50 protein-coding genes and 4 pseudogenes (2 of these 54 cut by a window edge) are annotated in these 57,671 nt (G+C 50.1%); 15 read left to right on the plus strand and 39 right to left on the minus strand.

The genetic code is table 11. The features are described from left to right. Together LQV63_RS10340 and LQV63_RS10345 are read right to left on the minus strand one after the other, a co-directional pair. Window positions 1-235 carry the 5' portion of a YbjQ family protein gene (locus tag LQV63_RS10340; RefSeq protein ID WP_019423197.1) on the minus strand. 98 nt of this gene lie to the left of the window's left edge, so 235 of the gene's 333 nt are visible here — the first part of the coding sequence; the start codon lies at window positions 233-235; its stop codon lies off the left edge, out of view. Window positions 236-359: 124 nt separating this feature from the next. After that, entirely contained in the window at window positions 360-1,826 is a 1,467-nt protein-coding gene (locus LQV63_RS10345; RefSeq protein WP_233696639.1) for an aminotransferase-like domain-containing protein, read from the minus strand. A 157-nt stretch (window positions 1,827-1,983) separates the two neighbouring features. On the opposite strand from LQV63_RS10345, the gene LQV63_RS10350 reads away from it, so the two are divergent. Both LQV63_RS10350 and LQV63_RS10355 read left to right on the plus strand, forming a co-directional pair. Next, the gene (locus LQV63_RS10350; protein WP_233696640.1) at window positions 1,984-2,601 is read left to right on the plus strand and encodes a LysE/ArgO family amino acid transporter; all 618 of its coding nucleotides are present in this window, start codon (window positions 1,984-1,986) and stop codon (window positions 2,599-2,601) included. A gap of 333 nt (window positions 2,602-2,934) precedes the next feature. Further along, window positions 2,935-4,881 (plus strand): peptidase G2 autoproteolytic cleavage domain-containing protein, encoded by a 1,947-nt coding sequence (locus LQV63_RS10355; protein WP_233696641.1) that lies wholly within the window; start codon window positions 2,935-2,937, stop codon window positions 4,879-4,881. A 204-nt stretch (window positions 4,882-5,085) separates the two neighbouring features. Here the strand turns inward: LQV63_RS10355 and LQV63_RS10360 are convergent, their stop codons facing one another. From LQV63_RS10360 to LQV63_RS10390, 7 genes and pseudogenes are all read right to left on the minus strand, one after another. Next, complete coding sequence (locus tag LQV63_RS10360) at window positions 5,086-5,268, minus strand: hypothetical protein (protein ID WP_233696642.1); 183 nt, start codon at window positions 5,266-5,268, stop codon at window positions 5,086-5,088. 50 nt (window positions 5,269-5,318) lie between these two features. Further along, entirely contained in the window at window positions 5,319-6,299 is a 981-nt protein-coding gene (locus tag LQV63_RS10365) for a cysteine peptidase family C39 domain-containing protein (RefSeq protein WP_233696643.1), read from the minus strand. Between the two features lie 47 nt (window positions 6,300-6,346). Further along, window positions 6,347-7,354 carry a hypothetical protein gene (locus LQV63_RS10370; RefSeq protein WP_233696644.1) on the minus strand — a complete coding sequence of 336 codons (1,008 nt, stop codon included), beginning with the start codon at window positions 7,352-7,354 and terminating at the stop codon, window positions 6,347-6,349. 77 nt (window positions 7,355-7,431) lie between these two features. After that, complete coding sequence (locus LQV63_RS10375; RefSeq protein ID WP_233696645.1) at window positions 7,432-8,304, minus strand: helix-turn-helix transcriptional regulator; 873 nt, start codon at window positions 8,302-8,304, stop codon at window positions 7,432-7,434. Between the two features lie 409 nt (window positions 8,305-8,713). Beyond that, window positions 8,714-9,604, minus strand: coding sequence for a hypothetical protein (locus tag LQV63_RS10380; RefSeq protein WP_233696646.1), 891 nt, complete (start codon window positions 9,602-9,604; stop codon window positions 8,714-8,716). Window positions 9,605-9,744: 140 nt separating this feature from the next. After that, window positions 9,745-10,235, minus strand: a pseudogene (locus tag LQV63_RS10385) (AlkZ-related protein). Window positions 10,236-10,276: 41 nt separating this feature from the next. Continuing rightward, window positions 10,277-11,272 carry a helix-turn-helix transcriptional regulator gene (locus tag LQV63_RS10390; protein WP_233696648.1) on the minus strand — a complete coding sequence of 332 codons (996 nt, stop codon included), beginning with the start codon at window positions 11,270-11,272 and terminating at the stop codon, window positions 10,277-10,279. 177 nt (window positions 11,273-11,449) lie between these two features. On the opposite strand from LQV63_RS10390, the gene LQV63_RS10395 reads away from it, so the two are divergent. The 3 genes from LQV63_RS10395 (at window position 11,450) to LQV63_RS10405 (ending at window position 15,779) form a co-directional block, all read left to right on the plus strand. After that, window positions 11,450-12,556, plus strand: coding sequence for a nitric oxide synthase oxygenase (locus LQV63_RS10395; RefSeq protein ID WP_233696649.1), 1,107 nt, complete (start codon window positions 11,450-11,452; stop codon window positions 12,554-12,556). Window positions 12,557-12,759: 203 nt separating this feature from the next. Continuing rightward, window positions 12,760-15,234: an ATP-binding cassette domain-containing protein gene (locus LQV63_RS10400; protein WP_233696650.1), complete on the plus strand. Its 2,475-nt coding sequence runs from the start codon at window positions 12,760-12,762 to the stop codon at window positions 15,232-15,234. 116 nt (window positions 15,235-15,350) lie between these two features. Next, window positions 15,351-15,779: a MarR family winged helix-turn-helix transcriptional regulator gene (locus LQV63_RS10405; RefSeq protein WP_233696651.1), complete on the plus strand. Its 429-nt coding sequence runs from the start codon at window positions 15,351-15,353 to the stop codon at window positions 15,777-15,779. Between the two features lie 121 nt (window positions 15,780-15,900). Here the strand turns inward: LQV63_RS10405 and LQV63_RS10410 are convergent, their stop codons facing one another. From LQV63_RS10410 to LQV63_RS10430, 5 genes are all read right to left on the minus strand, one after another. Then, the gene (locus LQV63_RS10410) at window positions 15,901-16,893 is read right to left on the minus strand and encodes a phosphotransferase family protein (RefSeq protein ID WP_233696652.1); all 993 of its coding nucleotides are present in this window, start codon (window positions 16,891-16,893) and stop codon (window positions 15,901-15,903) included. Between the two features lie 381 nt (window positions 16,894-17,274). Then, window positions 17,275-18,285: a P-loop NTPase family protein gene (locus LQV63_RS10415; RefSeq protein ID WP_233696653.1), complete on the minus strand. Its 1,011-nt coding sequence runs from the start codon at window positions 18,283-18,285 to the stop codon at window positions 17,275-17,277. A gap of 255 nt (window positions 18,286-18,540) precedes the next feature. Continuing rightward, window positions 18,541-20,115, minus strand: coding sequence for a GMC family oxidoreductase (locus tag LQV63_RS10420; protein WP_233696654.1), 1,575 nt, complete (start codon window positions 20,113-20,115; stop codon window positions 18,541-18,543). Beyond that, the gene (locus tag LQV63_RS10425; RefSeq protein WP_233696655.1) at window positions 20,112-20,708 is read right to left on the minus strand and encodes a gluconate 2-dehydrogenase subunit 3 family protein; all 597 of its coding nucleotides are present in this window, start codon (window positions 20,706-20,708) and stop codon (window positions 20,112-20,114) included. The genes LQV63_RS10420 and LQV63_RS10425 overlap by 4 nt, the downstream gene beginning before the upstream one ends. A 33-nt stretch (window positions 20,709-20,741) precedes the next feature. Next, the gene (locus LQV63_RS10430) at window positions 20,742-21,137 is read right to left on the minus strand and encodes a hypothetical protein (protein ID WP_019423179.1); all 396 of its coding nucleotides are present in this window, start codon (window positions 21,135-21,137) and stop codon (window positions 20,742-20,744) included. Between the two features lie 207 nt (window positions 21,138-21,344). On the opposite strand from LQV63_RS10430, the gene LQV63_RS10435 reads away from it, so the two are divergent. Further along, complete coding sequence (locus LQV63_RS10435) at window positions 21,345-22,463, plus strand: mandelate racemase/muconate lactonizing enzyme family protein (protein WP_233696779.1); 1,119 nt, start codon at window positions 21,345-21,347, stop codon at window positions 22,461-22,463. Window positions 22,464-22,627: 164 nt separating this feature from the next. On the opposite strand, the gene LQV63_RS10440 is transcribed toward LQV63_RS10435, so the two are convergent. From LQV63_RS10440 to LQV63_RS10460, 5 genes are all read right to left on the minus strand, one after another. After that, the gene (locus LQV63_RS10440; RefSeq protein WP_233696656.1) at window positions 22,628-23,056 is read right to left on the minus strand and encodes a VOC family protein; all 429 of its coding nucleotides are present in this window, start codon (window positions 23,054-23,056) and stop codon (window positions 22,628-22,630) included. A 54-nt stretch (window positions 23,057-23,110) separates the two neighbouring features. After that, entirely contained in the window at window positions 23,111-24,073 is a 963-nt protein-coding gene (locus tag LQV63_RS10445; RefSeq protein WP_233696657.1) for a phosphotransferase enzyme family protein, read from the minus strand. A 334-nt stretch (window positions 24,074-24,407) separates the two neighbouring features. Beyond that, the gene (locus tag LQV63_RS10450; RefSeq protein WP_233696658.1) at window positions 24,408-25,247 is read right to left on the minus strand and encodes a hypothetical protein; all 840 of its coding nucleotides are present in this window, start codon (window positions 25,245-25,247) and stop codon (window positions 24,408-24,410) included. A 133-nt stretch (window positions 25,248-25,380) separates the two neighbouring features. Then, on the minus strand, window positions 25,381-25,800 hold the full coding sequence (locus LQV63_RS10455) for a thiol-disulfide oxidoreductase DCC family protein (RefSeq protein ID WP_233696659.1): 420 nt from the start codon (window positions 25,798-25,800) through the stop codon (window positions 25,381-25,383). Window positions 25,801-25,845: 45 nt separating this feature from the next. After that, entirely contained in the window at window positions 25,846-26,415 is a 570-nt protein-coding gene (locus LQV63_RS10460) for a helix-turn-helix domain-containing protein (protein ID WP_019423173.1), read from the minus strand. 120 nt (window positions 26,416-26,535) lie between these two features. Between LQV63_RS10460 and LQV63_RS10465 the strand changes: the two genes are divergently transcribed. Then, on the plus strand, window positions 26,536-27,516 hold the full coding sequence (locus tag LQV63_RS10465) for a DMT family transporter (protein WP_019423172.1): 981 nt from the start codon (window positions 26,536-26,538) through the stop codon (window positions 27,514-27,516). A gap of 95 nt (window positions 27,517-27,611) precedes the next feature. Here LQV63_RS10465 and LQV63_RS10470 read toward each other — a convergent pair whose 3' ends face one another. Continuing rightward, entirely contained in the window at window positions 27,612-27,764 is a 153-nt protein-coding gene (locus LQV63_RS10470; protein WP_233696660.1) for a hypothetical protein, read from the minus strand. Between the two features lie 685 nt (window positions 27,765-28,449). Between LQV63_RS10470 and LQV63_RS10480 the strand changes: the two are divergent. Together LQV63_RS10480 and LQV63_RS10485 are read left to right on the plus strand one after the other, a co-directional pair. Further along, a pseudogene (locus tag LQV63_RS10480) lies at window positions 28,450-28,794 on the plus strand (DUF6262 family protein). Window positions 28,795-28,943: 149 nt separating this feature from the next. Beyond that, window positions 28,944-29,312, plus strand: a complete 369-nt coding sequence (locus tag LQV63_RS10485) for a winged helix-turn-helix transcriptional regulator (RefSeq protein ID WP_019423169.1) — start codon at window positions 28,944-28,946, stop codon at window positions 29,310-29,312. A 59-nt stretch (window positions 29,313-29,371) separates the two neighbouring features. Here LQV63_RS10485 and LQV63_RS10490 read toward each other — a convergent pair whose 3' ends face one another. Continuing rightward, window positions 29,372-30,442 (minus strand): SDR family oxidoreductase, encoded by a 1,071-nt coding sequence (locus LQV63_RS10490; RefSeq protein ID WP_019423168.1) that lies wholly within the window; start codon window positions 30,440-30,442, stop codon window positions 29,372-29,374. Window positions 30,443-30,697: 255 nt separating this feature from the next. Between LQV63_RS10490 and LQV63_RS10495 the strand changes: the two are divergent. Further along, window positions 30,698-31,170: pseudogene (locus LQV63_RS10495) on the plus strand (substrate-binding domain-containing protein). Window positions 31,171-31,351: 181 nt separating this feature from the next. Beyond that, a pseudogene (locus tag LQV63_RS32030) lies at window positions 31,352-31,501 on the plus strand (acetyltransferase); the annotation flags it as partial. Between the two features lie 173 nt (window positions 31,502-31,674). Here the strand turns inward: LQV63_RS32030 and LQV63_RS10500 are convergent. From LQV63_RS10500 to LQV63_RS10525, 6 genes are all read right to left on the minus strand, one after another. After that, on the minus strand, window positions 31,675-33,432 hold the full coding sequence (locus LQV63_RS10500; RefSeq protein WP_233696662.1) for a stalk domain-containing protein: 1,758 nt from the start codon (window positions 33,430-33,432) through the stop codon (window positions 31,675-31,677). Between the two features lie 162 nt (window positions 33,433-33,594). Beyond that, window positions 33,595-34,734 carry a hypothetical protein gene (locus LQV63_RS10505; RefSeq protein WP_233696663.1) on the minus strand — a complete coding sequence of 380 codons (1,140 nt, stop codon included), beginning with the start codon at window positions 34,732-34,734 and terminating at the stop codon, window positions 33,595-33,597. Between the two features lie 93 nt (window positions 34,735-34,827). Next, window positions 34,828-35,520, minus strand: coding sequence for an LrgB family protein (locus tag LQV63_RS10510; RefSeq protein WP_019423163.1), 693 nt, complete (start codon window positions 35,518-35,520; stop codon window positions 34,828-34,830). Beyond that, window positions 35,517-35,891, minus strand: a complete 375-nt coding sequence (locus tag LQV63_RS10515; protein ID WP_233696664.1) for a CidA/LrgA family protein — start codon at window positions 35,889-35,891, stop codon at window positions 35,517-35,519. Before LQV63_RS10515 ends, LQV63_RS10510 begins: the two co-directional genes overlap by 4 nt. A gap of 164 nt (window positions 35,892-36,055) precedes the next feature. Next, window positions 36,056-38,659, minus strand: coding sequence for a flippase-like domain-containing protein (locus LQV63_RS10520; RefSeq protein WP_233696665.1), 2,604 nt, complete (start codon window positions 38,657-38,659; stop codon window positions 36,056-36,058). 136 nt (window positions 38,660-38,795) lie between these two features. Continuing rightward, on the minus strand, window positions 38,796-39,761 hold the full coding sequence (locus LQV63_RS10525) for a tyrosine-type recombinase/integrase (RefSeq protein ID WP_233696666.1): 966 nt from the start codon (window positions 39,759-39,761) through the stop codon (window positions 38,796-38,798). A 770-nt stretch (window positions 39,762-40,531) separates the two neighbouring features. Between LQV63_RS10525 and LQV63_RS10530 the strand changes: the two genes are divergently transcribed. After that, entirely contained in the window at window positions 40,532-41,281 is a 750-nt protein-coding gene (locus tag LQV63_RS10530) for an MBL fold metallo-hydrolase (protein ID WP_233696667.1), read from the plus strand. A gap of 62 nt (window positions 41,282-41,343) precedes the next feature. Here LQV63_RS10530 and murC read toward each other — a convergent pair whose 3' ends face one another. Further along, a complete protein-coding gene (murC, locus tag LQV63_RS10535) occupies window positions 41,344-42,636 on the minus strand; it encodes a UDP-N-acetylmuramate--L-alanine ligase (protein WP_019423158.1) in 1,293 nt (430 codons plus the stop codon). Window positions 42,637-43,010: 374 nt separating this feature from the next. Here murC and LQV63_RS10540 point away from each other — a divergent pair, with 374 nt between their 5' ends. Then, entirely contained in the window at window positions 43,011-44,174 is a 1,164-nt protein-coding gene (locus LQV63_RS10540) for an alpha-hydroxy-acid oxidizing protein (protein ID WP_233696668.1), read from the plus strand. A gap of 73 nt (window positions 44,175-44,247) precedes the next feature. On the opposite strand, the gene LQV63_RS10545 is transcribed toward LQV63_RS10540, so the two are convergent. The 4 genes from LQV63_RS10545 to LQV63_RS10560 all read right to left on the minus strand — a co-directional run bounded on the left by LQV63_RS10545 (window position 44,248) and on the right by LQV63_RS10560 (window position 47,568). Beyond that, window positions 44,248-45,054, minus strand: coding sequence for a DUF4367 domain-containing protein (locus LQV63_RS10545; protein ID WP_233696669.1), 807 nt, complete (start codon window positions 45,052-45,054; stop codon window positions 44,248-44,250). Window positions 45,055-45,360: 306 nt separating this feature from the next. Then, window positions 45,361-46,368: a DUF4367 domain-containing protein gene (locus LQV63_RS10550; protein ID WP_233696670.1), complete on the minus strand. Its 1,008-nt coding sequence runs from the start codon at window positions 46,366-46,368 to the stop codon at window positions 45,361-45,363. After that, window positions 46,335-46,910, minus strand: a complete 576-nt coding sequence (locus LQV63_RS10555) for an RNA polymerase sigma factor (protein ID WP_019423154.1) — start codon at window positions 46,908-46,910, stop codon at window positions 46,335-46,337. Before LQV63_RS10555 ends, LQV63_RS10550 begins: the two co-directional genes overlap by 34 nt. A gap of 130 nt (window positions 46,911-47,040) precedes the next feature. Beyond that, the gene (locus tag LQV63_RS10560; RefSeq protein WP_233696671.1) at window positions 47,041-47,568 is read right to left on the minus strand and encodes a DJ-1/PfpI family protein; all 528 of its coding nucleotides are present in this window, start codon (window positions 47,566-47,568) and stop codon (window positions 47,041-47,043) included. A gap of 252 nt (window positions 47,569-47,820) precedes the next feature. On the opposite strand from LQV63_RS10560, the gene LQV63_RS10565 reads away from it, so the two are divergent. Beyond that, window positions 47,821-48,840, plus strand: coding sequence for an ABC transporter substrate-binding protein (locus LQV63_RS10565; RefSeq protein WP_233696672.1), 1,020 nt, complete (start codon window positions 47,821-47,823; stop codon window positions 48,838-48,840). A 178-nt stretch (window positions 48,841-49,018) separates the two neighbouring features. Further along, on the plus strand, window positions 49,019-50,632 hold the full coding sequence (locus LQV63_RS10570; RefSeq protein WP_233696673.1) for an ABC transporter substrate-binding protein: 1,614 nt from the start codon (window positions 49,019-49,021) through the stop codon (window positions 50,630-50,632). 148 nt (window positions 50,633-50,780) lie between these two features. Here the strand turns inward: LQV63_RS10570 and LQV63_RS10575 are convergent, their stop codons facing one another. From LQV63_RS10575 to LQV63_RS10605, 7 genes are all read right to left on the minus strand, one after another. After that, window positions 50,781-51,224 carry a MarR family winged helix-turn-helix transcriptional regulator gene (locus LQV63_RS10575; protein WP_233696674.1) on the minus strand — a complete coding sequence of 148 codons (444 nt, stop codon included), beginning with the start codon at window positions 51,222-51,224 and terminating at the stop codon, window positions 50,781-50,783. Window positions 51,225-51,244: 20 nt separating this feature from the next. Then, complete coding sequence (locus LQV63_RS10580; protein WP_019423148.1) at window positions 51,245-52,060, minus strand: ABC transporter ATP-binding protein; 816 nt, start codon at window positions 52,058-52,060, stop codon at window positions 51,245-51,247. Window positions 52,061-52,091: 31 nt separating this feature from the next. Beyond that, window positions 52,092-53,147, minus strand: a complete 1,056-nt coding sequence (locus tag LQV63_RS10585; RefSeq protein WP_233696675.1) for an NAD(P)/FAD-dependent oxidoreductase — start codon at window positions 53,145-53,147, stop codon at window positions 52,092-52,094. Window positions 53,148-53,244: 97 nt separating this feature from the next. Further along, complete coding sequence (locus LQV63_RS10590; RefSeq protein WP_019423146.1) at window positions 53,245-54,960, minus strand: ABC transporter ATP-binding protein; 1,716 nt, start codon at window positions 54,958-54,960, stop codon at window positions 53,245-53,247. A gap of 51 nt (window positions 54,961-55,011) precedes the next feature. Then, window positions 55,012-56,046, minus strand: a complete 1,035-nt coding sequence (locus tag LQV63_RS10595; protein ID WP_019423145.1) for a FecCD family ABC transporter permease — start codon at window positions 56,044-56,046, stop codon at window positions 55,012-55,014. Window positions 56,047-56,048: 2 nt separating this feature from the next. Beyond that, the gene (locus LQV63_RS10600; protein ID WP_233696676.1) at window positions 56,049-57,104 is read right to left on the minus strand and encodes a FecCD family ABC transporter permease; all 1,056 of its coding nucleotides are present in this window, start codon (window positions 57,102-57,104) and stop codon (window positions 56,049-56,051) included. A 287-nt stretch (window positions 57,105-57,391) separates the two neighbouring features. After that, window positions 57,392-57,671, minus strand: the 3' portion of a protein-coding gene (locus LQV63_RS10605) for a hypothetical protein (protein ID WP_233696677.1). It continues 62 nt past the right edge of the window; only the last 280 of its 342 coding nucleotides appear in the window; its start codon lies off the right edge, out of view; it ends in the stop codon at window positions 57,392-57,394.

Consider the following 57,671-nt stretch of genomic DNA (forward strand, 5'->3'; position numbering starts at 1 on the left):
TAATAATGGCGTTAGCCCCCATCGCCTGCGCATTGGCAACCATTCGATCGAGCGACTGCCGGCGCGCATCCTCCAGTAATTCCGTGTACTGCTTAATCTCGCCTCCGACCAGCCCTTTAAAAGCGGCAGCAATGTCCTTGCCGATTCCGCGCGCCCGCACCGTCAGTCCGAATACGGTCCCTTTCACTTCGACGATGTTATGCTGCGGCACGTGTTCTGTCGTCACGATGATCATTGTCGTTCCCCCTCTGTCGATCTCTCTATCCTATATCATAAATCAAATCATCCATAGTACGAATGAACGCTTAGGTTCGTTCAATCAGGACAACATTTTTGTTGCGTAAATGCGGCGACACCCATCATACGGAAAGACAGTGAATGTGGCGTATCAATATGGACAGCTCTATCATGGCCCGTTCCATCTCATCGAGCCCGGCATAGGCAAATGACAATCGCAGTTGCTTCTTGGCTGAACGATCATAAATATAACCCGGATTAATGAGAATGCCCCGCTTGAGCGCATGTTCGAACAGTGCAGCCATGGAAATGTTGGCGTGCAACGTGACCCAAATGTAGAAGCCGCCTTGCGGCGTGCTCCAGGTGGCGAGATTAGACCAATGCGCGTCTAGCAGTTGCAGCATGCAATCGCGCCTCTCCTTCAACTGTCTGCGGATGGTTCGGCAATGCTCCGCATGCCATCCCGCCCCGAACCATTCCGCGGCGGCAGCCTGCGACAAGGAACTGGAGCCGTAATCGGTCTGCATTTTAATATCGGCCAACCGTTCGATAACCGGCTGTGGTCCGACGACCCATCCGATACGCAAGCCGGGACTAACAATCTTGGACATCGTGCCGACGTACAATACTTGCCCCTGCGTGTCCAGAGCGCGCAGCGGTGGCGGCGGAGCTTCGTGGCCGAACCATAGCTCTTCGTATGCGCCGTCTTCGAGAATCGGCAAGCCGATGCGTAGGCTCGTCTCCAACAGATCCCGTCTTCTCTTATCGCTCATGACCGTCCCTGTCGGATTATGAAAGGTAGGAATCGTATAGAGCAGCGAAGCGTCATATTGCCGTTTGAACCGCTCGACATGGGACACTTGCAGCCCGGACTCGTCCATCGGCAAGCCAATGAGCTTCATCCCCGCGGATTGAAAGGCGTGAATCGAATATAAATAAGATGGCTTTTCAAGCAGCATTGTCGAGCCTTTTTCCAACAGACCGGCAGAGATAAGCTGGAAAGCCTGCAACGAGCCGGACACAATCAAAATAGTGGACGGCGGCGCGGAAATGCCTACCCTCTGCAGATGGGCGCTCACTTGCGAACGAAGCGCATAGGTGCCCAACGCTTCTTCATAGCCGAGAGGCATATGTTGCCGTGCCAGTTCAGCAAACAACAGTCGAACCTGTTCCTGCGGCAGCAGCTCTGGGGACAATTCACCCGTCCCGAGTCGAATCATCGTCGGATCGAATTCCATTCGGTTAATCGTCTGGATCGTCGGCAGATTCGGATAGTGAACACCGTCCTCCACATATGCATTCCAATTCGGCGGCGGCGGTGACTCCCACTGACGTTCCGGCTGGTGATGAATGATTGTCGTTCCGCCCCCGCTTTTCCCTGCGATATATCCTTGTGATGTCAAGTGTTCCAAAGCCATAATCAGTGTGCTTCGATTCACTTGAAAAGCCGCTGCCAAGGCACGCTGAGAAGGCAGCTTCATGCCCACCGTCCATTCCCCGCTCGTTATCTTTTCTTTCATGAACCCTTCAATCTGTTGGTATAACGGAATCGATGAAGACGGATCTGGCTTCCAATCGATCTTATCCACGAGGCAACACTCTCCCGTACCCTTATCGTCTTCCAATTATAATGTTTGGTTGGGCTGCTATACAACCAAATGGTTGGGGACAATCCGCTGCAGATCATATATCCTTGATGCTGAACAACGCGTTGATTCAGTACAGCATGGAGAAAGAGGAATTAGAATGACAGAAGCTTTTGTGCACGGTGTATTGCTCGCCTTCGGGTTAATTCTTCCGTTAGGTGTTCAAAATGTGTTTATTTTCAACCAAGGAGCGATTCAGCCGCGCTTCGTCAAGGTGGTTCCGGTCATCATAACGGCCGCGCTCTGTGATACGCTGCTCATTTCGTTGGCGGTAGGCGGCGTATCCCTGCTTATATTGCAATGGACGTGGTTAAAAAGCCTGCTCTATGTCGCCGGGTTCATCTTTTTGCTCTACATGGGATGGAGCCTGTGGAAAGCTGAGGTCGCGACGGATCAGAGCGAACATGGGCAGCTATCCGTCAAAAGGCAGGTACTCTTCGCATTGTCGGTGTCACTCTTGAACCCGCACGCCCTGCTGGATACTGTCGGCGTTATCGGCACGAATTCACTTCAATACACCGGGACGGACAAGTGGGCCTTCATCGGGGCGACGATTGGCGTGTCGTGGTTGTGGTTTATCGGCTTAGCCATTGCTGGCCGGCTTCTCCGGACGTTGGACCATTCCGGCAAGTGGATGAGCGGATTGAACAAAATCTCGGCGCTAACGATCTGGCTCATCGCTTTGTATATGGGCGTAACGATGATAATGTCCTTATGAAAAAACAATTTATTTTATGCAGTTAAACGTTTATTTAATATCGATAATTATTAAGGGTGGCCGCACAACAATAAATGCCGTTACCAGCGATTGAGTGAAGCTTAAACGGATGCCTAAGGGCTCCATGAGCTTCGCTGCTGCCATTTTCTAAGGTGAAAGAAAGTGCAGGAACAAGCTCTTCGTTACATGACATGCTTTGTATAAATGGATGGATAAGCACACCCGAAACATATTAAGGGTTGTTTTACTATTTGATTCGCCGTTTCTGCGAGAAAGAATCTATCATATTTTATAGTAGATATTATTATTTCTTATATTGGGAGGTTAGCTCCTATGTCATGTAATCAACAGCCGAGCGGAGCTTGTTCCGATGCAGAAGGTTCCAATACGACGGCAAAAGGATTTGCATCCCATGCGGAAGGAGCAAGCGCAACCGCCTTTGGCGACGCTTCTCATGCAGAAGGATCAACAACGAAGGCACGCGGATTCGTGTCCCATGCCGAAGGAGCTCTAACTACGGCAAGCGGAGACGCCTCTCACGCAGAGGGCTCAACAACGACAGCAAGCGGGTTCGTGTCTCATGCGGAAGGGGCAAATACCATTGCTGGAGGCGACGCATCTCATGCCGAGGGTTCAATGACAACGGCAAATGGATTCGCGACACATGCGGAAGGATTTCAGACGAACGCGAGCGGCAATGCTTCTCACGCGGAAGGCTCGCAAACAACGGCGGCAGGAGAAAATTCACACGTTGAAGGCTTTAAAACGCAGACCACTGTGAACGGCATGAATGCTCATGCCGAAGGTGAAGAAACGATTGCCAGCGGGAGAGCTTCACATGCCGAAGGCAACCAGACGGAAGCAAGCGGCGATTATTCCCATGCGGAAGGGGAATTTACTTCCGCGAGGGGGAAAAGTTCTCATGCCGAAGGATCAGGTTCATCGGCAGATGGGGAAAGCGCACATGTCGAAGGACGTGGTTCCTATGCGAGTGGGCTTGCCGCTCATGCCGAAGGATATACATGTTTCGCTAAAGGATCTGGTTCTCATGCCGAGGGATTTAGCACAGTAGCTGAGGGATCAGCTACTCATACGGAAGGACAAAATACCCGTACATTCGGTTCTGGCTGTCACGCGGAAGGTTTTGGAACTCTGGCAAGCGGGGAAGCTTGTCATGCCGAGGGCATACAGACCGAAGCATATTGGCAAGCCAGCCATGCCGAAGGAATAGGCACTGTAGCAAGCGGCTACGGCTCCCATACAGAAGGTTTATACACAAGCGCAAGCTTTACTGCCGACCATGCCGAAGGTTATTATACAAAAGCTTACGGAGGGGCGTCCCATGCCGAAGGAGGCAGAACATTAGCAGATGGAGACTACTCTCATGCTGAGGGGTATCAAACACAAACGACGAAAACAGGGATAAATGCTCATGCAGAAGGTGAAGAGACCATCGCCAGCGGGACAAATACCCATGTCGAGGGGTACAAATCCGAGGCAAGCGGACTTGAGGCTCACGCTCAGAATACGAGTACGGTAGCAAGCGGAGCTTCCTCTCATGCAGAAGGCAACAGCACCACCACCAACGAATTTGCGAGAGCTCATATCATGGGGATAAATGGTGCCGCAAACGAAGAAAACGCCTGGTTTCTGGCCAACGGAGCAATTCCATACGACCCGAATGGCATCGTGGCGAAAATATCCGGCGATGGCAGTGCACGCTTTGACAACAGCGTTACCGGCTCCTTCTTCAGCCCCATTGCCGGAGCCTGCAATTATGCCGAAATGTTCGAGACTACAGATGGACAGACCATTGATGTAGGATATTTTGTAACTCTCGACGGCGATAAAATCCGAAAGGCTGACACCAGTGATAATTATATCTTGGGTATTACCAGCTTCAATTATGGAATACTGGGAGATGCGGCAGATACAAGTTGCAGCAAATTCCTCTATGACGAGTGGAATCGAATTCAATATCACGATGTCGTCATTCCTTCTATTACAAGGGAAGAACGCGTCATCGAACCGGAACGCACAGAATCAAGACCGATATTGAATCCGGATTGGGTACAAAGCCAGAAATGCGCATCCCGCCTCGAGAAGCCTGAGTGGGCAGCCGTCGGTCTGAATGGGAAACTGCTCGTCCGCGATGACGGCACCTGCCAAGTCAACGGTTATTGCAAGCCTGACAACGAAGGGATTGCTACCGCTGCCGAGCAGGGATATCGGGTAATGAAGCGGACGGGACCGAATCAGATTTTAGTCTTGTTCAGATAGAATCGGGGATCATTTTCTAAGCATAAGTCTGCTTACAACTGCGTTAACTTGCTAAAAAAGGGCCTTGAGTCTAAAGTGTGTAGAATCAAGGCCCTTCTCTGTGTGATTATGGTTGAAAAACAGGCGCATCAATTACGACTAGCTGACTGTGGCTCTATCAATCAATCGAACCATCCGCTTCGTATCGGCTATAAGACTATCTAGCTAAGCATCGTCTACTCTTTCCTGAGTTGCTTTCACGCACTTTTTACATACCTGAATGGATGTTCCGTCCGATTTGGTTTGCGTATACAGCAGCTTGATTCGAGTGCTTCCGCACACGGGACAAGTCCCTCTGCCGTGACTCGGCATATTCCATAATACTTTTCCTCGTTTGGTCTTTGCCATTTTGTTCGATATCTCCTCTTTATTCATTTCGTTTATTTATCTTCTATCTTCTATCTTCGTTCCGGAGTGACACCTCGTGAAAGCCTTACATCATGAACGACTTGCTTCATCTGGCATATGGCTGCCTGCTCTGCATCCTTGGCTTCCTGAAAACAGCGGGCTATTTCCAGCCGGATCGGCATTGTTGTTGGTTCGTCGGCAAGACATAACGCGAGCAGCCGATTGATGTCCTCATACATGCGGCATACCTGCGCATAATAGCTTGCCACAAGCTCCAATCCCGCCATTTCTGGCTGCATCGACTGAACATACTGCGCAATATAGCGTTTGAACACACCGTACATCCGAATCGTCCGGGCAGCCCCGTCCCAATCGAACTCGCCTTCGCGAAACGCCTCGATCAAGACGTCATACGCGTGTTCTCCGCAAGCGAATTGATCCGCACATAGTGCAGTGTCATGATGTTCCCATTGATAAATTGCCTGTACAAAGGATTCCTTGACCAAGTCCCGAATATCGAACGCAATGCGTTCTGCACCGAATAATTGACAGAAACTAAGCGGCGATTGCCCTTGTCCCAGCGTGTCGAATGAAATGGATTGATTGGATTTCCCCGCCGAATCGACCGCATAGAACAGCCTGTTGTCATCGTCATACCCGTACAAGGACATGAATTGATCCTGCCATACGACGACGCCTACCCCTTGGTCAATGGAATGCATTGCTTCCTTCACCACATGCTGACGATAAATCGGCACGAGCGGGTGGTCGGCATAGCCCGCATACGTCTCTGAGTATACGCCGACGAAATCAGCAGCCAAGTAATGCTGCGCACACCAATCATAGGCGAATATGGACACGGCAGACAATTGCCGGTGAACGCTGAAGCGGAACGCGAGCGCGGACATGCATGCCAACGCGTATTTCGGATACGTGGTCAGCCCGGCAGCGTGCAGCACAGCATGAAATTGATCGATGAACGTATTCGTCTCCGGTTCAACCTTGAACGGAGACAGCTTGATGACGGACACCTTCTTCTCTCCTCCCCCGCATGCGAACCTCTTGCTATAAGACGCTGCTATCTCGGGGAAGCAATACCCCAGAGCGCAATATCAAGTTCTCCCGGCAACCTATCTTCGCAGCCAATACACGCTTTTAATTCATGAACTGCCTTCTCCTCAAGCTCCTTCGCCTCGCGGACACTCTTCAACAGTGCAGGAAACGATGCTTGATCGAGGGCAGCAGTCCCCTCGTCGGCACGAATGAAGCGGCAAATATGCCGATATACGGCGTCTACTTCCCGATACGCTTGAAGCACCGCTTCGGTCAGGCCCAATTCGGCTTGGATAGCTTCCAGGTAAGCGACGATATCGCGCTTGATTCCAGCGTAGGACTTTAGGATATACGTTCCCCCGCTCGCACTGTATCGGCGTGATTCCAATGCCTGAATAAGATAATCGTATGCCAGTCTGCCCGAGGCAAACGCTTGATCGGGTGCCGTTTTATGCGGCGTTTCCCACTCCGATACCGCTGCGCGCAGTGACTCCCTATAAATGTCTGCTTCGGGCCTGTCCCATTTATCCAACAACAGTTGATAGAACCAGAACGGAGTGCCATTTCCCGCAACTCCGAAATTGTCGTATAGCATGACTTGCTCGTCCTGCGACCAACCGTCTCGGTAAAAATACACTTCATCCTCATCATCATAGCCGTGGATGACTGCGAATTCGGGCAGCCAGAACACCACGCCCAGACCACGGTCGATCGACAACTTAATAGAACGTTCGGCCTGCTTCTGGGCCAATGGGAACGTCGGGTGCCTAATATAGCCTGCTGGCGACACATTCGCCCAGCCCAGCCGCTCGGCCGCTTCGCCGTGCTCTTTGCCCCAATACCCATACGCCGTCATCGAGCTTTCGGATAAATATTCATGAATGATAAACTTGAATGCCATGCCAGTCATGCCGGACAGCATGGATTTCGTGCCCGCAAACCGTCCCGCCGCAGTCAATATTGCATGCAGCGCATCGATATAGCTTCTGTACTCTCTTTTAAAATCGATACCTTCGAGCTTGTTCCAACTCAAGAGCGGCCGCCCCCTAATCTTTCATCGCGATAATCCGATTATACAAAGAATGGTACGACATAAAATGTCGTACCACTTCATTGCGTCTCCAAATCAGTCAATAATTGCATCAACCGCCGCTTCACTTTCTCTTTTAACCATTTTGGCTTGTGGATCGCCGTCCATCCCCGCACAGAGAGAAGTTGATCAATAAAGGGATCGATATGTATAAACTCAATTGCGTATTGACCGTTTCCAAGAGGCTTGACGTTATAGCTGCCCCACTCCTCGCCATTCAGTTGTCCAGAACATTCCAACACGGCGACAAACGGGCGCACTTGACTGGCATCAATATGTTCGTTCAACGCGTCGTGATGCATCTTTTCAAAGCGCTCCTGCAGCATTCGTGTGCCCACCATCCGGTCAAGACGATAGATTTCCGTTTGCCTCGTTTCCTCACAATAAGCCGATATATAGTCAGCATAATACTTAAAATACATTTGATACGGATGAATCGTGCCTCTGATTTCCCCGTGCTCCGCATGATTATATACGATAGCCACTTTGCGGGACTGCGCCAAAGACAGCCTCAACGTATAGGCGGTGTCAACGATCGCTGACTCAATTGCAAAGGAAGGAATGGAGTGCTCCGTACTGTCGGTGTTCGATAAACGACGGAATAATCGGGATACCTGCTTTTGCAGCTTCTCATTTTTCACACCGTCATCGAAGTCGCCATATTGATGCTGCTCGTAACGGTAAGCCAAAAAAGAGATAACCTTCTTCTCCTCTTCGGTAATATACAGACTGGGCAAAATATATGCCGTATCCTCGTACTCGTATCCGCGGCTTTTTGCCGAATAATACAAAGGAGCTCCCAGCGAATTCATCAAATACTCGATATCCCGGTTTGCCTGTCTCGTCGAGATTTCGAATTGCTGTGCGAGCTTTCTGCTATTCGGATAGTTCATCGATCTGACCTGCTGATCAAACCATAAGATGCGGTGCATGTTGCTCAAATATGTACCCTCTCGTTTCTATATTCTCTATGAATGTCCAATGATATATACTTCGACTTGGCTTAGCTCGAACGCAAAGACAGTTTGATTCAACTTAAATGATACAGATAAACGCGCCGACATGGGTATGCGGTGAGACCGCATACCCTAACTCAACGCGACTTGTTCTCAACTTCAGACGCACATCTCGTGAGCAAAACGCCGTCGGACGGTCCAACGCGCTGAAATGATGCAGTTGATTTCCCCGGAAATCGCGCAAATCGAGGGAAATGTATATAGTTGCGTGTGTTTTTGCAGTTCAGCGTCGTATTTTCCGATTTTGGCGCGAAAAGTACTGAATTTGTAAAGCACATCACGCGGTTTAGAGCCGTCCATACGAGCGCAGGGTCTTTAAGCGCTCCACGGTAATAAATCCCCGCCACTCCAGCTCGCATGCGAAGCTGACGGCCGGCCAGTTGATCGGCCACCCGCCGTCTTCGCTCTGGTCTTGCAGCAGCGCGGTCAGATGCCGATCCAGATCCGCTTCACCTATGAACCGTCCCGCATAGCTATCCCGTGACGGTGCCCAGTCGAGCACTTTGTGCACATAACCTTGGGCATGCGGATCGAGCTCAATCGTGCCTGGATGGGACAACCATTCGTCAACCTTCGCCAAATAAGCGCCGGCCCGTTCACGGTCTCGATGATTTTCCAGGAAGGTAATGCACTGAGTGACGTCATGAAAATCACTTGTGTCGACCTTCTCAATCCGCTCCCATACGAACTGCTCTGTCTTGCGGAACCACGTCTCATGCGAAATAAAAGGGACCGCATCCTGCTTCAATAGAAAGCCCATCATCCGACCGGTCGGATTCATGGATGCCGCATCGTCCCGTTCCGTCGTCCACCACGGCGCATGGGGGTAATCATTCACACTGCAGAACGAGCGTGGAATGCCGCCAGTCTCCTCCACGGTGGCCGATTCCATAAAGCGTGCAATCCCCGAAACGATCTCGCGATTATATCCATCGATCTCATCCAGGATGGTCAGCGCGACTTCCGTCGGCACCGGCTGGCTGTGAGGGCAGCGGATGTCTGGCTCAAGCGCATTGCCGAAGCCTCCATCTACGTTCTGATAAGCACGGAGGACGGCCAAGACACTCTCCTTCGTGCCTTGTCCAAAGAAATATTCGAACCGCATCCGATCGAGCAGTCTTGCATTGTGGTATATGAACTGTCTTGCGTTCTCCAACACTTCATTAACGTTATTCATATTAAACCTCCTTAATAATTAATGTCATTAATTGAATTGGTTTTGCTCTAAAAAGTACTCTTTCCTTTTGACTTTCCATGTAACTGTGCGCATCATTCCGCTTAAATACGTCAGGTATTCAGCCGCTTTGTACTCATGCATTACCAGCCGAATATTTTCCCCATATACGCCATCGCCTCTGCGCTGCTGCTCTGGGACAAGCGTCCATGCAGCCGCTCCTTCGCTTCTGCTATCGGAATCGCAGCGGCTTCGATCCTCGTCTGCTCCATCCAATGAGGCATCGTCTCATACGATGTGCTATTCCAGCCATTAATTTCCCCTGCTGCGCATCAATGATGGCAAGCAGCTCACATGCCGCCTTCGACAGCAGCCCGTCCTCGTATCGTTCCTGGCCGGAACGAGCGCTGCCCAAGATCGCATACACGAGCGGAACAAGGTCGCGGGCAATGAAGACGGCTTTCTTCTTCAGGAATTTCCCGTATGCAGCTGTCCCATCGCCTGGGAAGCGCACTCTCCACCGCCAAGGATCGAACTCGGTATCGGAGTGCCACTGCTCCTCCTTAGTGATTCCACTAAGCGACGGATGGTCCGGTATTAATTTCGCCAGCGGCAATATGCCCACTTCCTGCATCACCTCTACTGCCTCATCGTAAGTATGTACGATAATGTCCTTCAATGGCCATTCCCTCCTTTTTCTTCAGCATCATATCGATTACACATCTGTTCAGCAATCCGGCGTATTTCCATTCTCAGCACCGCCGGCTCCAGGACTTCCGCTTCCAGCCCTAATTGATAGAAAAATCGGACTGCCCATTCCCATTCCGCTTGCGGGCAATCAAAGGACACCTCCCAGATGTCCTCACCTACCGCCCTCACACATTCCCCAATGTGTTCGTCCTGTTCGACTTGAAGCAAGCCACGATACGTCAAGCGGGCACGGATATGGATCGTCGCTGGCACGTTTCTGCTCGAACCTGCCTCCCGTCCATCAAGCGCATCGCGTTCCGATAGCTTGTAGCACAATATTGCTGCAGCCAACTCTGCTTCGTCCCCGAGCGGCATAAGCTTCTCGAAGCGGTCGATGCGGAACGATCTCGACTCCCGGTGCACGGTCGAATACGCTTCGCAGTACCAGAAGCCGTGGGCCGCATAAATACGCTGCGGCAGCAAAGTTAACCAGCGCTGATGATTCTGCGAGCGATAGAACGCACGCACCCAGGCTGATACTGAGACATAATCCAGAAGGGCGGACAAAAATGGTGTGCGATACTTCCTTTTTGGCACGGCTAATTCCATTTTTTCCAATAACGGTGCGATTTGAGACCTCGTCTCCTGCGGCAGCACGTGCTTAATTTTGTCCATCACGGTCCACCGTTCTTCATTAAAAGGCGAGTCCGGCAATTGGGTCATCCCTCGCAGCGCAAACAGCACCGTGAGCGCTTCCATCGAATTGAATTGCAATGGGGGCAACATATACCCATCCATAAGCCGGAATCCCCCAGACGGACCGGTAGAGGAATATAGGGGCACCCCCATCTCACATAGCGCCTCCATGTCGCGCAGAATGGTGCGCTTCGACACCTCGAACTTATCCGCCAACGATTGGGCGGTCTCTGGGCGCTGCTGCAAGGCCATGATGATAGCCATCAATCGATCTGCACGCTTCACTGCTTGTCCTCCCAATCTGTATCATCGATTCATTACGTCGATTATAACATGGGATTGGTGACATCTTGTGTGTCACCAATTCAGGGGGTTCATAAAAAGTTCGTTAGCGGACATACCTGCGGTATCGTTCGTATGTTAATCTGAGAAGACAGCAATCGGAGAGAGGACATCATTCACATGACGATACAATATAATCATACGCTGTGGACAGCGGCATCGGAGTTCTTACGGCAATGCTACCATGAGTTGGGAATAGATGATAGCAGCCTCGCGGACAGATTACAAGAAGTCGCCCGTGAGATAGAAGCAACGAGCACTTATTCGCACACGGCGGAAGAGCTGGCGCACGGGGCGAAGATGGCTTGGCGCAACAGCAACCGCTGTATCGGCCGCCTCTTCTGGCCGTCCCTGCATGTGTTCGACGCCCGGTATGCCGAGACCGAGGAGGACATCCATGCTGCTCTGCTAAGGCATATCGAGTTCGCCACGAACGAGGGCCGGATCCGGCCGACGATAACGGTCTTTCCCGCTACGGAACAAGGCCGTGACCGAGTTCGCATCTGGAATCATCAGCTCATTCGCTACGCAGGGTATGTGACAGAACAAGGCGTGGTCGGGGATCCGCATTCTGTGCCGTTCACGAAGCTGTGCCAATCATTCGGTTGGCAAGGGACTGGAACTCCCTTCGACGTGCTGCCGCTAGTCGTACAGACCGGGAATAATCCGCCACAATGGTACGAGCTGCCTCCCGCCAGCGTAATGGAAGTGTCATTGACACATCCGGAATTTGCGTGGTTCGAAGAGCTGGAACTCAAATGGTACGCCGTTCCGATCATTTCGGACATGCGTCTTGACATCGGCGGCATCTCCTATAACGCGGCACCCTTCAACGGCTGGTATATGGGTACAGAGATCGGCGCGCGCAATCTCGCGGATGACACGCGCTATCATATGCTGCCAGCCGTGGCCGAGCGCATGGGGCTGTCGACGGTTTCGAACGCGACGCTATGGAAAGACAAGGCGCTCGTCGAGCTCAATGTCGCCGTGCTGCATTCTTTCAAAGAAGCTGGCGTCAGCATCGTCGATCATCATACGGCCGCGCAACAGTTCATGCGCTTCGAAGAGCAGGAACGTCAGGCGGACCGTCCGCTAACGGGCGACTGGACCTGGTTGATTCCGCCTTTATCGCCGGCGGCGACGCCAATCTTCCACCGAAGCTACGACAACGGCGAGATGAGCCCGAATTTTCACTACCAGCAGGCGCCTTATGCGGCGAACGACTAAGCTCCTGCTTATTTTGTATGATTCTTTCAACATCTCGAACGAATAGGCCTGTCCTAAATCAGTTGTGCTGATACAGGGCAGGCCTCTTTGTATTTTCCCTGCCGTAAAAGTTGACAGAAATCCCTCCGAGCAGTATATTAGTTACCCAAGATAATAGTTAACCTGTTCAACTATATCAAATCATGTTCAAGAAGGTGAATGCTATGACTGGCAATCAAGACTGGATTATAATTACAGGTGCCAGAGAACACAATTTAAAAAATATCGAGGTCCGCTTCCCCCGCAATCAATTAACCGTCGTGACCGGCGTGTCCGGCTCCGGGAAATCAACCTTGATGTTCAACATCCTCTGTCAGGAAGGCGAACGCAAATTCATCCGCGCAACCGGAAGGGTTCCAGACAATGTAGAACGGCCCGATTACGATGATATACTCGGGCTCTCACCCATTATCAGCGTGAATCAGCATCATCATAACTACAGTCCGCGATCAACAGTCGGGACGTATAGCGAAGCTTACACGTATCTCCGTTTACTGTATACGGCCATCGGCGAGCGGCCTTGCCCGAACTGTCACGGCACTATCGCCTATGCGGATCTACGCTCGGCGCCGAGATCGCCTGCCGAAGATGCTGCAACTGGCTTGGAATGCTACCCATGTCCAACATGCGGCTCACCTGTCGAGAACATTACGATGGCCCATTTCTCATTTAATACCGAACAAGGCGCCTGTCCGGCCTGCATGGGCTTGGGTGAACAGGTCGAACCGGTTATCGATGCCATACTCCGCCCGGATCTGTCTATTCAAGAAGGCGGCATTCAAGTATGGAAAAAAGGGTTCATTTGGCACTTCGGTCCGCTGCTGGTGCGAGCGGCTAAATATTACAATTTGCCTTTCGGTGAAGAAGATCTAAAACGCCCGATCGGCGAGCTGCCCGAAATCGTCCGCCATCTTCTGCAGTACGGAACAGACGATCCGCGGCTTCGAGCGCTTCGGCCCGATGCCCCCGCCCCTTCTAATATGAAGGAAGGCAAGTATGAAGGAGCCATCAACAGCTTGATGCGGCGCTATTACGAGGAAGCCGGTGAGGATGCGGACGAGGAGTTCGCCTCATTTTTGCGCCCGGCCGCTTGTCCGGCATGTCAGGGCACGCGGTTGAAGCCGTCCAGCTTGGAAGTGACAGTGAATGGCACGCCGATACACCATTTGCTGCGTATATCGATTCGGGATCTACTGGCGTGGCTGAACGAACTGCCGCACGCGCTGGAATCGCGTTATGTCGAAGCGGTACAGCCGATATTGGCGGAGTTGACGGATCGGGCGCAAAGCTTGGTCGATACAGGTCTGGGGTATTTGACACTAGACCGCGGCTTCTCCACCTTGTCCGGTGGCGAAGCGCAGCGGATGAGACTGTCATCCCTGCTGAACTCGAATTTGACAGGCATGGTGTGCGTGTTGGACGAGCCGACGGCCGGACTGCATCCGCAGGACACGGATTCGCTAGTGGCCGCCATGAAAAAGCTGCGGGATTTAGGCAATACGATTATCGTGGTCGAGCACGATCTCGATGTGATCAAGCAATCCGATTACGTTGTGGACATCGGTCCGGCTGCTGGCGAACACGGTGGCCAAGTCGTATTCCAGGGTACGGTTGCTGATCTGCTGCAGCATCCGGCGTCGATAACGGCCAAGTGTCTGCGTGAAGACGGACTCGCCTTGAAGCGAGACGTGCGCCGATGGAATCATGCCATTACCCTCACCGAAGCGTGCACGCATAACTTGAAACGGATCTCCGTCGACATTCCGATCGGCGTGCTGACGGCAATTACCGGCGTATCTGGCTCTGGGAAGTCCACGCTCATCCTGCAGGAACTGCTCGATCGACTGCATACGCTGCCTGGATCGGATCAGATCCAGCATACCATCGTCGTCGATCAGCATGCGATGGGCAAAATGGCACGATCGAACGCGGCGACCTATACAAAAGTGTTCGATCATATCCGCGAGCATTATCGGCAGCTGGCGAAGCGCGAAGGCATGAAGCTGAAGGCGTCGGACTTCTCCTTCAACGTGGCTGGAGGACGATGCGAGGCGTGCAAAGGAACCGGCCAATTGAAGCTTCAAATGCACTTCATGCCCGCCCGTTATCTGACATGCCCCACTTGCCAAGGCAAGCGATATAATGAGACAATCTTAGGCATAACGTATCGCGGCCGGCATATTGCCGACGTGCTGGACATGAGCATTGCGGAGGCGCAAGAACTTTTTCAAGGTATTCCAGACATTGTACGAATATTGGACTGCTTGATTGATATCGGCTTGGGCTATTTACCGCTCGGACAACCGGCCAACACCTTCTCCGGCGGTGAAGCCCAACGAGTGAAGCTGGCTTCCGAGCTGGCTGGAACGAGACGAAATCACACGCTATACATTTTGGATGAGCCTTCAATTGGCCTGCATGACAGCGATACAGGCAAGCTGATGAACGTGCTGGACCGTCTAGTGGACAAAGGAAATACGGTCATCGTCATCGAGCATCATCTCCAGCTCATTCGCCAGGCTGATTGGATTATCGAGCTTGGACCGAAGGGTGGAAATGAAGGCGGTGAAGTCATTGCGGAAGGTACGCCGCAAACCTTGCGAATGCATTCGGGTTCGATATTGAAGCGCTATTTATAGCCGTCGATAGAACATCAAGCATGCCCCAATAATAATTCTAGGTTGCTCCGGATTACTCTAGGATCATCCATAATGAGCCGGGGATGCTTGCGTGTAGACAGAAAGGAACATTGCCATTGAACGATTTCAACTCTTTCGAGAAGGAATTCACTTCTTTTCAATGCAAGGTGGTATCACATCATAACAAATTCAATATTCAAGGCATCACATCCGCTCAATTCAATATTATCGATTACTTAGACAAGCATGGGCCGAAAACGGCCCGTGAATTGGCGGAAGCATTTCACGCCTCGCTTCCGGGCATCTCGAAGCTGACGAAGAAGCTCATCGACAAGAACATGATATCGCAGACGCGGGATGAAACGGACCGGAGATATTATCATCATGCGGTAACGGAAGAAGGCCGAGGTTTTCTGCGTGCGGCCGCGACATCCCGGAATGAAGTGATGGACAGCATCAAGCTGACGTTGAACGAGGAAGAACTGGAGCAATTTACGGCGTTGTGCCAAAAAATTAACCGTTCGCTCGCCGAGGCGAAGGAGTAAACGGGACCATTCAAGCAAACAAGGGAAGCATACCGCGCACATGCACATCTTATCGATGCATTTGCCGGGTGCTTCCCTTGTTGTTTTTGTTAATGATGTAAGTACATTTTTGAATTCGCCCTTATACGTGCGCTAGCTCAGTCATATGCCGAAGCTGCTCGAAAGTAGCTTCAGCGAGCGCTTTTTCATGAAGATACTGCGCTTCATTGTTGTTCTGCACCTTATGGAAATAGGCGTTCATCAGTTGCAGCAGGAACATGTACGAAGTCCGGCGGATGTTCGCTTCATGCGAATCGTCCAACGTACGGCCATAACCTCTCATAAAGTGCGGGTTGTTGCCCCATAACGCAAATTCGTATTCCCGATCGCCGAACAACGCGCGGTCCGCATCGATAACAGCGGCGATGTCCCATGTACCGTTCTCTTCCCGTACCAACACATTTGGTTCCCACAGATCGTTATGCACAAAACGCGGCGTTTCTGCCAACTCGAACACATGCTTATGTTCACGGAAAAAGTCGTAATACGTTTGCATCATCATCTCGTCAAACACTTCGAACCGGGTCGTCTTCTCCGCGATCTCATCGGTGAAGGCTGCAATGAAGTCCCACCATGTGCGATACGCCCGTTCAGGATGATCCGGCTGAGGCCAGCCGTAATAGTCCGCCGTGATGCTGTGCATAGCCGCTGTAGCTTTCCCGAGGCGTTCTTGGATCGTGCTGCGATCCATATCCGACATTTTCGCTTCGTGAAGCGGAATGCCAGCCACATACTCTAGTACGACGTAGCTGCGCGGGATGATGCGATACGAATCGTCAAATGCCAGAATACGCGGCACGGGAATACCGACCCGGCGCAACTGCTCGTAAATCCACGGTTCCTTCGCCATCATTTCGCGCTCGAATTGGAACAACAGCTCTTGCCGGGACGGAGCAAAGCGGATGATTACATTCTGGTCAGGACACTTTGTAGTGACGAGATACGTCGTATTGAACAGTCCGCCTTCCCGCAGCTTCGCCTCCGCCACGACCGTATCACGGTCAAATACGTGTTGAATAATGCGGGTCAGGCTATATTCATCCACAGCTTTAAAAATCCTTGAATTCTCATTCATGCTGAATCACTCCTCGAAGTAATCGAATTCATGTATGTCATTCATTAACAATTATCATAGACTTGCCTAACCTAGAATATAGCTGAATGCACGAACTGTCGATAGCAATTGTTGCATGAAAACGAATTAAATTTGAACTTTTGGTGACAATTGCAACAAAACAAAAGCGGCGGCTCCTATTAGGCCAGATTGACATCCAGAACGGCTTCCAGAATGATATCCATAATTGACTTCCGGAGCAATTTCATAACTGAAATCTTGAATGGGATCATTGATATATTCAAGCTTTCATCAGTTCATTGTACCCGATCAATCACTCGGTTGATTTCAATTCAACTTATATTGAAGTTGTGATTCCAATATAAGTTTACATAATAAATATTACGTTAATTTATTTTCTAAAAATCGATCTACTTGCTCCAAACACGTCTCCCAATCGTAGCCTGAGTTATCCAGAATGAAATGTTTCCAAGGGAGAAGCTTCAATACCTCTTTCTCGATGCTTTTGCGTTCACGCAGCACCTCAAGGCAGCCTTCCAGTCCCGTCAAGCCATGCGCTAATCCGTAGCCTTGTGATGTGTGATAATTCAGGAAGCCTTCATACCATGATGATGACCGGGTAATCGCCGCACGTTCCAGCGTGTCCCGTATATCTGACTGATCATAGTAGAACAGCACAGGCTCAAGCTTTCGTACCCGGTCGGCCAAGTCCTGTATGAACGACAGGGTGTCCCGGCGTGCTGCATGATGCCGCACGAGCATGGCGCACAGTGTATTTTGCAGGAAGCAGCATTCGAAAATATACACCTTCTCCTCTGCGGCGGCGCATGCTCCGAATTGCCCCCACCGTCTAAGCAGCAGCTCGCGGTACTTCTCGATTGGAAGGCCGTCATATATATCATACGGACGCACATGCTGGATGATCGCATTCATCGCATCCCGCTTGGATGGAACGGCCTGCTCCCCTCCTTCCATCACATACATGCGGCCATAGCAGAACAAATAATCCCCATCCTGGTTATCTGTACAGGCCAAGATCGTATCCCGCTCACCCGGATATAGGTGAAGCAGTTCATTGAACTGATTTTTATTCAGACAGGCGGTATATTCGTAATCCGCTGGATGATCCGTGTTGCCTTCCAAATACAGCTCAGCCACAACCCCCCGCTCCCGAAGCTTGTCATAGATGTGCTGCGCTGTCGTCGTCTTGCCCGAACCTGCTACACCTTCAACAATAATCAACTTGGTGTTTTTCATCCTTCTTCTCTCTCCTTTACCCGTCGTCCACGGGCGCACAAATAGCCGCAGGAACATCCCTGCGGCTGTTATTTCACGGCATACGCCGATCCAGATCAAAAAGACCGCAGGAATCCGTCCCCTGCAGTCGTTCATTACGGCAACAAACCTGTAACATGCCAACGTGTCTAGCGGGAGAATGCAATGCTTCCCGCTGCTCGCGCGCTATTCGAGACGGAATATATGAGTAGGTTAAATGGAACGTTCGCATTCTCCATCAACATGAGTTCCGCCTCCTTTCGCTTTGCATGTGTATGATTGAATCCATTTTATTTTATGTTCTCTCCCAAACTGTGTCAACTATATTTCCCATGCCAATTCATCATGTCTGCCTATTTCCCGCTCGTGCGTTTACAGTTCTCTGCGCTTGGCCTGTTCCTTGATATAATCTGCGGTCCGAAGTGCCAATGCCATGACCGTGTTCGTCGGATTCGCTCCACCAGACGTGACGAAGATGCTCGCATCGCATATGAACAGGTTCGGAATGTCGTGACTCTGTCCATAAGAGTTGACGACCGATGAACGGGCATCGTTGCCCATGCGGCAACCGCCCATCAAATGCGCCGTATCGGGGACAACAAACCGGACATGACCACCCGCCGCCTCCAAGATGGAGCTCATCGTTACCACCGCATGATCGATGAGCTTGCGATCATTCTCACCGTAGCTGAACGTTACTTTCGCCCGGGGCAGCCCATACTCGTCCTTCTCCTCGGCCAGCGAGACCCGGTTGTCCGGATTCGGAAGCACCTCGCCGACCATGGTTGCACGGGCGTAATAGTTGTAATCGAGCATTTCCTCCCGCAGCCTTTTGCCCCAGAGCGGACCTGACTGCGATTGGCTGATCGCTTGTCCGAAGCTGACGGGACGGGCCCCGTGCGCATGCAGCGAATAGCCTCGCACGAATCCACGTTCCCGATCGGTCTCGTAGAAATCCTGGGTAGTCGCGAGCACAGGAGTGCCTTTATACAGCCGAATGTCACGATCGAATTTGGCGTACACATCATGACTGGAATGCGGCATGATGGCCTTGCCTACCCATCCGCTGCTGTTAGCCAGCCCATCAGGGAATTGCGCATTCGCCGAATGGAGCAGCAAGCGCGGCGTCTCAACTGCGTATGCGGACAAGATGACGACCTTCGCCCGCTGCTTATACTTCTTCCCTTTGTGCATGAACTCCACTCCGGAAGCCTTGCCGTCGGGCTTCATGAGCACCTGGGTCACCATGCAATCCGCCAACACTTCCGCGCCCGCCTGCATCGCTTTTGGAATATGAACAATTAACGTACTAAACTTCGAATTCGGCATGCATCCTTGATTGCAAAAGCCGCGGTTGATACATGGAGGACGGCCTTCGAACGGTGCGGACAGGATGGCAAGCGGCGGCACGGAAGAGAGGATGCCCAGCTTCTCACACCCCTGCATAAATGTATAAGCGTTCGGACTGAGCGGCTCGCGCTCCGGATACGGGTATGGGCCGTGATAGCTGCCCCATGGGAAATGCTTTGGCCCGGATACAGCAATTTCCTGTTCGTTGCGCAAATAATATGGCTCTAGATCCTGGTATGTTATCGGCCAGTTCTCGCCCACGCCGTCTACCGATTTCACACGAAAATCCGATTCGTGAAACCGCAGGAAGACGGCCGTAAAATGGACCGTTCCACCGCCTACGCCCCGGCCGGAGTTGTTGTGTCCCATCTTCAGCGGATTGTTCCCGTCCACGATGCGTGTGTCCTGCCAGCCTAAGTTCTTCATGGTGAGCTCGTCACTTGCGAAGTCGGACTGCGGATCGCGGAAAGGCCCCGCCTCCAGCACGACGACGCGCAGGCCCGCTTCGCTCAATTCCTTGGCCAACACGGCGCCAGCCGCTCCGGCGCCGACGATGACGACATCGGCCTCTTCATTGGCATACTTCCGTGTAATCATGCCTCCGTCTTCGCCTCCCATGGGTCGAGCTGACCGATATCGCCCCGGACATATCCTCGCGGATATGCCGGACCCGCGTACCCAATCTCGGACCATATGTCCGGATGAGAGCAGTACGCATCGATTGCCGTGCCAAGTAGCTTCTTGAACAGCCCTTTCTGCTTAAGAGCAGTCCATTCCGGTGAGATCTGAAGCTTGCCCTGGCTTAACCGCTCCAAAATCTCAGATTGCTCTGCCCCCTCCAATTGGTCGAACGGCGTCCCATGTTCGTTCCGGGCCTTATTATCCAATAGTTGAAGACCTTCCCGTATGAGTGTCTTTTCTTCCGGCACTCCGGTTTTGCGCTGTCCCTCCCCTGTTTTACTCGTTATAATCTGATCAAAGTGCACCAATATGTATAAAATGACATTATCGCGATCATCGTCGACGAGCAACCTGCAGACTGCGCCAAGTGTCGCGAGCTCTAATTCCTGCAACGACTGACAGGTTGTATCTTCGCGCAACCGCTCGGTTACGATGTCCTGCGTATGTGAATCCCATTCGTCCCGTTCCTTCATCACATCGAACGAAGGATAATGACTCTTTTTAGCCATAGCTTTAACCCCCTGTCTTCACCATGATTATCCTTAGACGGTCCAATACAAGGCTACCAAGCCCAAGGCGCTCATTGCCGTTATCATCAGCGGCAGCACAACGGGAGGCCCGATGAGAAAATTCCGGAACGCCCATCCTCCGACACGCTTGCCCACGCCGCTCACATGAAAGTAGAATCCGGCTAGACCGGCAACTGCCCCTATCCACATGAGCACTTGGAACAACCCCCTTATCCAACTCGCGTTGTTGAACGAAAGCAAGAGGCCTGCAACGAAAAAAACGGGTGTTGCGATTACCGGCACCCACATGGCCGCATGGTGGAAATTTTGCCGGTAGTGATATAACGTCACCTGAATGCCAATCATCAAAAAAGCAAGGCTGACGAACAAGATAAGGACACGGTCCAGCGACCAAGACGCCCACTCCATGCTGCTTCCCTCTTTTCATATCATCGTTACACCTAATATTTCCTTTCTCTTCTACCCGTATCCGTCACGATGAAAAAACGGATCTCCGGTCTGTGCAAATATGATAAGCCGGTTCATAGTAACAGCCACGGCTTTGCATACTAGATAAAGGTTCGTTAATCAGAAAGATGCAGCAAAACAATTGCATGAAATGTAGAGGTGAGCCCACTGCGAATTACACATATAGACACGTTCCCGCTGCTGTACCGGAATCCGAAGCCATACGGTGACGCCAACGGGCCGAAAGCATACCGCTCCACCTATCTTGTCCGCTTGGTGACAGTATCCGGTATAACCGGATGGGGAGAGTGCTCGGGGTGGCTGCCTGCCTTGGAGTGCGCCTTCCGGGAGCAGATTATTCCCTACCTTCTCGGCCAAGACGCCCGATTGCGGTCAAAAATCGTTCAGACGATCGGCAGTTGGCATACCCGCCCGGCTTCAGCCGTCAGCATGGCGCTTACGGACATCGCCGCCCGCAGAACGGGACAATCGATATGCGGGTTATGGGGCGGACCGTTGCGCGAACAAGTTCCTGTGTATGCCTCATTTCAAACGTATACGGAAGATGACACGTGGGAGAACGTTTCGCTCCGGCGGATTGAGGAAGCGCTCGCTCAAGGCTTTACGCATATGAAAGTGAAGGTGGGCGGGAAGCCGCTCGCCGATGACATGCGGCATATTCATTCCCTTCAATCCCGCTTCGGCGGACACATCGCACTCGCGCTCGATGCCAATCAGAGCTACGACGCGGCAGCGGCATGCGCTTGGCAGCCACTCATCGGACAGTGGGACAATTGGATGTGGTTTGAGGAGCCTCTGCCGATGCATCAGTGGGAACAATATCTCTATTGCAGGCAAAAGCTGGGCCTTCCGATAAGTGGAGGCGAGAATGTGGCGGAGGCGAGAATATTCATGAACGCCGTGCAGCAGCAAGCCTTCGATATTATTCAGCCAGATCCGGTTCATGTCGGCGATCTGGATGAATATCGCGGGATCCTGCAGCTGGCGCGATTCGCCGGAGTGCGCGTCTCGCCGCACACTTATGACGGGGCGCTTGCACGCTGTTATGCCTTATATGCGCAAGCTTGCCTGAAGCCATGGAGCAAGATGGAGCAAGATTCCATCGAGCCTGTCGAATGGGATGTGATGGATAATCCGTTCAATGCTCTCGTGCCGCTTCAGGCCGAGCAAGGCATGGTCCGCATTCCGTCAGGGATCGGAATCGGGCTTGAGGTCGATGAAGAGTTGCTCCGCCATTATCGTTGGGACGGCTCCCGCTATTGGTAGCTCGTGATTTCCCGCCGCTCGTCTCTTTCGTATGCCTTCCCTTCAAGGCCGAGGCACCCTGCCCGCAGTCGCAGCGGGCAAGGGTATGAGTCGGTGCGACGCGGTTGACAGGAAAGGCGAAGCATCCGCTTCGCCTTCTACATATCTTCCTCCGTGCTCTTGTATTATCGATTCGGGAAATCCAACTGCCAGCGGATGCCATACCGATCTTTAAGCACTGCGAATTTCGATTTCCAAAATGTGTCCTGCAACGGCATGAACACTTGGCCGCCCAGTGACAACTGCTCGTACAAGCGATTGATTTCCTCTTCGGACTCACACGACACGGTCAACGCCACCTTGTGCCCATCTGCTTTATCGGACGGACAACCTAAGCTGTCTGCGCAATACATCGTTTGTCCGGCTAACGTGAATTCGGCATGAATCAGCTTATCAGCGTCGGCATCAGAAATGATCCATTCCACATTGCTCTTCGCCTCCCCATATCGGGAAACGGTAACAATCTCACCGCCTCCGAACAGGGAAATGTAGTTTTTCATCGCTTCTTCCGCCTGACCGTTGAACATTAAGTAAGGCACGATTTTCGCTTTCATGCAATCAACCTCCGCTATCATTCAAATCGTGAATCCTGAGCAGCCGCCTATAATTTACCGCACCGACGCGTCCGCTATACAGTTTAATCCCATTAACCATTCGGGATGATCGCTGGTTGGATCAATATCAACACTGCGGTACAGGTCTGCATAGAGAATAAGTTCATACATGCGGATAAACCACGGAATTTGCTCCGGCAGCAGTGGATCAACAGATGTTTCTAGCGCATATCCGCGCACAAACTGCTGAATTCCTGGATGCGCGCCCTCGGTACCTTCCAGCCACAAATCCTTTAGGGTAAATGCAATATCGGCCGCATACCAATAACGGGCACATTCGTCGAAATCAAATACGCCCACATCATCCCCAACCCAATGCTGGTTATCCATATCAAAATCATAATGTATCAGCCCATACGTATCCTCCGTTTGCTCCAAGCTCTCCGCCCAGTGTAGAACCAATCCCAGTTCCCGATGAATCGCCTCTTCTTCCGCCGGCACTGTATCTCTGACGGATTCAAGGTGATTCCGCCAGTCTGGACGGCGCTCCGATGTCTCTTTAGGCATTTGCTTGAAGATGTGGTGCAGACGGCCAAGCCCCCGGCCCCACGCAACGAATTGCTCCTCCGTAAGCTGCTCATCATCGATTTGGTTCCCTTCTACCGCTTCGAACACCGTCGCATGGAACGTTCCCCACTGTGTCGGCACTTCTTCCACGTAACGGCCATTCCGGGATTTCACCGGTTGACCTGCACGGATAGACTGCTCTCGTAAATATAACAGCACGTCCATTTCCGCTTCGATCGACGCTCGTATTCTTTCGCATTCATCATTGAATCGAAGATAACGCCGCACGCCCTGTCTCGTGAATGAAAAGACAGAATTCGCGCTTGAGCGGACATAATAGAGCGAGCCGGGATCGTGCTCCCACAGCTCCATTATTTTCTCCCCCAGCGGACTTTGCCAGTTTTCATTCAACGTCGCCACCATTTTCTTCATCGTGCTCAACTTCATCATTTGACATCACCTCGGTTTGATTTATCGTCTTGCTTTACCAAACTCGAAGTTAATGATTATTGCGTCCGCTCCCCCGACCATGACAGCTATATCCATAAAAAAGCGCAAAAAAGCCATGGCTCTTATCGCCATGGCTCAATACACCCATAATTGGTGCAGGTTACGCATCCGTACAGGAAAGTGAGGGGCAACGAAACGATAAGTCAGCATTGCAAATCATTAACTTCATCATCGTTCATTCTCACTCCCTTCCATTCAAGTTGATCGGATTATAGCATACTCGCGCAGGAAAAGACAGGAATAATTTCTACAAGCGCTCCGCGCGAGACGTCCGTTACCCCCTGCGTCTGCGGGAACGATCAGGCCACGGGGCCGTGAACAAGGTCGCTGGCACGAACAAGACGGCCGCGAACAAGGCCACCCAGGCCAATGTATGCTGCATCCCTGCTTCATGTTGGCGCACAGCCTCCAGTGAATCGCCGACGACATATCCTGCCTTCGGCATTTCAACTTCCTCGCTTGGGTGATGCGGGGTCATTCCGGCAAAGGTGACCGCATCCGAGCCGTTCGGGAACTGCATCGGCACCAGCTTCCCTTCCTTCGCCTCACCGACGACGGTAACCTGCTGACCCCAAGCTACGCCTTCGTAAGACAAGGCCTTCCCCTTTGGCTCCAAAATGAGAACCTGTCTATCTTTCACGGTCTGTCCGCTCTGGCTCAAGACCTCTTCCCCGAGTATTATTAGCTGGTCCGTCAGACGATACACGGATGACATTAACGGAATTCCGTTTATCGTCAATCCTTCCGTACTTCCAACCGTAGATATGTATCGGATCGTATAGGCGCATTTTCTGGAATTGCAGGACCATTCGCGTTCCTGCTTCACCAAGAGCGCATAATCATCGGCCAAATGCTCATCACGCGCCGGCAAGACGGACTGCAGCGGACCCGTCACCGCTACGATGCCTCTCGTATCGGGTCCAAGCGCCTGCACCTCTTGCGCTTGCTCCAGCGCATTCTCCCAGCCTTTGGATTCGCTGTACATCAATCCGAAGCCGCCAAAGACCAACAGGTCGGCAATGAGGAAAAAGATGAACCAGCCGCTGACGCCCCGCTTGGCAGTCCGCCTGACATTACGTTTGGATGTAGCTGCGTATCCTCGTTTTGTCATCATGCATCCCTTCTATCAACCGCTTTCTATCATCTTACCTTGTAGAGAAGAAAGGAACCAATCGAGCAAAATACCTATTTTTCTTATGCTTCCCTTCGCAATGACACCTTAGATCATCAGGATTTGACGGTTAGAATCAGTTCTTTTTATCCAAATGGTCTTGATGAATCGAACATCCTTGATCATCGCAAGCTCCAGATGGCACGATGCTGCGCCGGGTGGCAATCCAATCGTACAGCTTGTCTCCAATGCCTGACTTCATGCCGAGCCAGACGAACGGGCTGATGGGCATGAGGAGCGGTACGCGTGTGCACAGCATATGAACCGCTGCGATACCGGACTGCATGCAGCCGTCATGAACGGTTCGCACATGCATCCGTGCTTCAAGTTCTTGAGGAGATACGGACACATGCTGGATTTCTTCCGGATTGCGGATGGAATAGAATCGCAGGCATCCGAGCCAGTCCCAGCGCTCCAAACGCCGGCGAATGCCTTTGCATAACGGGCACCAGCCGTCATAATACACCTCGATCAGAAGACGCTTCCGCACATTCATCCTTCTCCCCCTTTTGTTGCTATCCCGTTCAAGTCTTTATATATTTCAAGGGTAACACATAGTCAAATGCAATACCGTCTCTTCATTGCTGACGTTCTTGTACTGGTGCGATTCCGTAGCCGAGAATTGAATGGAATCGAACGTATTCAGCGTATACGATTCATCCCCGATCGTCAATTCGATAGTTCCCGTCATTACCGTGAGGATTTCCATCGTACCGGCATGATGGCTTTCCGGGATGTATACGGTATGCGGCTGTACGTACGCGCGGTGCATCTCCAGCTTCTCCCTGACATCGCTGAACATGGGCTCCAGCGTCCAGCCTGGATTGTCGCTGTCATATTTCGGTCCTTGACCGGCCCGTGATATCGATACGGCATTTTCCGGCTTCAGCAGCGCCATTAACGGAATTGACAGCTGCTTCGAAATTTTCCACATCATTCCGATGGTCGGATTCGTTTCCCCGCGCTCGATGTTCCCAAGCGTCAATTTACTCACGCCGGTTAGCGACGCGAGTTCTTCCAGGCTGAGCTTCCGGTCTTTCCTCAGCTTGCGCAAATTGCAGCCGACCGACTGCATCAGCATCTTCGTTTCATCTTCTTGAACAGGCTTCATGAGCGCATCCCATCCTTTACGAGTAAACAACTAAATATATTTTAATTTACTTTTTATAAATTATAGTATATCATACTTAACTGTACACAATTGAAAATGATTATCAACGAGGTGAATGTTGTGAGAGCCATACTTGTCGGCATATTATCGTCGCTGTTCTTCTCGGCGACCTTCATTATCAACCGCGCCATGAACCTGTCAGGAACGAGCTGGGCTTGGACCGCATCGCTCCGCTTCCTGCTCGCGCTTCCCTTTCTCATTGCTATTGTCGCCTTCCGCGGCAATTTGCCAGGCTTGTTCCGCGAAATGCGCAAGCATCCGTTTCAATGGCTGCTATGGGGCACCCTTGGCGGGGTCGGCTTTTATTCGTTGTTAAGCTTCGCGGCCGTCTACGCTCCATCCTGGCTCACTTCCGGAACGTGGCAGATTACGATACTGGCAGGAGCCTTGCTGTCTCCGCTGTTCTTCGTCACCGTTCCTTCGGAGGAAGGTCCACGGAAAGTGCGTCAAGCTATCCCCTACAAAAGCTTGCGGATATCTGTCATTATATTAATCGGTGTCATCCTGATGCAAGTGACGGAAGCGGGACAAATAACGACGGCTGAGCTGCTATCCGGATTTATTCCGGTGCTCATCGCCGCATTTCTGTATCCGCTCGGCAACCGCAAAATGATGGAACTGTGTCACGGCAAGTTGGACACCTTCCAGCGCACGCTAGGTATGGCGCTCAGCAGCCTGCCAATTGCGTTGCTGCTCGGCGCTTACGGCACAGCCACCGTCGGTTGGCCGACAGGTTCGCAAATGGTTCAGGCGCTGCTGCTCGCGATTTGCTCCGGTGTCATCGCCAGCTTGCTATTCTTCCTGGCCACTGATATGGCGAAGCATAACACGGTGCTGTTGGCCGCAGTCGAATCCACCCAATCCGGAACCATGATATTTACGGTCTTGGGTGAAGTTCTCCTACTGAGCGGTACGTTCCCGCAAGGATGGTCGATGGTCGGCATGATTATCGTCATCATCGGCATGATTGCGACCAGCTTGTCGGGCAGACGTTTTGCTCCGGCGAAGCCCGCTGTGGCGGTAAAGGACAACAGCGTGTAACCTCCAAATAGAAAGCTGACGCCTGTATGATTCCAGCGTCAGCTTTCATTACGTTTATCAAGCAACTGCGCTTAAAGACAGCTTGCTGCAGCGTGCTACGTGCGCAATTCAGATTCAAGAAAAGCAAAATCCAGATCCGTTATCCCGTGCAATACCTCAGCGTGGTGCTGGTCCAACATATCCAACAGATCTCGATTCAACATTCCGATGTCGGTGCTTTGGTGAAATACGACCAACGTCAGAGGCATTAAAAAATTCCCCTCTCCAATCTCTCCAATGATCATCATAACAAAGACCGTTTGCCAACACTATATTTTTCATGTATATATCGCTACATACGACAAAACCTCCGGCAGCAACCGGAGGTTTTAATTGTTATCATCAGGAGGTAAAAGGAACCATGGTAAGTTATTATTTTCACAATGTTTTGTAAGCTAAATGTAGTTTTTCTTATGCGTAGTAAGCGTTCAGCAAATCACGAGTTTCTTCTTTACACTGTTCTGGAGCAAGGCCTTGGTCTGCCCAGCATTGACGGCACGTTTCTTCGGTTGTGCATTGATGCTTATCATCACACATATAGCAAAGGTGGAGGTAGTTGCGGGTTACTGTATCTGTATTGGTTTCAAACGTTTTGAATGTTCTCATTATTCTCACTCCCTCTTCTTTATGGCTTAACTATATCATGAATTTGTGCTAACGTATGTGAATTAAATCACATACGTTAGTTTATCTAAATTTTGAGGAGAACATACCTGCCATTCTCAATCTGCCTTTATCGAAAGCATGAAACGGCTATCTACTTTTTAGCGCGATGTACTATTGACCGTTTCCAGCTGTGTCTGTGTCGCGCACTGCTCTATCCATTGGATTTTGTACAATAGATCTATTAAGCCCCCTAATCCCCTTGGACACTTCCGGACCAAGCACTAAAACATGTCTAATTACGATCGCAGAGCGCATTTAAAGCAGGTTCATGAGGCAAATAGACGGCTAATAAAAGCTAAGGAGAACATTAACTTTAATAGTGTGGCAGTTGATGCTGGCGTTAGCAAAGCAACGCTCTATAACAATCCTGAGATATGAGGACGCATTGAATCGCTACGTCAACAGCAAGCTCAAGTGCCGACACCAAAACAAATCAAGCGTGAGATGGATGAAAACAACAAGGACGCCATCATTGCCTCGCTAAAACGAAAGATGAAGAGGCTCGAAGAAGAAAATAAAGAGTTGCGAGTACAACTTAAGTTTTCCTATGCAGAGGTCTATCAAAAGATTTGAGGAAATGTCTGTTACCTTATTCAACAAATGGGCAGGATAGCGTAATATTTTAGTTGTAGTTATAATGTTTAATAGGGCCATTTAATTGTTCCAATTCATCAGGAGTTACTAATGACCTGTGTCGAAACATTCGAAAAGGGGCAAGTTGTGTGAAAAAGACTGAAAAAATTTACAACACTGCAGTAGAGGCAACTTTAGAGGTGATTGGTGGGAAATGGAAACCTGTTATTCTCTTTCATCTGACATTTGGTAAGAAACGTAATAATGAATTTAAGAGCTTGATTCCCGCAATTACTCAAAAGATGTTAACGCAGCACCTTCGGGAGCTTGAAGAAGAGGGCGTCATCTTACGCATTTCCTATAATCAGGTACCACCGAGAGTTGAGTATGAGTTGACAGACTACGGATGGAGTCTAAAGGAACTCCTACATCTGATGTGCCGTTGGGGGGATTCGCATATAGAGAGAAAGCACGAGGGAAAGGCTACCGTTCTGGTTAATTCAATGCTTACAGACTAAATAACAGTTAAGAAACCGACCCAATATACAAGGTCGGCTTTCTTATTTTATACGGTAGTTTATGGGATAACTTTACGCTTGCGGAAGTCGTCGAAGATGTTCATGAACATTGCTTCGGTATCGACGAATTCGTGAAAGCCTAAACGACGAGCCTTAGTTCCGTCCGCAAAAAAATCGTAATCCCATGCAAACACGAAATCGCCGAATAGCCAAGAGGATACATCTTTATAGGAATTCCGAGCAAGCCCATGCTTCTCAACCATTTTGTTCCAAAGCTGCTCCTTGTCCGCCATGACAACGTCCAGAGACATCTGCAACGGGGGCGCTGTTTCCATGCCAAAGTATTGAGCGATCTTCGGCCATAACTCATTCCAACGAAACAGATCGCCATTCGTAATGTTGAATGCCTGATTCGCACAGCGCTCGTCGGTCGCCGCCCATACTGTTGCCTTTGCGAGAAGCCCAGCGTCTGTCATCTCCAAGAGGCTGTTGTAAGCTCCCGGCTTACCTGGAAACCGCAAAGGTATTCCAAGTTCCTTCGAAATTGAAGCGTAAATCGCTATGACCATTGCGAGGTTCATCGGATTTCCAAGCGAGAAGCCGCAGACTACAGAAGGACGGAGTGCCGACCAAGTCCAAGCCTTACCTTTTTGCCGTTGTTCTAAGAAATCTTGCTGATCAATATTGAACTCAGGAGGCATGTGGTTGGCGTCTGTCTCACGAGCAGGAGTTTTGAACGGGCCGAGATGTGCGCCGTATACCTTGTATCCCTGCATCAGACTGACATGTTTCAAGCCCGACGCGATTGGTTCGATCACTTCTATGATATTCACTAACATGGCGAGATTCGGTGGAACAAGTTCAGCCCAAGTTGGACGGTCTTGGTAAGCAGCATAAAAAATGTGTGTTACCTCAGTTAAATCGCTTAACTTCTCGTGAAGCTCGTCTATATTGAGTAGATCCGCAGCTACATATCGAACACGGTTGCTAGATTCTCCACCGCGACGCGATACGCCGATCACGTCCCAATCAGGGAGAGTGATGAGGTGATCGATGAGGTTGCGACCTATAACACCATTTGCACCCACGACCAAGGCGACTTTGCGTGTTGTTGTAGATTCAATATTCATAGTGTTTCAGCTCCTTCTGTACTATTCTTTGTACAACATTATTTTGCATCAACTAACCATACATGGGAAGTACGCACTTTAAAGTGACATAAGCACTTTAAAGTAATCGAGGTATTTTCAAACGAAAAGAAGTCAGTCAACTCTCTCTTTGTTTTCTTAATCATCATGGTGGATGGGTATACTCAGCGCTAGCTTTTCAAAGCGACACCCAACGAGGATTTGAAACAGAGTCTGTACGACGGTAGAAATGATGTTGTGTTCATACTTGACCAACCCATTTATTCATCGGGACTTTTAATTGAGCTCTTATTGGAAGAACCATTTAGACTCTACGTAGCACCGAACCATCCCCTCACGAAAAAAGTGAAATTCATTTGGAAGATTTACGTGGAGAACTTCTGCTTCTGAACGAAAAAGGCTGTACGTACAGAACCTTTTTTGATCAGGCTTTAGCTCGGGAAGGAATCGATAGATTACATATGAATTTGGAATTTTCAAGTGCTGAAGCAATAAAACAATGCGCAATCTCCAGCATTGGAATTGCATTTCTTCCTCAATTGGCCGTATCGGGTGAGCTGGAAAGAGGAGAACTCGTTGTCCTTCCTTGGGAGATGTCAGAGCTTAGAGTAGCGACACAGATGGCCTGGCATAGAGAAAAATGGATTTCACCGGCAATCCTTGCTTTTCTCAATGTTGCTCGCGAATTCCTATCGAGGATTTCCTGTTAACGGGGAATGATAGTTTAATCATTGCAGCGGCCGCAGTCTAAGACTTTATTTACAAGTCTCAGACTGTGGCTGCGTCTTTACGGGGTTCAGTCTAATACTTATTTCTCAACAGCTGACGGTTCTCCATCTCCGCGTCAAATCAACAACTACAGTCTAAGTTTTTATTTTCTTCGAACACTAGTGGATCGGTATGGATGCAACCATCATGCCGGCGTAACGATCGAGGATGGCGCGATTATCGCAGCCAAACACCGTAGTCGGCGGAAACCCTGCCAAGGAAATCAAGAAACGATTCTCAGACGACATCATTGCAGAATTATTGGACACCAAATAGTGACCAATGGCAGTGCCGTCAATAAACGCGCATTATTGTTGCGTCATGCGCTGCTCGGACATATGCTGACTGGAACATGCTCTAACGAGGGCAGCTTTCCTATGTTCGTTACCGCGCTCGGTCAAAAAAAAGGCTGCGGTCAAGGTTTCCCCTGCCGCAGCCCGCGCCAGCTACATGGCGCTGGTCAATCCCATATTGATCAGCGCATTGTGGAGCGTTTGCTTGGATAAACTCAAATTCACCTCTGGCGCGCCCGAGGAGACGTAACCGATCGTCTGTTCGAAGCTGCTGATGCTGTCTTTGGCAGCTTGGATATCGACATATTGGAAGGTGCCCATATCCTTTTTCAGCTTCGCCAACGGATCGCTGTACTTCGTCTTAATCTCTTGCGCCTGCGCATCGGATTGCTCGAAGGTCAAGCTCTGCAACGTTTCAAGGTTGCCATACTTCTTCGTATAGTCTGTCTTGAATTGGGCCAGCAGCGCCTTGTACTCGCTCTCCCATGCTGTATATGCGGGCATTTCAGCCGCAACCTTAGCCGCCAAGGCTGCATCTGCATCCTGCTTCGCCTTGTCCTCGCTAGCCTTAGCCAGCTGAACCTTCAGTTTCTCGAGCAGCTTGTCTACCTTCTGCCCGCCCTGCTTGGCCTCATTGGCCATTGCGAGTGCATCGTCATACATCTTCATGTTGTACAGCATTTCGGCGCCAGCTTTGAACTGCTCTGGCTTATAGATTAGGCTCATTGCTTCGCCTTTGTTCTGCTTATAGAAATATTCGAACCGCTCGCGGAAGTCGCCTTCATCGAAGACGGCACGGACGAGCCAGTATGTATGTTGGCTGGATTTTTCAAGAGATTTGGCAATCGCTTTAGCTTCGTCATCGAATTTATAAGCACCGGTATCCAAATAGAGAACATACAAGTGCGTAGCCATCTGTCCGAGTACTTTCGGATTGCTTGCGCCCTTCTTCTTGTAGTGGCTCTTCACGGCCTGCACCCAATTGTTGACGGCAGTATCGTGCGGCTTGTTCTGTGTGCGCAGCGCCGCTTCCGCTTTTGCAAGCGCGCTCTTCTTCGCGTTGATGTTCTTCTGACTGGAGGCGCTCGGCGCGCCGAAATAATAAATGCTTACGGGCTCGCCCAAAAAATTGTGACCCGTCCCTGTCTTCACGAAATAATGATAGCCGGAATAACGGTTGTTCGAGATTTTGGATTTGTCCGGATTCTGTACGACAATGTTTGTCTGGTTGAACAATTCTGCCATCACGTGGCTGCTCTGCGCTTCACTCGTGCCCATCATATGGATCGGATCGAAGCCTGCAATATCGCCTTGGACATAGTACAGATTTTGATCGACGGCGCTTTCGTAGGCATTGTAGGCTTTCTCATAGGCGGAATATGCTTTGTCGTACGTACCGCTCACCTTCTCATACGCTGCGCGCAATGAATCTTCGGCAGCAATAGGGTCGGTATACATGCCTTCGAAATAGTCTACAGACTTCAATTGCGCCTGACGGATGGAGGCGCCAAAGCTTAGCGGAACACCGATTTTGCCATCAATCGATTCCAGCGCATGCTTCATCGTCATCGCTTCTCCATCTGCCTTCGCTTGCTTCAAACCGACCGTTAGTTCATATGCATGCTGGTCGTCTGTCAAAGTCAACAGCTTCTTGCCTTTGTCATAGTTGTATTTCATCCCGAACACTTCACTGAATGCCTTGGGAGACAAATACATCACGTTGTCATCAAGCAGGTATAAATCTCTACCGACGTACGTCCGTTTCCCATTCCACTCCAGCACACTGAACTGGTGCATAGTAATCGTGCTTCCCGCTGCTTTGTCTGCGACAGCCTGTCCGGCATTGCCGATACACGACAGCAGCAGTGCCGCGACAAGCATCCACTTCCAAATGCTCTGTCTCTTCTTCAAGTTTACCCCTCCAAAAAGTTATCTATTTCGCCACCGTTCGGCAGCATTTTCCAATCCATTGTACCATGACTCTAGTCCCGGATGTATGGTTGCTTGTTACAAAAATATCAAAAAGCACTCCTCATAGCGGAGTGCTTTCCAACTTTTTGTTATCTGAATTCATCATTCGGGCTGATGGACAATGCTTACCTCTTTGTAGCCAAGCTGCTTGATTTGCTCAGCCGTCATGTAGAGCGTACCGCCATCAAGCCGTGTGTTGCTTGGGTTCATCTCGATGCTGCTGCTCCCGTTGGCAAGCGTGTAGCGGAACTCCAGCTCCTTCGACTGCAGCTTCGTCAGCTTCCAGCCCAGTTCATCCACCAGCTGCTTGACGGGTATGAGCTGCTTTCCTTGCACAGAGAACACCAGCGGCAACCGTACTTCCCGATCGTCCAGTTGAATGACATAATCCGTGCGCAGCTTGACAGGAATGGATTCTTCCGGAATGGCATCCAAGTCAAAATCCTGCGGCAGATCGGACGTTGCGTCCCGCAGCTGTTCATTCTTAGGCAAAAATGTTTCTGCCTCTTCCCAGCTCTTGAGCGGCTGCGACTTCTTCGTTTTTATGTCATACAAATAAAGCGGACGATCCGGTTTATTCAGCGTATAAATAATATAGCCCTTATCAGGATTGCTGCTGCGAAAGTTCCCTAATGCAATCCGCTCCGTTTTATCCGTTTCCGGATTGTATGCGATAATTTCTTCCTGTTTAGCCTTGTCATTCATGTAACTGTACACGATTCGATTGTCATATACCCAAGTTGCGCCAGTCATATATGACGTCCGCAGCCATTCTTTCGTCTCGCCAGTCTGATTGTTTTTCAGGAGATAGCCATAATTTTTGTGGCTGCTGCCTTGTTCATCTTTCGTATAATATGCGCGTTCATTCAATCCCCATTTACCGTTCGGAGACAGTTCGAACACTCTGCCCTTTACGACCTCCCGGTCCAATGGATCATACGAATACTGCATCGCCATGTCATAGCTGTCAAGATAGGTCGTGTCCAAGCGCAATTGTTTCCAGTTCGGATCGGTTTGCATCGACTTGATTCTTTCATCCCATTTCTTCCATTCGCCATCTGGTGTGCGGACAATGACACGCCTGTCATATTTGTCGTTCCCATCGCGTGTAAGATTATAATAGATCGCTCCGCTACGAGGATCTTTATAGGCTTCCTCAGCAGTATATGCGCCTGCCGCACCGGCTATAGAAGGTAGACTCAAGCCTAACAGAATTCCCCATGCCCATAACGTTGCTTTCACAGTTTCAACCCCTTTCATAGAGTAAAACGTATGTAAAGCGCAATAAGTTTCGTTTTTTTTCCAATGCAAAAAAGACAGGATTCCCTGCCTTCACTACATGAAAAACATATAAATGGGCGTAAACAATATGGACGTAATCAGTCCTGCGAGACCCATTGCCAAGCCGCTGAATGTCCCCTGCTTCTCGGAATCAGCCAAGCTCTTCGCCGTGCCGAAGCCATGCGCCGCCGTTCCCAGCGCAATGCCGAGCGACACCTCATCGCGAATCCCCGTCATCCGCAAAAATGCGGTTCCGAACAAACTCCCGACGACCCCGGTGAATACGGTAAAGACAGCAGACAATTCTGGCATGGCCCCGAGCGACTTCGATATTTCGACGGCGATAGGCGAGCTGACCGACTTCGGCAGCATGCTGAGCACGACCTCACGCGCTCCGTCCAGACTTAGCATAATCGCGGCGACACTGACGATGCCGACGAGAGAACCGCACGTAATGGACAAGCAGATTGCTTTGAACTGCTTCTTTACTAGATGACGATATTTATAAATCGGCACGCCCAATGCGATAGTCGCAGGCCCGAGCACGAGCGACAATATGTCCGCCCCTACCTTGTAATGATCCAATGGAACGTTGGCGATTGTCAAAAATCCAATCAACACGATGGAGCAAAACAGGATGGGATGCATCCATTTGAAGCGGACGTGCAATATCCGTGACACAGCATATACGACAATCGTAGCCGCAATACCGAATAGCGGCTGCTGTGTCCAAGCTAGCACATTCATGCTGCATCCTCCTTTCTCTTCGGGGCTTGCTCTTCGACTGTGAACTTCTGCAGCTTAGACGCTACAAATCCGGTAACCCACAGCACGATGAGCGTGCTCCCTACGATTCCGGCAGAAATGCTGACCCAATGCGCTTCCAGAACAGGCATGAAAGCAACAATCCCAACCACGTAAGGGATGAAGAACAATAGCATATGATCAAGCAAAAATTGAGCCGAATGCTCAACCCACTCTAACTTTATCCATTTCATGCCGAGCGCGATAAGAAATAAGACGAGACCGAGCACGTTGCCCGGTAACGGCAGATGCAGCAAATTGTGCAGCCATACCCCCAAAATGTTAAAACTAAGCAAGATTGCAAAACCAAGCATAAGGAACCACCTTCTGATGTATTGACTTGGATGAACACCGTTCCTAAGACCACCCTTATTGTATCAGAAGAAGATATCGTGTCCCACAGGAGATTACGGGAGGAAACCCGTGTTGTAAGCGGTTTTTTACGTGAAAAAGGGCCGGGAACCGTCCCCAACCCTTTTCATCTATTTTCATTCATTTTCACGATTTTTAACGAATTACTGTGATCTTTCTCTCTCCACCAGCGAATCCGGCTCATCGTCCGAGTTACGCGCCATACGGTCCAATTCATATGACGCTGCTTGCGAAAGGCAATATATTGCGGCTCCCACGATACATCGAACAGCTTCTCCCACAACCGGCGCTGATTGCTCAGCGGATACAGGTCGCGCATTTGACGGAACATGGCGATCGCCGTGCGCTCTGACCAGAGATACGGAGCCCGGTACGTTTCCACGTGAGACAATGGAATAAGGCTGGAAACAAGCTTATTGCAGTGATGATGCTGTCCTAACCAGACAAGAATGTCTTGCAGCTGCTTCAGCACATGCTCTTGTTCCGGATGATCGAATGCATATTTCGTTCGTATATCTTCGATCGTCATCGTCTGTTCGCTTCTCTTCCACCGTAACACAGCATAGCCGATGCAGCGCTCGACATCCGAGTGCAGGAGAACAAGACGCAGCGCCTCATCTCCTACAGTCAACAGCTGCTTCAGCGTCGGACCATATCCAGGCGGCTGCCCGTCCCAATGGTTAACGGTATGAATGACTTCATTCACTAAATAAGGATCGAGTGGATAATGAAGCACCTCATACCGGTGAAGAGGTGGTCCATTCTTCGGCTCCGTCAGCTCATAACGCGCAGTCTCGCCAATCTTGATAAAATCATTGCCATAATCGTGAAGCAGCGGCATGCCATGCATTCCGACTTGATGAAAGACAATATCAAGGCCATATCGATCGGCTTGCTCATATAAAGCAAACAGAGCATCATGCTCTTTCGATGGCGTGCAGTTCAGCACCGGCATGCCGAGCATAATGACACGGCGGCCCTTGATAATGAACGGGAACCTGATCTGTTCCCCATGCACGGCGAATATGCGTTTATTAGGAATGACCCGATACATCCAAGCGTTCCCACCGCTCAATAACGGATCGTCATCGGTGCGCCAATTGCGTCCGAGTGGCTCACGCAAATGCCGCTCAAACACGATGTAACCGATCGTATACAATAGGAAGGCTGCAGTTAACCCCGTTAATAAAGTAGTTGTAAATTGAGAATAAGTTAACGTGTATGCGGCAGCGCCCGCTTCCGCGGTATATTCCGCAAGAATAAATCCTACCAACGTATAAAATAGCAGGAGAATGCTCATAAACAAAGTCGTAAAAATAATCATGCTCTTCGTTACCGGATAACGATATCGGGTAAACTGCGGCCGCAGTAAAATAAGAAACAGCAGCATCCCGGCCAGCCACAGCGTATGTCGAATGCTTGTCCCAATGAGGAACGTTAGCAGTGTACATAGCCCGAGAGCGACTGATGTAATGACATACGCCCTTATCGTCCGCTCAAATAATCCCTTTAACATCAGCAGCATCAGCAAGCTGGTCCCTAGCACGATGCCATTGACGATGGGGTAAATATCCCCGTGGAAAAAGGGCAGGATGAACGCAGACTGATCCCAATACGGCTCAGACAGCGTATAGGTTGCCAGAAAGATCGAAGTCATGAACATGAGAATGACGACAGACCAAGATGAGAGCGAGTTCCACAGCGATCGCTGGATAAACCAGATGATGCTTCCCGACTCAATGTAAGATGCTAGTGTCGGATGATCCTCGAACTTCTTGACCGCCACTCCGCCGAATTCAAATGCCGCAAATATTAATCCTACTGCAAACGGGATAAAATAATACACGATCCGATATAGGAGCAGCGCCGTAAACACGGTGCTATCCGCTACACCAAGTGCCTGCAAGCCTACTAAGTATGTAATGTCGAACGTTCCGAAGCCGCCAGGCACCATGCTGATCAGTCCGGCGATGGCACTGACGGTAAAAATACCAATGACTTCGAAATAAGTTATATCGGCTTTGAGCAGAAACAGAATGACATAGGCAACCGAGCCTGCAGCCAGCCATTCAATAAAGGACACGATCGTATAGCCAAACGTAAGCTTAGCACTCGCATTTGTTCTGCCCTTCCAACGGGAAAATGCCAAATAAGCCGGGAAAAACAAGGCAACAGCAATCAGTACGATCCACAGCCAGCCTTTGGCTGCAAGTAGAACAGATGCCGGGAAGACACCGCATATAACCAGAATACCGAGCAGCGATAACCCGCTGATCATGGAAGGGGCCATCCATGCGATCGCTATGAGCAGCCGGTTGGCGTCTCCAGTGAATTCCCGATACAGTATCGTCCGTATGCCAACGCCCGCGATTCCGCCAAATCCCACGATCCCGTTAAACGTATTTGATATCCATGAGATACGGAAGGTTTTGCCAAGACTGACCGGCACCTTAATCGAGCGCAAGAGCAGGACATCATAGAAGAACATCGTAGCGACGGCCATTCCGCCCAGCACGATCAGTCCTGTAAAATAATCGCTGGAGATGAGACGGATCGCATGCAACGATTCTTTGAGAGAAAACCGGGATAATTCCTTCTTCCCTTGAAAAAATACAAATATGATGACGGCTATAGGAAAGGCGATTTTTAGCGTTTGGACGAGCCGCTTATGTTTCAAAAGCGCTTGTAACCTCAATTTTATCGCATTCATTGAACCCCTCCTTTTTACCATGTATAGAACTAGTCTGTTATGAGGGTAAGCTTGTTATACGTGCCAAGCCGCATTTTCAGGTATAAAATAGGAAATCATTGCATTTAGTTAACATAATATATTTTATGTAACTATATTACGTTTCATTACTATTCAAAATATCAACATCCTCTTCCAAGATATACGGTTGAAGTCGCTGAATCGCTTCTTCTTTTTGCTTATCCGAGACATGAGTATAGACGGTAGTCGTCTGAATGGACGCGTGCCCGAGCATTTCCTGAACTGTGCGAATGTCCGCCCCGCTTCGCAATAGCAGTGTCGCGAAGGAGTGTCTTAATTTATGACAGGAATACGAACGGCCTCTTCCTGCACGCATCCGCCCTTCCTCTCTTTGCAGACTATCGAATGCTTGTTCAGCAATATATTGAATGTTGCGAATGGACAGCCTGCGGCCTTTTTGCGAAATGAAAAACGCATCTTCTCCAGCCCGCCACGGCGTTAACCGCTCTTGCAGCGCTAGCTGCAGCTGATTCGAGACGGCCAGCGGCAATGGAATCGTGCGCCACTTGCGCCCTTTTCCCAATACTTCAATGGTATGGCGCTCTGCATGGTAATCCGCCATATTAAGCCGATGCACTTCGCCGACCCGCAGTCCCGCATAGGACATCAGCATCAGAACAGCCAAGTTGCGATTGCGGTATTTGCCATCCGCTCGCGACAGGAACTGCTGAACTTGATTCGGCTCCAAATAGACCGGGGCCCGATTCGTCTCCGTCTTCGACTTCTTCACACCGGCAGCCGGATTAACCGTAGTGATCTCCAGATCATTCAACGCTCTATAAAAGCTCGTTATCGCGCAATGCTTCCGGTTTCGCGTCGCATCACTTACGCCAGACGACTTCACTTGAGCCAGAAAAGCGAGCACCTGCAGCTTCGTTACCTGTTCTACCGGTTTTCCTTCTATCGTCCGTAGAAAATGACTGACATCACCCATATAATTTTTCTTCGTATAGGAGGTATACCCCGCGTTTATCATCCATAAACGGAAAGCTTCGAGAGGTTCTTCATATAGCGCAGTTAAATCATGCCGGGTAAGGCTCATGCTGCATTCTCCTTCCCTTCAAGTCACTCGAAAATAATTGCGTATAATCATTATTATACGCAATTTCTGTTTAGAGACGCAAATATCAGCGCCCGGGGGCAACTATCCACATTAATTAGCGCCTTTTAATTCCTATTACTGCTATTTAAATGTTTTATTTTCCATTATCATGTTAACGTTCATCCCCTTTGCTTCACTCTCCCACTTCCTCAGAACATCCCGTTCACGTTCTCTGTTCACTCTCTTTGCTCCATTCTCCCCTCACTTCAGTACAACGTTGGCTATCACGCTCTTTACGTCACTCTCCCTTCACTTCAGAATAAGAAAGTTATTTTTTCCTGTTTGATCGCATTTGAATGTGTAAGAATGACATTAGAAAGGATTGCTTAATGACTGACTATAATCACAAAAGATCATCCTATTCTACCGCCACTAACATTTCTGAACAAATGGGAGAGTGAAAGCAAGAGCTAGAATACTTATATCATTGCACGGAGAACCTCGATCCCAACCTTGCATTTTCCATTGTTCGCATAATCCGTTAAACACGTGCTAGCTATTTCACTTTCATTCGTTATGGAGCATAAGCCGTAGTCAGGCGATTTACCGTGGCCCCATTGGAAAACATCCAACCAAAACCATCACTTGACAAAATAAAATAAATATGATATGATAAAATGTTTGGTATTGATCAAAACTCCGAAAGTGTTTATGATATGGAATACTTACTCTGCAAACCACCCATTTCAACTCATAACGGAGGAATGTGCATGATTATCGCCAACGGAATTGCCACGCTTGAAATTTCGGCAATCATAATGGGAAAGAAGGACACCATTTACCCTACTCTGCTGTGGGACAAGGACACCGCGATTTTAGTAGATGCTTGCTATCCCGGTCAATTGCCGCTCATTCGCGAAGCCATGGAGCAGACCAACGTCGCCTTGGATAAGCTTGACACAGTCATCTTAACCCATCAAGACTTGGATCATATCGGAAGCTTGTCTTCGATACTGAAGGAATCGCCCCGAAAGATCGAAGTGTTGGCCAGTGAAGTCGAGCGACCGTATATTCAAGGTGACAAGAGGCTGCTGAAGCTTACAGCGGAGGCCGTTGAACAAGCTGACGCGATGCTTCCGCCCGATCTGCCCGAACAGCTGCGCACCGCTTTCAAAGCCATGCTGGCCAACCCGCCGCAGGCTCAAGTTGACAGGACGCTGGCAGACGGTGAGGAACTCCCCTCCTGCGGCGGAATCATCGTCATCGACACGCCGGGGCACACTCCCGGACATATCAGTCTATATCATCAATCGAGCAAAACCCTTATCGCCGGAGACGCCATGGTCATTGCCGACGGTGAATTGCATGGGCCCAATCCGCAGTATTCACTCGATATGGACACCGCGATAAGCTCATTAAAAAAACTGACGCAGTTCGAGATTGACACAGTCATCTGCTATCACGGCGGCGTGATCCAAGGAAATGTCAACGAACGCATTGCCCGGTTGGCTGCGGTGTAATCAAATCCTTTCATCATATAATAAAGATAAAGGGCAGAACCCTATCGGTTCCGCCCTTTTCTTTATAACCGCACCAAGCGTTGCTGATATTTCTGGATATCTCCCGCGCCCATAAAGACAAGCACCGCATCTTCATAGGTGCCTAAGCTGTTCACAGTGTTTTCCGAGATGAGCTGCGCATTCGGGATTCGTTCGCGCAAATGCTCAATCGAAACACTGCCTGCTCGTTCCCGGGCGGAGCCGAAGATTTGACATAGAAACACATCGTCGGCGTCGCGTAAGGAGTGGGCAAAATCGTCGAGCAGCCGTTCCAGCCGGCTGAACGTATGCGGCTGGAACACACTGACAATCCTCCTGCCGGGATACTTGCTCCGGGCCGCTTCGAGCGTCGCCCGTATTTCGGACGGATGGTGCGCGTAGTCATCGATGACGACATTGCTCTTCCACTCGGTCTCGGTGAAGCGGCGCTTTACGCCAGTAAACGTAGCCATTTGCCGTTTGATTTCATTCAGATCCAACCCCAACACCAGACTGACACCGATGACCGCCAAAGCATTGAGCACATTATGCCGGCCATACACCGGGATCGTAAACCGGTCAAGCTTGGCATCGCGCCAGTATACATCGAATGCGACTCCGCCGCTGACTATGGCGAGTCCAGCCGCTCTTAATTCGTTATGCTCAGCGAAGCCGTAATACAGCATTTTGTTCCCCGTACGCAACAGCCGCACTTGCACATCATCGCCGCATACGACCAATTGATTGCCGACGTAGGCAGCCATCTCTTCAAAAGCATGCCGCACATCATCCACATCGGAAAAATAATCCGGATGATCGAAATCTATATTCGTAATGACGGCAATTTCCGGCCGATACGCGAGAAAATGCCGTTTGTATTCGCAGCTTTCGAAAATGAAAAATCGCGCATCCGCTTCACCTCTACCTGTCGCGTCTCCAATCAAGCTGCATGTAGCCTCGATAGAACGCAACGCATGAACCATCATTCCGGTCGTTGTCGTCTTGCCGTGCGATCCGGTAATTGCAATGCTCGTATAGCTCTTCATCCACTCACCGAGAAAATGGTGGTATCGATGTATGGGAAGGCCCAAGCTTTTGCAGCGCACTACGCTCGGATGATCATCACCGTACGCGTTCGAAGCGATGACAATCATCTCTGTCGATAACGGCGCGCTTCCAAAGGAGTACATCGGGATATTCCGCGCTTCCAGAGGCGTTTGTGTGAAAATTACCGTATCAATGTCTTCCCCTTGAATCACATGTCCAAGATCATGCAGCACCTGTGCCAACGCACTCATACCGCTGCCCTTTATCCCAATCAAATGATAGCTGCTCATTGTGACCCCCTATGAACGAATTCGCATGTCAATATTATATGTAGCAATCTAAATTGTGCGCTTGCCTATCTTAACGCATATTGACATTATACGAAATTGCCTTCCCATTTCCAAATGCGATTTTATCCTTGTTCCATAAACACGCAAAAAAACACCGGCATCAGCCGGTGTGAGCTTGTCGCGGAACTGGCTCATCTGCTCCAATCGCGCGAATTCTTCCTCCATTCGCCCGATGGCGAGTATTGGATAAACCTCGATGACTTAGGGAATTTATAAAATGAGTATGAATGCTCCACTATGTGTTATCAGAACGAAGCTGCTCTTTTTTAATACTTATAGCTGCAACTCTTTAAAAAACCATGGAGGTACGCATTTTGACTATTCATAGCGAAGATTTACAGATGAACATATATCAAAGCGGGGACGAAGCTGCGAAGCTCTTACCGGTATCATTTGATCAGTGGGAGAATCAAGCAAAGAAGGTTCTAGCCGCAGCTCCCTTTGGTTACGTACATGGAGCCGCAGGAGCGGGTGACACAGAACGTGGTAATGTTGAAGCTTTTCAGAAATACAAAATTAGGCCAAGGGTTTGCTGCGATATTACCGAACGCGATCTTTCAATATCACTGTTTGGCAATAAAATACCCTTTCCTATCCTATTAGCACCGATTGGGGTAAACACGATTCTTCACCCCGACGGAGAACTGGCCCCTGCCAAGGCTTCAGCTAAACTGGGGATCCCTTATGTACTTAGCAATGTTTCGAGTGTGCCTTTAGAAAAGGTAGCGGAGGCAATGGGAGATAGCGTACGATGGTTTCAACTCTATCCCCCAAAGGATCATGATCTTACGAAAAGTTTTATAAAACGCGCGGAAGCTTCCGGGTTTACAGCAATTGTTGTAACGGTGGATTCCACCCTTCTTGGATGGCGGGAGACGGATTTACGTAACGCGTACTTACCATTTCTTACTGGACACGGAATGGGGAATTATTTTTCAGATCCCGTATTTTGCTCGAGCCTTAAAGAGGCGCCGGACAAAAACATTAAAGCAGCTGCCTTGAAGGCATTAGAAGAAGGCAATAATACCTGCTTCACTTGGAGAAAACTGGACTTTATTCGCGAACAAACCCGATTGCCTTTACTTATAAAAGGAATTACACATCCGGACGATGCCATAATGGCCTTAGAGCATGGCGTCGATGGTATCATCGTTTCGAACCACGGGGGACGGCAACTCGATGGTGCGGTTGCTACTTTAGATTCCCTACCTTCGATAAGCGAGTCCATACAAGGTAAAATTCCAATTTTAATGGATAGTGGGATTCGTAGAGGAGCCGACATCCTCAAAGCCATCGCTCTAGGTGCTACTGCCGTTCTCATCGGTCGACCCTATGCATACGCCTTAGCTGTTGCGGGGGAAACAGGGGTACAAGAAGTCATTAAACATCTCGTTGCAGAAACTGAGCTGCAATTAGCCATATCAGGTCGAAGTTCAATTCAAGAAGTAGATCAATCACTGGTAATAAAAGTGAAATGACCATAAGGGTCTCTCGGCAGATCGACACTGGCCTCAGCCAGTGTCGGAATGAACGTGTAAGATCGTAGACAGCTTACCCCTGCATGATGCTTTCCGCTATCGCGATGAGATCTTCCTTCGTCAGCGGACTATTTTTGTAGAGGGAAATTTGGTATTGCAACTTTTTTTCCGCGTCTTCCCATTGGAGCATCGTCGAATAGAGCACATCGGAACCGGTAATATACATGGCGTCAATCCCCTTCACGCTCAACTTTTCAATCGTCTCTCCTTTTCCTGCTACTCGCGTCGATTCGATTGCTATCGGTTGCAATTTTTTGGCGCTGATTCGGATAATGTCCGAGTCTTTGAAAAAGATTAGTTGTGACTCGCCAGCCTCGCTCCATTTCAATTTTTTAGCATAATACATTTTCCCTTTCGCTTCCGCCTTCAATTCCTTTAACATCTTCTGATACGGTTCGCTAAGAAATTGCGGAAATGGAGGCGTAATTTCACTCGAATGGTATTCATATCCCTCCGGCAATGCTTCCGGCTGCTGAAGCACAGGTGCTTTATACTTAGCCGATTGTTGCGCGTAATCATCAAGTTTTGAACTCTTCAGTGAAAGGTAATTAAAGGATAGCGTACCATCGGATCCATCATACAGGACGAACAGGTCGCCCGGTTTCTTCCCCTCGGCGTGGAAGATGGCCAACGCTTCTTTTTTCTGCTGCGCGGCGCTTTTCTTGGCTGCAGGATTCGATGTTTTGGACTTTGCCGCATGAAAAGTTGCGCTATATGCGTGTTTGCTCTGTTCACCTGCTGCACCTGCATAACCTGTCATGTAGCTGAACACCAGTGTGAAGACCGCACTGCCAATCGTCATTTTCGCCATTTTATTCATAATTTAGTGCTCCTTTCGGCCATATGGGCCAGTTCTTAATCTAAAATCTCATCCCGCTATGTATAACACCTCAACCTGCGTAAAAGGGACACTCTTGAGCTTCTTGGCAAAACGAAGAAACCCCGGATCGATTTCGATCCGGGGTCTGTGCTAAATGAAACAACTTGTTGGCACTTATGTTCCACATATTCAACTATTCTGCCATCTTTATGGCGCGGATTCGGATGAATTGGAGCGCAGTTCCATATGTGCTGCATCAGGTTCTCTGCCAATTCGAGCAGATCCCGCTTCGTAAATGAGTTGTGATTACTTCGCAATCATGCTCTTCACTATACGAATGAATTCAGATTTGGACAGTTCACTCTCTGAATTGTCAAATATCGAATAATACACCTCTGCCTGCACGTCGAGCCATTCTAGTTTGTGCTTGTACCGGACACTTCCCGCAGCATCCGCTGACGGCTCCATATAAATCATGTCCTGGCCGCTTACCGTCAGCTTCTCCGCTGTGACGCCATTGGGATGCATCGTCTTTACCGGGGAGTTTGAGTTTTTCCGCTCGTACGCATTCATGATAAGCGTATCCGTTCCATTCGTATAGCGCACAGTCGCGCTGCCCGCTTTATTCCATATTAACGGCTTGATAAATAATTTGGCCCCGCTGGCCGTGGTTTCAGCTTCACGTATAAATTCAGGCTCCAGCTTTTTAAGATGAGCCCAGCTCGCCTCCCCTTCCGTTGCGCTAGGAAATACGTTGCCTGACTCAAATGCGAACCCTTCTGGCAAGTATTTCGGTTCCATAAACTGCGGACCTGACATTTTCTCAAGCTGATTCGCGAATGCCGCATAGCTGGCATGCACAATCGGTTTGAATTCGGTCTTTACCTTATTCGCAGTATCGTAGGCATTAATCGTTTTGTCATGGACGTAATATGCGACCAGTTCCCCCGGCTTTAGCTGTTCCTGCACGCGTTCCGTATACGCGGAAAGCAGTTCTCTCCATTTCTTTGTGTGCGGCGCATACGGATCCTCCCTAATTTCCTTCGTTTCCACGATAATCTCGCCTTTTTGATTCATAATTTGAACATACCGGGAAGCTGCATATCCTGTAATTGAAGTAAGCGCGATAATAATACAGATGATGACGACGACTGCCTTTTTCCGATATCGAACCGGTCTTTTTCCATTACGCAGCTCATGAAGGGCATGTATCCGTTCCATGACACGTTGGCTTACATCGCTACTCTCTTGTCCATCGTCAATTAGATAATCTTTTATCTTCACATCTTCAAGAGTTTGTCTGGATTTACGCATGTCTCGTTCACCTCCCTGTCTTCCATCAGCTTCTTCAATTTCAGCTTGACCCGGCCGTATTTCTTCTTTGCCGCTTCCGCGCCTTTTCCCAAAATCTCTCCAATTTCAGCAAATGATTTCTCCTCAAACACCCTCAGAACAAGCAAACTGCGCTCTTCTGCGGACAAGCTCGCCAAAGCCGAAGCCAGCGGTTCTCCGAACAGCGTGTTCGTCAATGTCTGTTCGGCGCTCTCTGCAATTGTATCCTGCTTGAACCACCACTTGAATTTATGTTGATTGCCGCGTTTGCGAATTAGGTTTAGACAATGGTGATACGCGATTTTGTACAGCCAAGAGGAAAAATTCACGGTTGGTTTATAAAGTTCTATTTTTTCGTATGCCTTTACCAGAATGTCCTGAACTGCATCTTCTGCCTCATGCTTGCTTCCGAGCAAGCGGCTGCAATATCGGTATATCGGCTCCTGATATGTCTTAACGATATGCACATATTCATCGATTTCGCCCGCTTTCACCTTCATAACCCACTCTTCGACGGAGTCCATTGATTTGCCCCTCCTTTCTAACTATTGTATAACACTTGAACGGCAGCAAAAGGGACACTATATAGATGCCGGATTTCAGGATATCGGCAGAATGTTTGTCTGGCGCAAATCGTTGCATATGTAAATTTGCTTATACTCGGCTTGGTGAAAGTGATGCTGGTAGTGATAAAGCAGTTGAAATGAACATTGAGGAAGTTGACAGAAGGACGGGGATTATATTGCCAGCTTGCACGACCTTCTTGTCCTCATAATGAGTCTCGTCAAATACGCCAAGAAACTCTCTTTGTTCCCGCGTCAATCCAACCGTATAATTCTTTCCCGTTAATATTCCTGACCTCGCCAATAGATACAGGGCGCTAGATATCGCAGCTATGAGATGACCCTGATCGTAAAAGCGACGTATCATTACAAACAGTTCCTCCGCCTCTGTCATATGCCGAAAGTCCATGCACCCGGGGATGATGAGACTATCATATTGATTCGTATCGAAGTCCGCAATAATAGCGTCTGGAACACAGCGTAAACCGGATTCCCCCATCACGACTGTATCATTCAAACCGATGAAGTGCTTTTCCTTGTTGGATTGCATCAACACAGAAAGCGTAATGCTGATTTCGTATTCGCTGAAATCCGGGTACAACAAAATCGCTGATTTCACTCTATCATCCCTTCTATTTCTCTAAGATAATATTAATGCAGGATGCTAATTGTTTTTAAAATCAATTGTAGATGGGACCACCCCTATTTTCATAGATTCAGTTGCATGTTCTTCGGCTTTCTTTTTGCACAAATCAAAATAAAGGCGTTGAATTTGTCCATTGAGTAACCTTCAACAATCATATATTATAGTTTTGTCGATAATGAGAATCATTATCTATTAAATGTATATCGCTAATGGAGGACGGAACTCATGAAACAGGCCAGAAAAGCCATCATTGCTCTATGCACGGTCGCATTAATGGGGGCATTATTAGCAGCGTGCGGCAGCACCTCAACTGAACCAAGCAGCAAGTCGGAGGCAAAAAGCGAACAAGCCGCTTCGAACGGCACTTCCCCTGCTTCGCAACAAGCGGCGGATGGTGACAAGCAATCCGCGTTAGACACACGCAAATATACAGACTATAAAGGTCATGAAGTGGACATTCCCGTTTCGCCGCAGCAGGTTATCTTTTGGGGAGAAACGATCGGCGATTTACTGCCGCTTGGCGTCACTGCCGTAGGCGGAGCTGCGAATTGGATTAAAGGCCATGTATATGAAGATCAGATGAAAAATGTCGAAGATCTCGGCTTTCCGATCAATCTGGAAAAAACATTAGAGGTGCATCCTGACTTGATTATTATGGGAAATGTGGATGAGAAGGAGTACGAACAGCTCTCCAAAATCGCTCCTACGTTAATGTTCAACACGTTCGATCCATTAGAGACACGATTGTCTAGGCTGGGAGATATACTTGGCAAAAAACAGGAAGCGGAACAATGGCTCGCCAATTATAACGCCAAAGCCGAATCGATGTGGAAAGAACTCCAAGCTGCCGGGGTAATGCCGGGTGAAACAGCTACCGTTCTTACTTATTATCCCGGTGACCGGTTGTTCGTGATGGCAGCTACGGGACTGTCACAGGTGCTGTATCATCCGAACGGCTTCAAGCCTGCAGCCACCATTCAGGAACTGCTGGACACCAATACAGGATTCAAGCAAATCTCCATGGAGCTGTTACCGGAATTTGCCGGAGACCGCATCTTTATTTTGAATCCCGTGGAGGAAGAGCCCCAACGCTCGACCGAAGAATTGATGAAGAACAAGATCTGGCTTGATCTCCCTGCTGTGAAGCAAGGGCACGTCTACTCCATTGACATTCTCAAATCGAGCAGCGACGCGACCACAAGGGAGCGGCTGCTGGAGGATCTGCCGAAGATGCTGAAGAAGTAGGGCTTGCTTCCCGCCCACGGAATAGAACTTTCAAGAAGCTTTCAACTTTAGTTGAAAAGCTTCTTTGATTTTAATACAATATCATTAATTGATAATGATTCTCACCATTGAAAGGAGATGATCTAAGATCGCTAACCGTCAACCGGCATCCGCCCCGCTCCGCTCCTTGCTGTTTCATTTGGCGGACATCCAATTCATCATCCGTCCTAGTGCGGGTAAATCCGAAAGCATAACGACTGAGCATCATACGATTTTGGTGTTCACCAATGGTACCGGCTGTTTACATATAGACAACAATCATTTCCGCTTTTCACCCGAAAAAAGCTATCTCGTTCCGCCCGGGGCATCCCTGCAGATCGAAAGCGGATGCGACAGCACGCTCAGCTACTATCAAGTGAAGTTCACCGTCATCCAAGTCGGGAAGCAGAAGCATAAGACATATATGGAAGACCTTTTGCCCGGTCGGCGTGAAATAACTGCATACCCCTTCTCCCGCCTGATGCATCTTATAGAGGAGCTATATAGTGAGAAGCATGGCAGATGCGAGCTCGAATGGTATAAGCAGCATATGCGTTTTCAGGAGTTGATGGGGTTTGTGTTCGAACATAACCTGCATTCGGAGCATTTGTTCAATCCGACGCAATCGGTGGAGAGCACCATCCAATACATGCAGAACAATTTCATGAAGAACATCACCGTCAAGCAGCTTGCCCAGCTAGCCAATGTACCTTATTGGCGCTTCACTCCGATCTTTCAAGAATTGACGGGTAAAAAACCACTCGACTATTTAACGGAATTACGCATTAAGCGCTCCAAAGAATTGCTGCTCAGCTCGAACGAGCCCTTGCGGGAGATCGCTCATCGGGTCGGTTTTACAGATGAATATTATTTCAACCGCCGTTTCCGGCAGACGACGGGCATTACGCCCAAGCAATACGCCCGGTTCATGCGCGGCAGAACCCGAGTCACAGACTGGACAGGCCACGAGGTGGAGATCCCTGCCCTGCCCAAGCGCGTCATTTATCATGGCGAAACGTTCGGTGACCTGCTCGCACTTGGCGTGGAAGCGATCGGGGGAGCGTTTACCTGGATGCATGGCACGGTGTATGAAGACCAAGTGCACAATGTGCAAGATGTCGGCTTCCCCATCGATTCAGAAAAGTCATTTACGCTTGAACCCGATTTAATAATCGTTGCGGACACGGACGAAATGAAATACGACAAAATCGCTCGAATTGCGCCTACCGTCACGTTCGATTCATTCGCGCCGCTCGACCAACGCCTGCTTACGCTCGGCAATTTGCTTGGCAGACAACGCGAGGCCAAGCAATGGTTGGACATGTACAATGCCCAAGCAAGTGCCATGTGGCAACAGCTGCGGGCCGACATTTATCCGGGTGAGACGGCAACGGTCTTTATATACGAGCATGGCCATCGCTTGTTTGTCATGGGAACCGCCGGACTATCTTCGGCACTATATCATCCTCTCGGCTTCAAGCCAGGAGACAAAATCCAGAAAATATTGGATGCGAGTCATGGGTTTATGGAAATTTCACCTGAACGGTTGTCTGCGTATGCCGGAGACCGGATTTTCATGCTGCTCTCCGACGATCCAGCATCCAGGCAGGCGGCGAAGAATATGATGGACAGTTCCCTCTGGCACGGCCTGCCTGCAGTCCGGAACGGTCACGCGTATGTGTTGAATGCGGCGAAATGGAACTCGGGCGATGCCTTGACAAGAGAGAGGCTGCTTGATATGCTGCCCCGCCTGCTGCGGAACAGCAGTGCATAGGGTGCTGCCAATTAATTCAGACCTGATGAATATCATCGAGTATATCGGATGATAGCTAGTCCAGCTTAGAAAGCTGCGCCAAGCAAACACGATGCCCCAAAAGAAAAAGGCCTGCTGCCTTTTCTTTTGGGGCATCATTTTGGATGGCTTATGCTCGATCCACACGAGCTGCGGGATAATGCTTACGCCGTTGCACCGCGTTATCTGAGTCCAATTCGCATATCACGTGATGAAGCAATTCATACAGCAGCTGAAATTCCTGCACGGATTCGTTGGTAAAATAACGTTGCGCCCATTTCTGTCTCTCATCCCGCGCGGAGGATGCCAATTTGGTCCCGGTCATCGTGAGCTTTACCGCAATCTCACTGTCTGGAACCCGCTGAATCAATCCGCTAATGATCAGCCCATGAAGCGCTTCTTCAACCGATGCTTGGGACAGAGATAGACGATTGGCCAGATCAGCTACGAAGATCGTTCCCTGCTCCTCGATCAGCTCCAGCAGCACATATTTCGTTCCGAACGTTTTGCAGTTCATATACCTGTGCCACTTCCGGATAATTTGCCTAATCGCGAACAGCGATTGTGCATCCATGTCTTATCCCTCCCTTCACATCAGGCGCCCGCGGCAGCAAGCGATGCCAATTCGTATGGCAAGCACAGCGGCACTCCGGTTCGCGGATCGGGCACAATGTCCGCTTCGATGGTGAACACCTCGCGCAGCACACTTCTGGTCATCACTTCCGCAGGCGTTCCTTCCCTGATGACGGTGCCTGACTTAATCGCAACCATGTGCTGCGCATAGCGTGAAGCATGGTTCAGATCGTGCACGACCATCACTACGGTGCGGCCTTCCTCTTCGTTCAGCTTCTGCAGCAAATGCAGCACCTCGAGCTGGTGAGCCATATCCAAGAAGGTCGTAGGCTCATCTAGAAATAAAATATCCGTCTGCTGAGCAAGCGCCATGGCAATCCACGCCCGCTGCCTTTGTCCGCCGGACAACTGATCGACCGCCCGGTCTTGGAATTCCACCATGCCTGTCACTTCAATCGCCCAGCGGACAATGTTCTTGTCGTCTGCCGTCATCGTTCCGAACCCTTTTTGATGCGGAAAGCGGCCATAAGCAACCAGCTCCGACACGGTAAGTCCGTCAGGCGCGGTCGGGTTTTGCGGCAGGATAGCCAACTGCTTGGCTACTTCTTTCGTGGATTTGGTGTGGATGGACTCTCCATCGAGCAGTACGCCGCCCGCTTTCGGGCGCATTATGCGCGCCATCGTTTTCAGAATCGTCGATTTCCCCGAGCCGTTTGCGCCAACAAGTGCCGTAATCTTCCCGTGCGGGACCGACAAATTCAGGTTACTCACAATTTCTGTTTCCCCATAGGCAATATCAAGCTCCGACGTATGCAGCCGTTCTTTTGTGGTTTGCATGGCACTGCTCCTTCCTTATTATCTGTCGGCGTTATCTGCCGGCACGGTAATCGTCGTCATCCAAGCCGAGCTGTTTGTTTTTTTCTTTAAATCGAATATTATGCGAGGATACATACGCCACCTTAGGCGCTTCCGGATCCAGATATAGCTTGGCGCTGTTGAGCGCTAGCGCGCCATCTGTAAACGCGCCTGCGATCAAGCGGACCTTGCTGTCATAAGTAACGAAGTCTCCCGCGGCGAAGACACCTGGAATGTTCGTTGCCAGCTTTCCGTCCACCACCGCTACATCGTCCTTCATCTCCAGACCCCATTCGGCAAGCGGGCCGTAATCACATCTCAAACCATGATTGACGATAACCGCGTCAACCTCGAAGCGTTCCGTTTCTCCCGTCTCGACGTTAGAAATGGTAACCTCCTCAATCGTATCCCCATTGTTGCTGTGAAGTTGATTGACAGCGTACAGCGTCCGCACGTCCACAGACGATTCCATCATCTTCACGACATTCTTCTCGTGTCCGCCAAATTGATCGCGGCGATGCACGACCATCACTTGCGAGGCAATCGGCTCCAGCTCGTTCGCCCAATCCACCGCCGAGTTGCCGCCGCCGGAGATGAGTACCCGCTTGCCCCGGAATACCTCCAGCTCCTGCACGGTGTAGTGCAGATTCGTTACTTCGTAGCGATCGGCTCCTTCGATCTCCAACTTCTGCATCGTAAGAATGCCGTACCCTATGGCTAAAATGATCGTGCGCGTATGATGCCGCTCACCCGTCGCCGCGGTCAACATAAACGTTCCATCCTCGAGCCGCTCCATCTCCGTAATCTGTTGGCCCAGCACAATGGTCGGGTCGAACGTTTTCGCCTGCTGCTCCAACTGGGCGATTAGATTTTCACATAATATCGGCGTCACTCCGCCGACATCCCAAATCATCTTTTCAGGGTAAATCAGCATGCGTCCGCCGAGCTCCGTCTTCGCCTCAATCAGCTTTGTCTTCAAATCGCGCATGCCGCTATAGAACGCGGTGTACATCCCTGCAGGTCCCCCGCCGATAATCGTCGCATCATAGAGTTCCAGTTGTTCGGTCATGGTCTTGCCTCCAAGTCTCCGTTATTCTTGATCTAGTCGAAGCACGTTCTTCCTAACGAATTGCTTGTTATTCGCTTAATCATGTGCAGCTGACACACTATGCGCCAAACTGCGCCCGGTGCAAACGGCTGTATGCTCCTCCTGCAGCAAGCAACTGATGATGATCGCCCTGTTCGGCAATACCTTGCTCTGCCACTACTACGATGCGGTCGGCGTTCTTAATCGTCGCCAACCGGTGCGCGATGACCAGCGTGGTGCGGCCTTCCGACAATTCGGCCAGCGACTGCTGAATCGCCGCCTCTGTCTCTGTATCAAGCGCTGATGTCGCTTCATCGAGAATGAGGATCGGGGGGTTCTTCAGGAACATGCGCGCAATGGACAACCGCTGCTTCTGACCACCGGACAGCTTGACTCCGCGTTCGCCGATCATCGTGTCCAGCCCTTCCGGCTGCGACAAAATGAGTTCCTCAAGCTGGGCCCGCCGCGCGGCTTCCCAAATCTCTTCTTCGCTGGCCGTCAACTGGCCATAAGCGATATTTTCCCGAATCGTGCCATCGAACAGGAACACATCCTGCTGCACAATACCGATCTGGCTGCGCAACGACTCTAACGTCATCTTCCGGATATCGATGCCGTCGATCGTAATGCTTCCCGCATCGACTTCATAGAAGCGCGGCAGCAAGCTGCATAATGTTGTCTTGCCTGCACCCGAAGGCCCTACTAGCGCAACCGTTTCACCTACGCAGATCGTCAGGTCGACGCCATGCAGCACCTTGTCTTTGTTCTCGTAACCGAACGTGACGTCATTGAAGGAAATGTTGCCGTTCAAATGCTCGACTGCTTGCGCGTCTGGCGCATCTGCCACATCTGGGGCGGTTTCCAGCAGCTCCAAATAGCGTTTAAATCCGGCGATTCCCTTTGGATACATCTCGATTACCGAATTAATCTGCTGAATCGGTCCCAGGAACACGTTCGACAGCATCACAAAAGCGATAAATTCTCCGTATGTCATGTTCTTCTGAATGACGAACCAAGTGCCGCATACGAGCACGAACAATGACACCAGCTTCATTAATATGTAGCTGAGCGATGAATTCCAAGCCATAATGCGGTACGTGAGCAGCTTCGTCAGCCGAAACCGTTCGTTGTTCTCCGTAAAGCGGGCAATTTCATACTTCTCGTTCGAGAATGCCTGCACGACGCGGATGCCGCTTACATTGTTCTCCACACGGGCGTTGTAATCGGCAATGTCCGAGAACATGCGCTTAAAGGCACGCGACATCTTCCGGCTGAAGTACAGAGACAAGTAAATCATGAGCGGGATGATGATAAAGGTCAGCACGGCGAGCTCCCAATTAATGCCGAGCATGATGCCGAATGCCCCAGCCAGCGTCATGATGGCAATGAACAAATCCTCTGGGCCGTGATGGGCGATTTCGCCAATGTCCATCAAATCATTCGTCATGCGGGACACAAGATGCCCGGTCTTGTTATTGTCGAAGAAGCGGAAGGACAGCTTCTGAACATGATCGAACAGCTTCTTGCGCATATCGCTTTCGATGTTGATGCCCAACTTGTGTCCCCAATAGGTCACCACATAGTGCAAGGCCGAGCAGATGACATAAATCCCGAGCAGGGCGAGACAGCCCCATAAAATCCATTTCCAGTTGCCGCTCGGCAACAGATCGTCCACCACGCGATTCACGGCGAGTGGAAACGCGAGCTCCAGCAGCGCAGCGATAATCGCGCAGGAGAAATCCAATATGAACAACCCTTTATAAGGTTGATAATACGCAAAAAATCGTCGTAGCATTGGAGCAACCTCTCTTTCTGTTTAAATGATACAGTTCCCTAGTCTTACTGTTTATGCTTTGGACCGAGCGAGCAAGTAGAGGAAGTACGGTGCACCGATGACCGCGACCACGATACCTGTTGGTATTTCTGATGGTTGCAAAATCCAGCGGCCCAGCGTATCAGCCGTAATGACCAAGAGCGAGCCGGCTAGAGCGGCTGCAGGAAGCAGCATCTGATGCTTCGGACCGACAAGACGGCGCGCCAAGTGCGGTCCAATGAGGCCGACGAAGCCAATGCCGCCGCTCACTGCGACGCAAGCGCCTGCGAGGCCAACCGCCGCGGCGATCAGCACGAGCCGCTCTCTCTCAACAGGGGCGCCAAGGCCGGTCGCCGTCTGATCGCCCAAGTTGAGTACATTCATCACGCGTGCCTTGTAGAATACAAAGGGCAGCAGCACGACGATCCATGGGAGCAAAGCGAGCACAAACTTCCAATTCGTGCCCCAAATGCTGCCTGCGAGCCACGTCGCCACAAATTGATATTTATCCGGACTCAGCTTGAGCGTCAGCACGATCATCGCCGCGCTAATCCCTGCCGCAACCGCGATACCGGTAAGCAATAATCGTGTGGGCGACAAACCTTCATGCCGCTTGTACGAAAGCGAATAGATCAGTGCGGCAGTCAGCCCCGCGCCGACCAAAGCTAGCACCGGCAGCAAAAATACGGGAGCGGCCGCTGTAGTCGGGTAGAAAGAAATGAACAACATGACCGTCAATCCCGCTCCTGCATTGATACCCAATATACCGGGGTCAGCCAGCGCATTGCGGGATATCCCTTGCATCACGCAGCCAGATACCGCCAGCCCGGCGCCGATGAGCACAGAAATTACAATTCGCGGCAACCGGAAATCGAACAAAATCAAATTCTGTTTGTCCGTGCCTGCGCCGAATAGCGTTCGGATTAAGTCCATCGGAGACAGCCGGATGTATCCGGTGTTCATACTCATAATAAATGCTATGCAAATTAAAATACTTAATATAATAAGGACGGCAATACCTCGTTTTTTTCTGCGGCGTTCGCTTAATGTGATTGATACACTCTCCATAATTACAGTTCTCTCCTTTCTTTACGCGCCAGGTAAAGGAAGAACGGAACACCGATAAGCGCAATGAGTGCACCGATAGGCGTCTCATAGGGCGGGTTAACCATCCTTGCCGCCAGATCGGCGAAGACAACAAGCAAGCTGCCGAGCACCGCCGAACACGGAATAATCCAGCGGTAATCTACACCGACCAAATACCGGGTCAAGTGGGGAATGATCAATCCGACAAAGCCGACCGCGCCGACAACAGATACTGCCGCACCAGCCAACACGAGCACAATGATCATGCCCGCCAGCTTGACTAGCTTCGTTCGCTGTCCGAGTCCCTTGGCAATGTCCTCACCAAGGCTGAGCATCGTAATCGAGCGGGACAATGCAATCGCTCCCACGATTGCAGCGGCAATCCACGGGAACATAATCTTAAGCTGGAACCATTTTGTTCCTGCCACGCCTCCCGCATACCAGAATGCCAAATCCTGTCCGATGCGGAAATAGAGAGCGATCCCCTCGCTTAGCGCAGATAGCAGCGCACTTAATGCTGCACCCGCCAGCACCAGACGAACCGGCGTCAATCCCCCTTTGGCAAGCGAGCCGATGCCGTACACTAACCCTGCACCTACCCCTGCACCTAAGAAGGAATACATAATCAGGTACATAAACGGCATACCGGGGAAGAAAGCAAAGCATACCGCCAGCATGAAACCAGCTCCTGCATTTAAACCTAACAATCCGGAATCAGCCAGCGGATTGCGGGTCATTCCTTGCATAATCGCTCCGGCGACGGCGAAGCAGGCTCCGACCATCGCTCCGCCAAGCACACGTGGAAGACGAAGTTCTTGAATAATCTGATGCTGCGTCATTTCAGGATTAAAGCGAAAGATCGCTTCCCATACGACGGAGAGTTTAATATCTGCCGCCCCGAACGAAACGGACAAACCGATTCCGAACACCAGCGCAATTAGACCGCCAACGAGAATCAGCGTGGCCGCCCACGGACGAGACCGAAATTGGACAGTTGGCGATGCTGCCACTTCTTTAATGGAATTTGCAGTTTGACTCATACAGGCCACCTTTATTATCTATGAAATATGGATCTTATCGCCGTTCTCAGACGATGATATCGTGACGGGGCATGCCCGTTGCGTTGTAATAAATGACGTTCGCCCCTTTCTAAAACCATATATGCCATACTACTAATTACTGATATTGATTCTCAATCTCACAAAATAGATTGTATGCTAATCCGCACATAAATAGCAATGGACAAATACGAGTGTTTTTTTGTACAAAATCGAGGCTTATGTATTGCTCAACTGTTCATCTCCCTTCGATCTATCAATGCAACAGATTAAATCATCACAATAATGATAATCATTATCATATCAAAAGTACAGTATCCACTGCTCTTTTTCTCTCTCAACTTGAACTTTATCCAAAAAGATCGTGCGAAACCGCCTTCATACATCTGCGTCAGTTCAATCTGGTCACGCACGCCTGCCGAGCTGCAACACGTTTCACCGAACTTCCATGCATGCAAAAGCAGACCATCCCAATAAAGATGATCTCCAGCGGCTCCAATATAAAATGGTTTCATCCATTGGATTTTCTCCAATGAAACAGCGTCGCAT

Source organism: Paenibacillus profundus, from assembly GCF_021369635.1.
Lineage (GTDB): Bacteria > Bacillota > Bacilli > Paenibacillales > Paenibacillaceae > Paenibacillus_B > Paenibacillus_B profundus.

Coding starts and splice junctions, on each gene's coding strand:
- LQV63_RS10585 (WP_233696675.1), bottom strand. CDS start 53,147: ATGACCGAACAACTGGAACTCTATGATGCGACGATTATCGGCGGGGGA.
- LQV63_RS10350 (WP_233696640.1), top strand. CDS start 1,984: ATGACAGAAGCTTTTGTGCACGGTGTATTGCTCGCCTTCGGGTTAATT.
- LQV63_RS10400 (WP_233696650.1), top strand. CDS start 12,760: ATGACTGGCAATCAAGACTGGATTATAATTACAGGTGCCAGAGAACAC.
- LQV63_RS10530 (WP_233696667.1), top strand. CDS start 40,532: ATGATTATCGCCAACGGAATTGCCACGCTTGAAATTTCGGCAATCATA.
- LQV63_RS10460 (WP_019423173.1), bottom strand. CDS start 26,415: ATGAAGCCTGTTCAAGAAGATGAAACGAAGATGCTGATGCAGTCGGTC.
- LQV63_RS10375 (WP_233696645.1), bottom strand. CDS start 8,304: ATGAACTATCCGAATAGCAGAAAGCTCGCACAGCAATTCGAAATCTCG.
- LQV63_RS10410 (WP_233696652.1), bottom strand. CDS start 16,893: ATGAATGAGAATTCAAGGATTTTTAAAGCTGTGGATGAATATAGCCTG.
- murC (WP_019423158.1), bottom strand. CDS start 42,636: ATGAGCAGCTATCATTTGATTGGGATAAAGGGCAGCGGTATGAGTGCG.
- LQV63_RS10445 (WP_233696657.1), bottom strand. CDS start 24,073: ATGATGAAGTTGAGCACGATGAAGAAAATGGTGGCGACGTTGAATGAA.
- LQV63_RS10600 (WP_233696676.1), bottom strand. CDS start 57,104: ATGAGTCAAACTGCAAATTCCATTAAAGAAGTGGCAGCATCGCCAACT.
- LQV63_RS10520 (WP_233696665.1), bottom strand. CDS start 38,659: ATGAATGCGATAAAATTGAGGTTACAAGCGCTTTTGAAACATAAGCGG.
- LQV63_RS10595 (WP_019423145.1), bottom strand. CDS start 56,046: ATGGAGAGTGTATCAATCACATTAAGCGAACGCCGCAGAAAAAAACGA.
- LQV63_RS10425 (WP_233696655.1), bottom strand. CDS start 20,708: ATGGCTAAAAAGAGTCATTATCCTTCGTTCGATGTGATGAAGGAACGG.
- LQV63_RS10510 (WP_019423163.1), bottom strand. CDS start 35,520: ATGAATGTGCTAGCTTGGACACAGCAGCCGCTATTCGGTATTGCGGCT.
- LQV63_RS10415 (WP_233696653.1), bottom strand. CDS start 18,285: ATGAACGACTGCAGGGGACGGATTCCTGCGGTCTTTTTGATCTGGATC.
- LQV63_RS10565 (WP_233696672.1), top strand. CDS start 47,821: ATGAAACAGGCCAGAAAAGCCATCATTGCTCTATGCACGGTCGCATTA.
- LQV63_RS10515 (WP_233696664.1), bottom strand. CDS start 35,891: ATGCTTGGTTTTGCAATCTTGCTTAGTTTTAACATTTTGGGGGTATGG.
- LQV63_RS10550 (WP_233696670.1), bottom strand. CDS start 46,368: ATGCGTAAATCCAGACAAACTCTTGAAGATGTGAAGATAAAAGATTAT.
- LQV63_RS10490 (WP_019423168.1), bottom strand. CDS start 30,442: ATGAATATTGAATCTACAACAACACGCAAAGTCGCCTTGGTCGTGGGT.
- LQV63_RS10440 (WP_233696656.1), bottom strand. CDS start 23,056: ATGAAAGCGAAAATCGTGCCTTACTTAATGTTCAACGGTCAGGCGGAA.
- LQV63_RS10430 (WP_019423179.1), bottom strand. CDS start 21,137: ATGGAGTGGGCGTCTTGGTCGCTGGACCGTGTCCTTATCTTGTTCGTC.
- LQV63_RS10575 (WP_233696674.1), bottom strand. CDS start 51,224: ATGGATGCACAATCGCTGTTCGCGATTAGGCAAATTATCCGGAAGTGG.
- LQV63_RS10450 (WP_233696658.1), bottom strand. CDS start 25,247: ATGATGACAAAACGAGGATACGCAGCTACATCCAAACGTAATGTCAGG.
- LQV63_RS10525 (WP_233696666.1), bottom strand. CDS start 39,761: ATGAGCCTTACCCGGCATGATTTAACTGCGCTATATGAAGAACCTCTC.
- LQV63_RS10380 (WP_233696646.1), bottom strand. CDS start 9,604: ATGAATAACGTTAATGAAGTGTTGGAGAACGCAAGACAGTTCATATAC.
- LQV63_RS10555 (WP_019423154.1), bottom strand. CDS start 46,910: ATGGACTCCGTCGAAGAGTGGGTTATGAAGGTGAAAGCGGGCGAAATC.
- LQV63_RS10580 (WP_019423148.1), bottom strand. CDS start 52,060: ATGCAAACCACAAAAGAACGGCTGCATACGTCGGAGCTTGATATTGCC.
- LQV63_RS10545 (WP_233696669.1), bottom strand. CDS start 45,054: ATGAATAAAATGGCGAAAATGACGATTGGCAGTGCGGTCTTCACACTG.
- LQV63_RS10360 (WP_233696642.1), bottom strand. CDS start 5,268: ATGGCAAAGACCAAACGAGGAAAAGTATTATGGAATATGCCGAGTCAC.
- LQV63_RS10455 (WP_233696659.1), bottom strand. CDS start 25,800: ATGAATGTGCGGAAGCGTCTTCTGATCGAGGTGTATTATGACGGCTGG.
- LQV63_RS10355 (WP_233696641.1), top strand. CDS start 2,935: ATGTCATGTAATCAACAGCCGAGCGGAGCTTGTTCCGATGCAGAAGGT.
- LQV63_RS10420 (WP_233696654.1), bottom strand. CDS start 20,115: ATGATTACACGGAAGTATGCCAATGAAGAGGCCGATGTCGTCATCGTC.
- LQV63_RS10395 (WP_233696649.1), top strand. CDS start 11,450: ATGACGATACAATATAATCATACGCTGTGGACAGCGGCATCGGAGTTC.
- LQV63_RS10470 (WP_233696660.1), bottom strand. CDS start 27,764: ATGCCTCTGACGTTGGTCGTATTTCACCAAAGCACCGACATCGGAATG.
- LQV63_RS10590 (WP_019423146.1), bottom strand. CDS start 54,960: ATGCTACGACGATTTTTTGCGTATTATCAACCTTATAAAGGGTTGTTC.